The following is a 57,671-nucleotide window of genomic DNA, read 5'->3' on the forward strand; positions in this document are numbered from 1 at the left end:
GGAGAAATCATTTACCCAATATTTCATGCCTTATAAGAATATCGGTGTTGTCAAAAACGCGACCATTGATGCAGCTGTTAACTTGGAAGTAAATGAATTGACGCGTCAGGCCGTTGTTCAAGCTTACACAACCTCCTTATTTGAAGGAGCAATCGTGGAGTTTAAAAGTAAAAGACGCGTCTATTTTCAAGAAGTGCACGAGCTTTCACCAAACTCCACTTTCACCAAACAAATCACTCTGGATGAAGCCGATCAGTTGCATGACTTGATCGTCATTGTCAAAGATGCGAGCGGCAGGTTGCTTGTTTCCTATAATCCGAAAAGATCCGGCATTGAGCAAATACCCGACGCTGCTAAGCCGTTACCCGCACCGGAAGAATTGAAGACGAATGAGCAATTGTATTTGGCGGGTTTACATTTGGAGCAATACCGACATGCTACCTTTGAGCCGGAATCATATTATTTGGAGGGGCTAAAGCGAGATCCCAATGACATTCGCATGAATATCGCTTATGGCACGCTTCTTCTGCGACGCGGCAAATATGCGGAGAGTGAGGCCCTTTTCCGTAAAGCGGTGGCATCGCTCACTTGGCGCAACCCGAATCCTTACGACAGCGAAGCTTACTATCAATTAGGCGTAACGCTTAAGCTGCAAGGCCGGTTAGAGGAAGCATTCTCCGTTTTCTATAAGGCGGTATGGTCTGCTGCATGGCAGGATGCCGGCTATTTCTCACTAGCGCAAATTGCTTGCTGGAATAAGTCTTTTGCGGAGGCTCTGGAGTTAGTCGAGCGCTCGCTTATCCGTAATGCGCGCAATTATAAAGCGAGGCATTTGAAAACAGCACTTCTTCGAAAGCTGGAGCGTTTGGATGAAGCTAAGGCCTTTGCAGAGGAAACAATGAAACTGGATATTGCCGATTTTGGCGCTCAAAATGAATATGTTCAAATTCTGATCGCTCAAAATGAAAGCGGTCAAGCTCTGGAAGTTGCCAATGAACTTTGCCGCTTGATGAGAGATGATGTTCACAACTACATTAATCTATCCTCCGACTATGCCGAATGCGGATTATTTGAAGAGGCTATTGTTGTACTGGAGCGGATATTGTCAGGCAAGAATGAGGATGTATATCCGATGCTGCATTATACTCTCGGTTACTTATATGAGCAAACCGGTTCGCTCGAGCAAGCCGCAAGTCATCGTCAAGCGGGGCAGGCAGCTCCACCCGATTATTGCTTTCCGAATCATCTGTTTGATCTTCAAGTTTTGGAGAGTGCAATTACCGCTTTTCCAGAGGATGATAAAGCTCACTACTATCTTGGTAACTGTATGTACGACAAAAAACGCCATGCGGATGCGAAAGCCCATTGGGAAACATCGGCTTCCATAAAAAACAATTTCGCAACGGTTCATCGTAACTTATCATTGGCGTATTTCAATAAAAGCAATGACTCAGCTAAGGCGCTTGCTTCACTTGAACAGGCGTTTCAATGTAATCAGGCGGATGCACGTGTTTTCTTTGAGTTGGATCAATTGTATAAAAAACTAAGTTATTCTCCGGAGAAACGCATCGCAAAATTGGAAAAAAACTACGCGCTTGTGAAGAAACGCGACGATCTTTATTTGGAATACGTTACGCTGCTGAATTCTCTTGGTCATCAAACGCAGGCCATCGAGAAGCTGAATACCCGAAATTTTCATCCATGGGAAGGTGGAGAAGGAAAGGTTACCGGTCAATATGTTTTTGCTCATGTAGAACTGGCCAAGAAAGCTCTGTATGAAGAGGATTTTGCTCAAGCAATTGTCTTGCTTCAAAAAGCGCTTGTATATCCTGTAAACCTTGGAGAAGGAAAGTTAACTGGCGTTCAAGAAAATCATATTTACTATTATCTGGGGTGTGCTTACGAAGGTATGAATCAGAAGGATCAGGCGCGCGAGTGTTTTACCGTGGCTTCACAAGGCTTGGAAGAACCGGCCAGTGCGATGTTCTATAACGATCAGCCGCCAGATATGATATTTTATCAAGGCATGGCTTGGCTAAAGCTTTATAACGACAAAGAGGCGCAGCGCCGCTTCAACAAACTTATCGATTATGCAGAGAAACACATATTTGATGATGTGAAAATCGATTATTTTGCTGTTTCCCTGCCTGATTTCCTCATTTTTGAGGACGATATGAAGAGGCGTAATGAAATCCACTGTTTGTACATGCGCGGGCTCGGTTTAATCGGAAAAGGCCAATATAATCAAGCCAAAGATCAGCTGGATAGAGTGCTTCAGATAGATCTGAATCATCAAGGAGCGAAGGTACACAGGCAAATATGCGGTTAAAAAGGAATTCTGGGCACTTTTTCGGAACTTGGGTACATAAAGCATTGTCAAGCGATGGAAGAATGACATTAATCGAGCCGTTGGGCTGAAACACTCAGCGAAGCTTGTCGCTGCATGGTTGGAACTGAAGACGGTTTTAGAACAGTACGACATGTATGTACGTCAAGAAAGCTATGTTGCAAGCTCACACGAGTCTTATACACGCTAGGAACAAAGATAAACACTAAAACAAAATTTGGTAGTTCTAAGAAAATTAACAATACACGCCATAACACCGTAATTACGCTTGAAATTATTACAAATAGCCTTCCGAGTGGACTTGGAAGGTTTTTCTTTGCGTTTATGTGCAGTTTGGTTAGAAAGGCAATCAGGCTAGTTTGAAGCCTTTGTCCTCGGCGTATTGGTTCTTTTCCTATTCGCCCTTACAGTCTTCTTTTTGTTTTGGCTTGTATTTTAAGCAATTTTAGGTTCTCGTTTTGGCAGGTTTTTTTGTTTGATTGGGGGTATTATTCCAAACATCCGAAAGAAATAATAGCTATTTGGCACGGTGGTTTATCGATTCAAGGTGGGATTGTAGGTGCTGTTTTAGTTGGTATTTGGTTTGTACAAAAGCATAAAATCTCTTTTTGGGAACTCGCTGCAAGATCTACATTCGGAGATCATTCAATTTAATCGTTGTACGAATCCCTTCTGCAAATGGTTTGGTGAAATCCAAAAGAGATTCGAGGATTTAAAATAAAAGCCTAGCCGATATAAAATTGTCGGAAGTGAGAAGCATAATACTCAGGCTATACAATGCAATCCTGAACCTACTGGTTCAAAATTTAGGCACAACTTGGAATTGTACATGTGTCCCTTACTCTAATTGGTCGGTTGTTGCAGAAGAAATCGCTCGACTTGCAGCATTAGATAAAGTTGAAAATATTGAGGTTGAATATGAATTCCATAAAGAATATTGTGAAGTATCACATCTGAATCCATTTAAACATTCGGGAGAATTTTATAGGCGGGGCAAAAGTAGTGGAAATTCGCAGAAGTGGCAATGTAAAAAGTGTAAGAAAATAACTAATGTCATGCCTAGCCGAAGAGAATCCACAACTTATCATCAAAAACGAAATGATATCTTGCCTGATTTAGCTGCTCAACTTTTAAACAGAACTCCTGTTAAACGCTCGTGTGAAATGTTAGGGATTGGTTCCAAGACCTATTACTCTAAATTAGAATGGCTTTATAGAAGATGTTTGGAGTTTCTTGAACGACACGATGCAAAGGCTTTTGAATCGATAAATTTTGATAAGATGTGGGTTAATACGGATAAAATGATTTACAATCTGAACAATGTGCGAAAACGTGGACAAGGTGGGCAAAGATTTGATGATATCGAAGAACAACAATTCCCTACTCATATGTATCGAAAATGGGCTAAGAAGCCTATTGAACATCCCCTTCCCTCAATTGACCAAGGAAAGCGGTTTGTTGATTGTACTACCGATTTATCATCTTATGAAATTGAACATGTGGCTAACATGTTGGTTAAGGTAAATGACAAAGCAACAAGCGCATTCATGCAACAAATTCGGAGGAGATTATCTATTTTAGAGCGCCCGTTGGTTACTGCGAGAGGCGAAGGAAAAAGTTATATCTATGCAAATTTTAATCCGAAGTATGCTCAATACGCTTTAACTATCCTTCGTACTTTCTACAACTTCTGTTTGCCATACAATTCATGGGATAAAGTGAAGGTTACACCAGCTCAAAGATTGGGGATTGCCGATAAACAATTTACGATGAAGGATATTATTTATTTTAAGTAGGTTCTGTTATCTTTCGTTGTTGATTTACTTTATTAAACTATTTGGAAGTTTTGTTGAACAAGTTGTAAATTTAACTAAAAAACAATACAAATTTATTGTAAAACGATAAATCATATGATAAAATCATGTTGTCATTAAATAAGTGAGGTGTTTTAAATGCCATTGTGGACGCACTTCAAAAGCCATTAAAAAACATCCTTGAATTAAAACCAGAAAATGATTAACGTTTTGGTAAAATTTAATTAACGAGGTGCTTTTTATGAAACAAGTTACGACACTCTTTTTAAAGCTAGCTGTTATTTTTATAGGAATCCCAGTTCTTGCATTGTGCATATTTTTGGTGCCTAAGATCGGGAATTTTGCTGGAGAATTGTATCCAGATATTGCTTATATGAAATCTCTCGTTTTAATCGATATGTACGCGGCAGCGATACCTTTTTACTTTGCTCTGTATCAAGCTTTTAAACTTTTAAGCTATATTGATAAGAACCAAGCGTTCTCGGAATTATCGGTAAAGGCTTTAAAGAATATAAAATATTGTGCCATCACGATCAGTACCTTGTACCTGCTAGGTATGCCACTCTACTATCTCATGGCGGAAAGAGTTGACCCTCCAAGTATCATACCAATCGGATTGGTCATTATTTTCGCCTCTATGGTGATCGCCGTTTTTGCTGCTGTTCTCCAAAGACTTTTACAAGAAGCTATTAATATAAAATCAGAAAATGATTTAACGATCTGAGGTGAATATCATGGCGATTATCATCAATGTTGATGTGATGTTGGCAAAAAGGAAAATGAGCGTAACAGAACTTTCGGCGAGGGTTGGAATTACTATGGCGAATCTTTCCATTCTGAAAAATGGGAAAGCAAAAGCGGTTCGTTTTTCAACCTTAGAAGCGATATGTAAGACTTTGGATTGTCAGCCAGGTGATATTTTGGAGTACAAAAGCGACGAAGACACTCAATAAAAACAGACAACAAATTTATTTAACTAACGGGAGTGGATAGAGAATTTAAGGGATAGCCATTAAGCTATCCCTTTTTTGCGTTTATTGATGTTATTTACTCAGAGAATTCCATTGAGAATTGCATTGATATTAGTGACAAAAAATACGATGAGATTTGCAATGTTTGCACCCCAAAAGAGAACCCGTTAGTCATACACGGACTTCCTTTTGTTTTTAGCAGCATGCATTGATAACGCTTTTTAAACGATGCTAGATATGATCGTTTTACTGGTATTTCTTAAACCTAGAATGAATCTGAAAGTAGGACCGTGAATGAGAAGATAGATAGTGGGCCTGCGAAATAGAGTCTAGATACTTGATTCGAATGATTCATCTGTGGAAACAGAGTGTAATCTTCTTCTCGAACGATATTAATTAGCAATTCCTCGGGTAAGAAAGGAACACGTTCAAGGTTAATTCGGTATTGCCGGAAATGACATGATCAACTTTGCGAGCCGTTCCATCCGACAAGAGCAAGTTCACTTTGTCATCTGACGTAATAATGTTTCCTGTCTCAGGCACTTTTCCTTCCACCTAAGGTCTCAAGAATTGAGTTGCACATGGACAACGTCAACTTTATTTCGGCCAAAACCAAGTCTGTAAGGGTAACTTTGTTTTATACATGATGGTTCCGCGGTAACGGAAGTCTGATGAGCATCATTGTTGGCACTTAAAGGGGCAATGAAATCCATCTTTCCATTTCTGAGACGAAAGATGGGATACACAATCTTCCTCCTTTTAAATTCCATTTGAATCTTGATTTTGTCATCTTCCAATCACTCCAAACAGTATAATTTTCCAAAAAAAGAAAATATTAAAAAGAATAAGTGAATTCAAAGTGAGGATTGCAAATGAACATATTCCAACGATTATTTCACTCATGGAATAAAAGGAAAAAAGAGCAGTCCACCCTTGGATTCGAAGAAATCTACATAGAACAAAGTAATGAGCCTTCTCTTAAGCATACCTTAGACAATTTTTTAAACTGCATTGATTTAGTTCATCGGACAATGCCTGAAATTAATGTGGATTTGGTTTATTTTGGGCATCTTATGGGTAGTGATGAATTTTCACGTGATATCACTATTCCTTTTTCAAATGTCCAAATAAATGAAGTCGGACATTTGCTTAAACGAAGTCAGTATCATTTGGTAACGGACTCAAAAACCCTTATTAAAGGCATATTGGATGGAGAAGTAGCTATTTTCCACGGTGAGAAGGTTTATTTAATTAATGTTTATAAACCAGATTCACGCGCTATACAACAATCGGAAACGGAGTCAGTAATTACAGGACCTCATGATTCTTTTGTTGAAACTGCTATGTTGAATTTATCCCTCATCCGAAGGAGAGTGAAAAGTTCTCACCTTAAGGTATTGAAGTTAGAAGTCGGGGAAATTACTAAATCGGATGTATATGTTCTATATATTGACGGTATAGCCAATATGGATTACGTAGATGAGTTGGCCAGACGGATAAGAAACATCGAGATTGACTCCATTCATGATGGAAATATGTTAGTTCAATATATTGATGATTTTCCAAACTCAATTTTTCCGCTATTTTCTACAACAGAACGTACCGATGCGGCTGCTTCCAAACTTGTAGCTGGAAGAATCCTAGCGCTCTTAGATGGAAGTCCTTCTGTTGTCTCTGCACCTGCTTCATTTTTTGAATTTTTCTCATCACCCGATGATTACTACCAAAGGTGGGCATTAGGAACAGCAACAAGAGTATTAAGATTTATAGCATTTCTTGTCACGATTACTTTAACATCCTTATATGTTTCTGTAACAACCTTTCATTATGAAATGATACCCGAGGCGCTATTGCTGACAATAACCGAATCCCGAAGCCGTGTTCCCTTTCCTCCGATCTATGAAGCATTATTAATGGAGATCATGATTGAATTATTAAGGGAGGCAGGAGCCAGACTTCCAACAAAAATTGGTCAAACCATAGGTATCGTTGGAGGTATTGTGATCGGGCAAGCAGCTGTACAGGCTGGTTTTACAAGTAATATTCTTATCATTGCCGTTGCTTCTTCGGCAATCGCCTCATTTGTTATCCCAAGTTATATTATGAGTGCTTCCATTCGCTTAATTCGCTTCGGTTTAATTATTTTGGCTGGGACGCTGGGTAATTTGGGTTTAATGATGGGAATTGCTTTAATTGTTGTTCACTTATCTGGTCTGACAAGTCTAAATACATCATATTTAACCCCAGTTTCTCCTTTTAAGTTCAAGGATTGGCGTGATGTTTTTATTAGAGCACCGTTTTGGGCGCTTAAAGAGAGACCTTCACAATCTAAATCCCCAAATCTGAAAAAAAATAAAATGAAAGAATAAGAAAAGTGAGGAAACTGAGTGAAGGAAAAACTGTATCCTTTCCATGTAGTAATACTCATTTACATGATACAAACAGGTGTTGTTATATTTAGCCTTCCACGGCTTTTAGCGCAAAGTTTTGGCTATAACGGTTGGGCTTCATTACTCATCTTTACAGGTGTATCTACATTTAATATTTTTTTAATTTCATTCGTTTATCGTTTAGGTAAAGGGAGGTCTATATTCGATATTCTAGAGAACTCAATGCCAAAGGTACTTGTATATCCTCTCTACCTAGTGATGATATCTGTCTGGGGGATTCTTGGCTGTATTGTCGGTAAACTATATATAATTATTTTTCAAATGATTGCTTTCCCAACAACACCCCCAATGTTCCTTAATGCTTTGGTCGATATTATCGCCTACTTGTTAATAGTTAAAGGCATTTACAGCATCTCAAAGGCAGCAACTAGTTTCTTTTGGATCTCCATTTGGATGCTGCTTCTCCTTGTCTTCTTCCTTCATGATTTTGAATGGGCAAATTTAACCCCTTTTCTTTTTATGGGAAAAACAGAAATGATAAAAGGAGGGCTTGACATCTATACTGCTTTCCTTGGATATGAGTTATCTCTTCTTCTTTTTCCATATGTAGAAAAAAACAATAAATTTATTAAATCCGTTTATATTGGGAACCTATTTACCATTTCCACCTATTTATTGATATCTTTTATTTGTTTTGGCTTTTATAGCTTAGGTCAATTAACAAAGATGAACTATCCACTTCTCGATTTGTTATCATACATAAGATTTCCATTTATTGAACGAATCGAGAACTTGTTATTCGGATTTTTTTTATTTACCGAGCTTATTACAATTGTCATGTACATTTGGTCAGCAGTAGAAACCCTGCATAGAATTATTCCCAAAGCTAATACCAACTGGCTTACAATTTTTATTCTTGGTGGCTGCTTTGTTGTTACTTGGATTCCAGACTCAATAAGCGAAATAGAGCGATGGCTGAGATATCTTGGATATGCTGAAATTGGTATTGCATTTGGATTACCATTGCTTTTAGTTGGCATTTTGTTTATTAGTAAAGGGGCAGATAGAAATGCATAATGTGCGATATTTATGTGCTTCGGTAATCATTTCATTTTGTTTAGTTGGTTGTGGCGATCAACGTATATTAGAAAAGTTGGGATTTATACATACAATGAGCTATGATCTAATGCCCAAAGAAGAAGGACAAACTCAAGAAAATTTAATGATATCTGTCAGTTTACCTAAAGCAGATCCAGAGGGCAAAACCAAAAGAGAAACTTTAACTGCCATTGCTACAACTAGTAAAACAGCAAGAATTAAGCTATCCCGATTAACAGAATTATATTTGGTTAGTGGGCAAATACGAAATACGCTATATGGGATCAATCTGGCAAAAAAGGGATTGATGGAACAGATTGACACACTATTGAGAGACCCTTCCATATCTCAACGTGTAAAAGTAACCGTTGTTAATGGAAATGCCCACGACCTCTTAATAAAGGATTACTTACCTCACCCCAGAACAGGAAAATATATTGATCGTATGATAGAAAAAGAGTCGGATTCCCAAAATATTCCTAGTGTAGCTCTTTATGAATTTACAAGAGATTTATTTGATGACGGAATTGATCCAGTCGCACCCATTATTAAGGAACATGGACGGGACGTTATTATAGATGGTATTGCCTTGTTTAATGAAGACCGTTTCATCACAAAAATCGAACCAGACAAGGCATTAATTTTTGCCATTTTGCGTGGGAACATCAAACAAGGCGAATTAAGTATTGACTTAAAAAAAACAGGGAGGAATGAAGAACATGTTATGTTTAGTTCCTTGAAAAGTAAACGGAAAATCAAAGTATCCTCCAACGAAAGTCGAAATCAATTTACTATAGATATTAACTTAACCATTAAAGGGTCTGTTTTGGAATATATAGGTGTATTAAAGCTCAGTGAAGAAAAGAATAGACGAGAAATAGAGAAATTAATTTCTGATTATATTAAAAAAGAATCCAATGAAATGATAGCTAAAATGCAAAAAAATGAAGTTGATAGTTTAGGATTAGGGAAACGTGTGAGAAACAGTATGAGTTATTCGGAGTGGAATAATTTAAATTGGAAGCAAGTATATCCTCATGTTAATGTTAGGTGTAATGTTCAAATAAAAATTAAGAATTACGGAAAATTTGAGAAACTAAATTAGGATGATTAGCGTTTATACTTTCATTAACTTTCCGGTGATGCTTCTACAGAAAAGATTAAAGAGAGGATAAAGAGAATAATCCCAAGCAATCCCAGTATGCCGGCCATAATCATGATAGGAAGCGAAGCATACGAATGGTAATGCCTACCGTGAAAAGTGGAATCATAAACGAAGCGATTCCGGTAATCGCCACGACCATAACCATGGGCGAAGAAACAAGGCCTGCCGCGGTCGCGGCTTGTCCGATAACGAGGGCGCCCACGATGCTGACGGCTGCACCCACCTGCTTGGGAAGCCTAATCCCGGCTTCGCGTAGCGCCTCGAATGTGATTTCCATCAAAAGCGCCTCAACTAGCGCGGGAAACGGAATTTCCTCCCGGGACTTGGCTATATTGAGCATGAGAATCGTCGGGATCATTTCTTAATGAACGAAAGAATCGCGATATAAGCCGATGGGGGTGCCATCAACCATAATAGCAATTGGAGCTACGGTTCAAGTGGCTTAATAAAAATGGAAATTAGAAAAAATGATTTAAATAAATATTATATTGAAATAAACTACAATAGATTATGTATTATTAGAAGATAATCTTTTATTCATAAACTTTTTTACGGTGGGGTTCGGGGCTGATGCCGAATCCCACTTTTTTTATAAAATAAAAAAAAGGCTCAGTAATCCCTTCGTAACCGGCACCGGGCAAATAGTGACGGAAGTGAGGTCACAATCATATATGGCCTCCATGAATGCTGATGTTGGCTGGTAAGAGCTCAGACTATTAGACGCACTTGACGATGCTTAATTATTATCATTTTTTTAACGGGATTCTGAGCGAAAATCTAGTTTCACTTTAAAGACGAGTTCACCAGCACGGATATAACTTATTGCACAAGGGAACTAATGGCATTAATATAGTATTGACTTGAATTATATTAAACAATATAATAAAAAAGTAAAATTTAATAGTTAATATTTTATGCATTAAAACTATCTTTATCTAACTAACCTGCCCCGCTACATTATACTCTTATTGCTTGAAGGGAGGGAGGAATTCTCTCGTGTAAGATTAAAACCGATGTCTATTGGCTCAATTGGGCACATGGGGATTTAATCACTTTTATGGCCAAGATCTAGGGTGTTAGGTGTTGGAGATTGAAAGTTTTAATGTTCGCAACATGGCTTTACACAAAAAAATGTCTAATTCGATTTATTCGAATTAGGAAGGAGAAAGTGAAATAAATGAAAAAAAGTATTAAAGTAATCACATCTGCTACTATGATTTTCTCGATGTTCGCTTCAATAGCTATGGCGGATTCTACAACAGGAGGATCAGCTAGTACTCAAGCGACGTCCGCTAAGACATCCAAGGATTTCACTGATTTGAAAGATCTTGATGCAGCAACGAGAGTAAAGTTTGACGCAATGATCAGCGCTGGTATCTTTGACGGAACAACTGACACAACATTTGGTCTGAAAGAAGAAATGAACCGTGCGCAATTTGCGAAAGTTGCAGCTTTAGTCATGGGCCTTGAATTAAACAAAGATCTTAAAACTTCCAGTTTCTCTGATGTTAAAGCTGACGACGCAGCTAACGGTTACGCGCTTCCTTACATCGAGGCTCTGAAAGCAGCTAATGTTACTGATGGTTACGGCGAAGGAACTTACAACCCAGCTGGTAAAGTAACGAAAGAGCAACTCGCTACTTTCCTGGTTCGCGTACTGGGTAAAGACGCTGAAGCTAAAGGAAAAACAGGAACTGATACTACTGTTTCCGGTTGGGCTCAAGGTTATGTAGCTTTGGCTCTTGAATTGAAACTGTTCCCTAAAGCTGAAGGTGCTTTCGGCGGTCAATCCAACGCAACTCGTGACCTTCTTCTAACTGGTGCATACGAAGCGAAAGCTCAATATGTTGCTCCTGGTAAATTAACTGTAACTGGCGCTAAAGCAACTGGCGTTCAAAAAGCTGAAGTTTCTTTCAATAAGCCTGTCGATACTACAAAAGCGACTCTTACCCTTAAAAAAGGCAGCTCTGAAATTAAAACAACTGCAAAATGGTCCGATGACAAGAAAACAGCAACTTTGACATTGGCAGATGAAAAACTGCGTGCAGGCGAATACACTGTATCTGTTGACGGATTGGATATTAACTCCGTTGATAAAACATCTGCAACTTTTAAAGCCGAAGATGAAGTTCTGAAAAGTGTTGATTTCGTAACTGCGGGCGATACAATTGCTTACTCCAAAAGCACTGTCGTAAAAGCAAAAGCATTGAACCAATACGGCGAAAATGCTTCCTTCAGCGCTGGCAGCTACACTGTTTATCCAGCAGCTGCGAAGTTGATCAAAATTACTAAGCAAGATGACGGTCTATTGGCTATTACATTGGACACTGAATCCGGCGGCGGTACGCAAGGCGTTTCGATGGTTACTGTTTCCGTTATTAATAATGATCAACACGTGACAGCTTCCAAAAGCTTCAAATTGGGTACAAAACCAATTCTGACTAAACTTGAGTTGGGTGAAGCTAAGTATTCGAACAGCAGCAACGCGATTACAGGTAAAGGTGACTCGGCGACATTTGATTTGAACTTGTTCGACCAATACGGCGGCAACATCGCATATGATTCCACTGAATTCCATAAAGAAGACGTAAGTGTTGTTTGGAACGAATATGTTGGCAACAATCAATCCAACCAAAACGTTGTTACGACAGAGATCGAAGACAATGGAAACAACATTCCTCGTCTGAAAATTTCCTTGAATGAGAACGTGGATAAATCGGCAGACTATACTTTCACTGTTCTTGATCAGGCTGCAACAGCAACAGGTAAAGTGTCCATCCGTTCCGTAGCGGTTGCTACAAAAGTGGAGATTGGAGACTTTAACGATGTGATTGCAGCAGGTGATAAAGACGTATATATTCCGGTTATTGCCTACGATGCAAGCGGCAAACAACTGAACATTGAGGATTTGACTAGCGATACTAACCGCGAAAGAATTCAAGTGAATGTAACTGGTGCAAACAACGGTGGAAAAGCTGAAATCTCAGATTCCGGCGCGCACAGAGGTACAATTCATCTGAAAAACATTACGGATGTTTCCAAAGGCTCTGTTTCCGTTACTCTTGTAGTAGCTACACCTAACGCGACAAGCACAGCGACTAAAACGTTCATCGTATCTGACGCTCGTGTTCCAGACCGCATTAAAGAAGTGAGCAAACCAAGCAAAGAGTATATTGCTGGATCGTATGGCGCATTCCAATACCAAGTTCTTGACCAGTACGGTAAAGTAATGAACTATAACATTCCTACTTCAGGCGTTAATGGTAATGCAGCAACTGGCGGCAATCCAAGTACAAGTGTTACTTATGATGTTTATCTTGAGCTGAAAGATGCGGCTCCAGGCGCATTTACTGTTACTAGAAATGATGGTTCTGAAAAAGCCTTTGCGCTTGCAGATGGCGCAAAAATAAACAAATCTTTCTCCAACGAAGATGAATCAAACGGTGATTCTTTCAAACAATTCAATAAAGGTTTGAGAATCTACGCAGGCGATGCAACTCATGTAGATCAGGAAGCTACCGTGAAAGTATCCATCCGTAAGAAAGAAGTAGGCGCAGCAACGCCAACCGTTATTTCTTATGTTGAAGAGAAGATTAAAGTCGCGCCAACTGCCGATTCCAGCACAGGTGAAGACTGGACTTATACGATGAAGGATCTTGGTACGCTATATGACTTGATCGATAGCGATACACTGCTCAATTCACCTACTCCAATTTCGACAGATTCAGCTAACCTGTATAAACTTGCTGCGAAGAAACGCGTTAACTTCACAGTGAAGAATGCTTCTGGTGATTTGGTAGCTATTCCAAATAACTTTGTTCAAAATGTGACATCTTCCAATACGTCCGCGGTTAAAGTTGCATTTAATCCTAATAATAAAAGATGGTACGTTGTTGGTAACAAAGTAGGTACATCTACAATTACCGCAACGTATGTGGACAATAAAGGAAAAACAAAAACAGCAACCCAAGTTGTGAAAGTAACAGATGACGCTCCAACAATTGCAAGCATGACTGCTGACGAAAAAGCAACAGTGGCTGTTAATAAGGCAGGTGCTACAACGCTTGCTGCTGTGCACGATTACGTGTCTACAGATGCAGCAACTACTAATACTGATGGCTATGGTACGCAATATTCAATGGGTTTGACAAACTTGTCGTTTACAGACTCTAATGGCATTGCACTGGACAGTAAGGATGTCCTGGACATGAACTTCATGTACGGTCTGACATTCTCCATTCAACACGTAAATGGCAATGGCAATGGCGTACCTACCATTGATCAAGCAACAAGCAATGTTACAATCCCTCAAAATTTCGCAGGAACTTTTGATATTGTTGTAACAGCACCAAGCGGTAAAACAACAACAACAGAAGTAACCGTAAAATAATTGGATTTATCGGCAAATCTGCAACAACAGAAGTACAAGAGAGGACCCTTCGGGGTCTTCTTTTAGTTCTATTCTAAATGTTCCACCAGTGCAAATATTTTATACGAAGGGATGTTCATGAAGGGTCAAGGATTTAGAAGCTTTTCCTATTGGAATGACGTTGCTAACCCGCATTCAAATCTTTCTCAATAATTTGTGTAAGTTCGGCTGTTGCATAACGCATCTTCAATAAATAAGATGTAAAATATTCTCTTTCTTCTTGAGTAAAGGCTTCATTTACTTTGCAAACCCATTCATAATGAGGTGGCATAATTTTCTCAACGAGATTTTTTCCATTTTTGGTTAGTTTTAAAATAACCTTGCGTCGATCTTGAGGGTGGTTTACTCTTTCCAAAAGATGTTCTTTTTCCAAACTATCAACATGTCCGGTCATCGAAGCTCGAGTTACGTTGATTTTATTTGCTATTTCGGATGGACCCAGCGGCTCGGAACTCGTATAAAGGAAAAATAAAGTATGAAATTTTTCACGTGAAACCCCGTATGAGTAATAACGTTTATCATTTTCATTACTAATATCGTGTAGTAAGAATATAAATTTCAAGAATGTTTCGGTAAACTCAGAGGTACCCTTTATCATCTCTTCTGGAATCATTTAACCATCATCCTTTCTATGATAAATTTTTTATATTATATATTTTTAAATAATTTTTGTCAAAATAGTATGAAAATAAATTTATTTTAAAACTGTATACACACACACACACACACACACCTCACGAGATAATCTCCATTATATAGGGATAACTGGTTCTCGGTTTTCTGAAAGCGCTTTAAAAATATAGCTAAGGAAAACTTCGTCACCTTCAATGGGAAGAAACCAAGCCGGCTGGATTGTTCTAGATGCCAAGCAAAGTCTTCGCCATGCAGGGAGAAGTTATCTTCTGTTAGGAAAAGATAGCTTTTAGGGATTTGCAGGCTATATACTTTTTAAGATCTAATTTTTGCGCTAAAGGGGCTGCCGACTCAGGAGAAATAATGCTATAAAGAGCTTTAACCGTGTTGGCGAACCATCACGGCACAATGGGAATGGAAGCATAATTGTTCTCTCATTAGAAGAAACTGCCAGTTGTTCAAATCTTTGTTGGACGGGTTGCGGTAGTTAATCGGATAAGCTCTCGCCATCCAAAGGAACAAAACTTGGTCATCAAATTGAATAAAGCTGGTATCGTATTAAAAGAGATACGGTTAATTTGGAGTGGATAGATTTTTTGCTAATAGCATGGAGGGATGTTCATTTATATTGGACAAACGTTGCTAACCCTATTTCAAATCTTTCCCCTTAATTAAATGAAGTTCGGCTAATATATTACGCATCTTCAACAAATAATATATAAAAGATTTTCTTTCTTCTTCAGTATAGACTTGATTTACTTTGCTAACCAACTCAAAATGACGCGGTATAATTTTCTCAACTAGATCTCTTCCTTTTTCGGTTATCTTTAAAATAACCTTGCGTCGATCTTGAGGGTGGTTTACCCTTTCCAAAAATTGGGCTTTTTCCAAACCATCAATAAGTCCGGTCATCGAAGCTCGAGTTACGTTGATTTTATCTGCGATTTCGGATGGACTTAACTCGGAAACCGTATAAAGGAAAAACATAATGTGAAATCTTTCAGTTGAAAGCCCATATGAGGCAAAACGTTTATCGTTTTCATTATGAATATCGTGTACTAATAACGTAAATTCAATGAATTGTTCGATAAAATCACGGGTTTCCATTAACATTTCTTTTGAGAACATCTAATCATCAACCTTTCTGCGATAGCCCCTTTTGTTGATTATATTATTATGAATTGTATTTGTCAAAACAATATCGTTCATTAATCTTATCTGAATGTTCATAATATTCTGTCTTTATTAAATCCAAGCACGAAAAAATCCTTTACAATGGAATGGCAGGTAGTTCCTGTCCATAATCCACTGAAAAGGATCAGCGCATGGATGAGGATACCCTATTTTCTTCATTTGGTAAATGGCTTGAGCCAATTTGTTTAAAAACGTTCAAAGAACGCATTGCCGAAGTGCAGCAAGTTAAGTATGTGAAAAAGCTGACGACTCCAGCTTACCTCAAGCTGTTTCTTCATGCTCAGCTTCAGCAACGCGATGTTTTACGAGAAATAGCAGACGATGTTTTATCGGAAGAATTTCAAAAGGAACTTGGGCTTGAATCCATTTCGGCATCGCAATTAACTCGCAAACATAATCAGGTAGAGTCAACTTTACTCGAGCAGATTTTTGCAGATCTTTAAAAGAAGCAAGTGCCACAAAATACCGAAATGACTTCAAAATCATCGATTCAACCACAATTGGACTTTGCTTGCAGAAGTACAAGTGGGCTGTCTTTCGAAAGACAAAAGCAGGCATCAAAATACACTTGCGTCTGGTCTTTGTGAGCGAACATGATGTTATTCCCGAAAAAGCCATCTTGACACCAGCTAAAAAAATGATCGCACTCAGATGGATGCACTCATCGATGAAGCAGGAGCTACCTACGTCTTCGACCGTGGATATGTCGATTACGCGGCGTTTGACCGTTACTGCGATACAGGTATTTTCTTCGTTTCCAGGCTGAAGAAAAATGCGAGACCTTCTTCAAATGGATGAAGCAACATATCCGAATCAAGTCGTTTTATGGAACAAGTGAACAAGCTGTCATGAATCAAGTCTGGATCGAGCTCATCTCATTTTGCTTGCTTGTTTTAATCAAACAAGAAACAGGAACGACTCACACTCTGTTAACTTTGTACCGCTGGTTAAAAGCATTGCTTTGGAAGCCATCAAGTAGATGGCTAGATCACATTCAAAGACAGCCTAGTCGTACTTCTCAAGGTCGGAAGACGAGATGTTAATGATAATTCCCATATAATTACCAAATGGACAGAGCTACCTTTAATGGGAGATCGACTCTTTGGTTCTAGAGTCAAGTTTTAAATTCAGAATATTTCGGTAAAACGATATTGATTGTATATCTCTTGCTATCTAAGGTTTATGCAACGCTAGTGTTGTCAGAATAATATTAAAATATATAGTGTAAACTGTTTGCTCTTACGAGAGGATTTTCGTTATAAAAGGAGAAAAAAGTTTGTTATTTTAAGGAAACGAGAGCTAAAATGTGTGCTATTTTACAGATTCGCGGTGAATTCAGTTCGAAAATGGTAAGGAGGGGTTTCTCGATAAGTAAAGTAGGGGGACAGTATATTGTACTTTACCGAAAATTTATAAAAACGGCATAATATGATCGCAGCAGACCGGAGGCATTTTACATGTCAGTTTCCCCTATTGAGGTTGGTGACCTGCTTTTTTTCGCTAGTGAATTTGACGAAATATATTCAACTAAACGGGTACGATATCTTGATGAACAAACCATCTTCGTAATCCAGCCCCCAAAGCAGACCGAGGATCCGAAGGTTCCGAGTGTTTGCTTTGGGGAAACAAGCACCGCGCGTAGAAAGCATTCAACCTATCGTTCCCACCCCTGGTCCCGATCCTTCTGCTGGTTCTTCGCCTGATTCCTCATGCGCTGTTTAAATTCTTCCTGCTGCATCTGACCGCGTTCTCGGTTAATCTCCTGATAGGCTCGATAAACAGCTTTAAACGCCCCTTGCAAAATAGATAGTTCACTTTGTACTCTTGGAAAATGTTATGAACCGCTTTCTGAAGGTTTTTGTTGAAAAGGGGTTACATGTCGATAAAGATAATGGTGAAACCAGATTCAGGACTGATTGAAACTGTCGATTATGTTAAACTTGCAAATGGGTGGTTTCGCCCAATGTATGGATTATGGAATCCGAATATTACATTTTAACTTGGCTCTAGCAGATTAATTGGTATAGAGCTTGAAAAGTGTAGACGGATAGCGTAAGAGTGTTTAAACGGTTATGAGGACATCTGCCTCCCGTTCTTGCTTCAAGATTCGTCGATTAAAAATCTGATGTAACTATTTACACCGGCACCTATATTACGTCGGACGGGTCCATATTCAAACTCAGATATTTATAACTCTTTTCTTCTAAAGGTTATTCCGAATTATGGCATCGCCTTGCATGGAGTTTAGTGAGCTAAAGTAAATAATCCAATGCTTGCGGAGATGACGCGTAAGGCCAAGTCATAAATGCTATAGAAAAAAATCGCCATCCTCGTGACCCTTTACGGAAGAGGATGGCGATTTTTTAAAGTGTTAACGTTCTACAATAACATCAGCGCTGAAACTACGGGATGGATCATCCCAGTTGAGTTTCACGAGCAGCCGATCTGCACGGAACGAATAATACGAAGACAAGTATACGGAGACAGCATCAATCACTTCTTGCTGATTTAAATGGTGCTGCCGACCGTAAATCTGACCTTTGGCCGAGAATCCGTAACGCTCCTCAAAAGAAATCCGCACATCATGGACATTTTGCGGAGCACTTCCTTCTACTCGGCCATTATTGTCTTGGGAAGCAATATACACATGAACCGCATCTAAAACGTCTTGTTCATCAAGAAAAATGTTCATTGCTTAGTAGCTCCTTCTTCTAAAAGTTCGGACAACTGCCATGATTATAGCAATAACGGCGATGAAAAGAATGATATCCAGTATTATGGAGAAGAACGAGAACGACTGGTTTACATAACCTCCACCCGCAGTTGGATAAAAACCTCCCCAAGGATGCAGCATCGATCCTAAAAATGTTCCGGCAGCGAAAGCTCCTGCCATCGGCCAAATCGAGCTGCCAACGCGTGAACCAGCGGGGACCGATGAGGAATACGTGTTGTTGTTGTAATACGTACGACCCGTATTCGGATTCACGTTGCTACCATTTGTAACATTGGAAGAAGGCCGCTGATAGCCAGTGCTATTGGAAGAATTGCTTGAACTGCTTCCTGAGTTGGACATGCTTGGAACCGTCGATTTGCTAGAGGACCCACCGCTAAAACCGGAAGAATTCGTCGAGTTAGACGAGCTTCCACTATCCGATGTACTCGGAGACGTCCTACTACTCGAGCCTCCGCTGAAAGTTGAATTTGATTTAGAGCCTGTTGAGAAAGAGCCTGATCTAGAAGATGTGCTAGGCGAGCTGCCTTTCGCATCCGCTATGGATATATTAGCTGTACTCGCTAATAATAAAATAGCCGTCACTACGGCGATAAATTTGGTTTTCATTTTACAATCCACCTTTACTTTTATGTCTTGTTCAATCGTATACCTATATATACGAGTTTGTAAATCAATATGTTTCAAATTAAAAACTTCGACTGCTAAGAAAAAAATTCAGACAACTTTTCAGCTGTCTGACTTCTGGTCGGCTCTCATTCATCGTGAACACGGTTCAGGAACATATTGGTCAAAGCCGTTGGAAAGTACGTGAACTCATCATTGGTGAACGCTTAGGAAAACGTCCATCGCTACCGGATAATCTACAGCCAGAAGCAGCGGATTCATCGAGACTGCTTCGCGTAAAAGAACAAAAGCACGAAGAGAGAACAGAAAAACAGGCTCCTACTGTCTCCTTTCGAGCCGTTGGAAGAGGCACAGGATCATGGTTGAGTTGAAGCGCTGATTTTTGCGCTTGATGGATGGCAAACGGGTGCAAGAGTTGAAGATTTGGGTTGCGGCGGGCGATCCCTTATTTATTATACTAAAGTAAAAGCAGTTTAGTTGAAGAAGGAATGTTGGTTTAAGAAGCCCAAAGTAAAGGATGAGTTTTTTAATCCCTTCGTTTAGGTGCATCTCCAAATGAAAACAGGTGGTCCTTTCACCTATTTATCTTCTCTTAATAAATAATCATTTCCATCTTGATCTTTAAATGAGAACATTGTTCCAAATGGCATTCTTAACATTTCCTCTACTTTTACGCCATTTTGTTTCATTTTCTCATAAGCAGATTCTATATCAGTTGTGCTGAGAAGAATGGATGGATGTGCAATTTTAGATGGATCATGTTGTTCCATTGCTGACTTAGAATAAAGAACTAAAGTGGTAAATTCGGCCTCACTTGGTCCGACTTCTATCCATGAAAAGTCTGGTCCCATAGGTTGTTCCACTTTTAAAACAAAGCCGACTTTATTTAACCAAAAATCTTTTGCCTGTTCTTGATCTTGCACATATACAGTAATTTTTCCAATTTTATTAATCATCGTAAATCTCCTTTTAATAAACAAGTTATATAAAAATAAGTTTATCAACCCAATACAGCAAAAGCAATTTTTCGTTTATTGTTTATTAATTAAAAAATTATGTATATCCTTCATTGTCTTAGAATCAGAACAACAAAAGAGTTAAAAAAAACGAGCCTCCAGAATCCTTCTAAGGCCCGTTTCGCGTTCATGGAGACATATTTGTATCTCTTAAATTCTTTGTTTTTTCCAAAAACACTACTTTTGCAGCGGTCTCCTGTTGGTGCTTACTCTTTAATACATTTGATTTTTGAGCAATATTACATTAGTCCATCCCAATTTCCCCATATACACCCATGGCATTTCATAGGTTGTTTTTTCTTTCTCTCTGAATGATCAGGAGGGGTCAATATCTATAAATAATCGTTGAATGCCCTTGTAAAGGGATTACCGGTATTATTTCATTAATTTGATTACCATCCAAAGAAGGAAGGAGTTCAATTCTTTCCCAACTGTCTTTCATGGTCATTTCATCGAACACAGGCCAGTCGCAACACCACCTGCAGTTATTGTAAGGATTGAAAGAACAAAGGTTTCCGCTGAAAGGAGTAAACCGCCAATGCAAATAATAATCCCATCAATAACAAAAATAAATACTCCTACATTGATAATGACCAATTTTGAAAGAAATTGTGCGAGTAGATCCGTGCCCCCGGTGCTTGTTTCATACCGTAACATAATTCCAATTCCGGTTCCGACGATAAAACCGCCGATAACAGAACTACTAAATGGTGTTAACTCAATATAATGCAAAAAACGATCCTGGAAAGGCTCCAATATATCTATAAATAAAGAAGAAGTTATTAACCCATATACACTGTTGTAAAAGATGTCCCGGTAATAAAACCATGCTAACGTAAAAATAGGAATGCTGCTCAAGATCATAATAAGTCCGACTTTGACTCCAGATAAATAATTGATAATAAGAGCTATACCAATAACCCCTCCGTCCAAGACCTTAAAGGGCATAAGGAAAAAATTGATGCCGATTGCGATAAACAAGTTTCCCAATAAAATCGCAATTATTTTATTTATTGATGGCAAATAAAACCAGCTCCTATAAAAGGCATGTCTGATTTATATGCCGATAACAGTCAAAGAATCCCATAGGCCGGATTTATTGTCTTTTGGTTTGACTTACTTGGCAATGGCGAGAAATCAGTTAATTCAGTTTTCATGGATAAGATTGATTGGTAAACGTTAAAATAGGAAGATGTTCTAATCTTTAGTCCAATGGAGGTATATGTTGCTGTCATGAAAATGAAACGTTTGAATTTGCTTATGATCATCTTGTGCGCACTTTTTTATCCGTTCCACGTTTATGCTGCCGACACTGAAGTTGAAACACAGGATATACGATCTTTTTTAAATAAACTATTCGACGAAAGAACACACTTTTTAATTGATCAAAGACCAAAAGATATATATCGTTTTTATGATAAGACGGAGAAGAGTGGCCAGTATGCGTATGAGCAAGAGCTGTTGAGGAGTAAATATATCAATGCTTGGGCGGAAAAAAGAGGTATTGTATTTGCCACCGCGGAAAACAGCATCCGTATTAATCGAATCAAAAAAGAAGGGAATCTGGCAAGGATCTCGTTAAACCATAGCTTACAACTAAGCTATGTGTACAAGATCGATAACAACAATCTCCAGTTCTGCGGCATAGGAACAAGGCATGTATTGACCCTTAAGAAAATAAAAGGCGAATGGTTGGTGCTACGTGAATGGTATACCGATCCGCTTACGGAAAATCCGAAATTGATACCGGAATTTAATGGATTCCCCAATCCTGCTTTCTTGAAATCCGAAACCATTACTGTTCAAACCGGCGATAATGGAAAGAGGAGATACAATAGAGAACGGGCACTAGAATATGCTAATAAATATGCAGGTGCCGCATGGGGGGCTGGTAACGATCATCGATACAACAAAAAGTATTTGGATTATACGTATCATGGAGGAGATTGTACTAACTTCGCTTCTCAAGTGCTTGGGGATGAGAACGAAGGTGGCGGATTAAAAATGGTATCGGGATGGCATTACCGTTCAGAGGGGAGTCAAGCTTGGGTACGAACGGATTCATTCAAAAACTTCGTAATACATAGCGGGTATGGCAGACTTATCTCCAAAGGCTATTTTACAGATGTAGTTAAGCCGACTGAAAAATATCCGAGCGGAGCAGTTGCGGCATTAAAACCGGGAGATCTAATTGCTTATGAAATGGATGGGGATATCGATCACTTTGCGATCTTGGTTGGATTTGATTATTATGGATATCCGCTCGTCAATTCCCATACAGCGGACCGATATCGTGTGCCATTTGACCTCGGATGGGATAAAAACACGAAATATTTATTAATTCACATTAATGACTAACTTGTCTCTTGCTTGAATCATATCTGAGTTGCTTTCGTAATAAGATTATTAGGAAAAGCGCTGCAGGTATGAGGTGAAATCATGAGATTACCCGAACTGGTAAAACAAATGGCACTTCGTGCGGGTGCCATTTTCCTTGTAAAGGTAATTGGCTTTTTTGCGCGAATTATGTTATTTCGGTTGCTCGGATCCGAAGGTATTGGATTTTATCAAATGGCGTATTCTGTTTATGCACTTATCCTTACCGTCATTACTGGAGGATTTCCTACGGCAATTTCCCTTTCTACAGCTAGAAACCTTAAAGAAGGATGGAGTTTATTTAAAGGTGGGGCCATTTTCCTTGCCTTGTCTGGTACGGTGTTGGGGTATTATTGCTATAGTCTTGCATCCCCTATCTCTATCCTGCTAGGTAATGCTCATCTTGAATTCGCCTTACAATGTATGGCCCCAGCTATAGCTATCGTACCGTTCCTCAGTTTCTTACGAGGGTTTCTACACGGAATGGAATTTTACGGATATATTGCGATGTCAGAAATTATTGAGCAATTGTTTCGGATTGTAGTGATGATCATGATAACAATCTCGTGGTTACAGTTCGGTATCCCCTATGCTGTCGGAGGTTCCATGTTAGGAGCTCCTGCAGGAGCTTTTATATCTTTATGCTTTCTGCTTGTTGTTTTAGTAAGTTCTACCCTTCATAAATTTAATTTTAACTATAAGAAATCAACTTTGCGGAAAATAAAAAAACCTGCTGTATTTATGTTTATCTACTCAGCACTCTCCATTCTTGCTACTCGTTTAATTGTTCCTGTTTCAGATTTTCTCGATGCCATCATTATTCCCCATCGGCTTCAAGATGCAGGTATGAGTGTCTCCGATGCAATTTCTGTTTATGGAATTATGACAGGTATGGCTACAACAATAGTGTACATGCCTACGCTCGTTACATTTGCTTTGGCCTACACTTTGTCGACCAAATTAACAACAGATTGGCAAGCAGGAAGAAAGGATCGATTTGTTAGGGATTTAAGATCATCAATGGAAGCCGCTTGGCTCTGGGGATGCGCTTCTTCTTTGGTTTTGTTCTTTTACGCCAGGGATCTTTCAAATTTGTTGTTTTCGAACGGTATAGCGGAAACCAGTATTCGCTTCATGACATTGGCGCCCTTATTGTCTGGAATTAGGGAACTTTCTACAGTTGCTTTGTGGGTAATCGGAGATAAAAAAACGCCTCTTTTTGGGCTTATCATTGGTGTTATTTGCTCGTTGACGCTCATATATTATTTAATCACCATTCCCGGTTTCACGTATGCAGGACCCGCTATTGGGATACTTTCCTTAGAATTGATCCCAGTCTTATGGAATATGAAAACGCTAAGAACCTTTACGATAGGGTTCCCAAAGGGGTTAACTTCCAGTACAGTCGTCATAACCTTACTTTTTTTCGTGAGTTTATTTTTGGCAAAATTGATATTTCAAGCTGTTCATCTACCACTCCAACCTACTGTTGAAATGCTGCTCATATATGGTTGCTTGATCCTTTATATATTAATTCGTTACCTGAAAAATGAACGTCATCTTATTTTATGAACAAAGGAGCAGTTTGCCGCGGCAACTGCTCCTTCTTTTTGAGTCCGTAAACAAAGCGGATAGTTATCAAAAACTCCCAGTACAATTATCCAAAGTTTATACTAAAATGATACAAATTCAATAGACGAGGTGAGCAACAAAATAGTATACAAGGTTTATTCAGTATGTCGTTTATCCGGCTGTTTTGGTGTATAAAAATATTTATTTCGTGAAATTAAATATTAAATATAAAAAAAAAATTGAAATTAAATTTCACGCCTTGTATAATCATGTTTGTAACCGCTAACAACCATCTAAAAGAGGCAGAGTCTTGAATTTCTGCGGATTAACAAAACCGAATCTCTTGAACCGGGCTCGAAATGCGAATCGCAACAGGTAGGACAGGCTGGAAAGGAATGCATATATGAAGCATATAGATCAGCTGCAGATTAATGATTTTATTAAGTCTGAAATCGCTTACGGTCATATCCCCGGTGCGGTCCTATATATTGCGCATCAAGGGGACACAATTCTGAAAGAAGCCTACGGGAACCGACTCGTTAAGCCTTACGAAGATCCTATGCGGTTAGATACGATATTCGATCTCGCCTCTCTTACCAAAGTCATTGCCACGCTTCCTGCAGCCTTAAAACTGCTTGAGCAAGGTAAGCTGGCATTATCGGATCCGATTCAAATATTCTTGCCCGAAGTCGGTTCTTACGACGGAGAAAGCATTCGCATCCTGCATTTATTATCCCATACATCGGGGCTTGCAGCCGATCTTATGAGTAGAGAAGCTGTGATGCATATGTCGAGGGAAGAACTGTTGGAACATGTTTTGCGCGCAAAACCTCACTGCCGTCCAGGAACGAAAGTGGTATACAGTGATCTGGGCATGATTTTGCTGTATCGGATTATCGAAATCGTAACGGGTGAACCGTTCGACAGTTTCCTTAAGCGAGAAATATTTGACCCTCTGGAAATGTATCATACTTGTTTTCGTCCGACATTTGAAGAGTCGCGTTACGCTGCAACTGAATTCTCCAATGAACGAAACGCTTACAAAATAGGTGTCGTTCATGATGAGAAGGCGGAGCGAATGGGAGGCGTTAGTGGTCACGCAGGATTGTTCTCGACCATTGACGATCTGGCCAACTTCTCTTCTATGATCGCAGGCAGCGGCATTTTCAAAGGAAACAAGATTTTATCCAAAGCGGCTATCGATCTGTCGAGAAGAAATTTTACTCCTTACGACATTGGCGAATACCGCGGACTCGGGTGGGTGCTGAAAAACCCCATTAGTATTTCATCCGGAGGCGACTTTCTGTCATCTTCCTCCTTTGGACATACGGGATTTACTGGAACAAGCATATGGTTCGACCCCGAAATTGATCTTCAAATCATTTTATTAACAAATCGGGTTCACTTCGGGAGAACCGATCACATCCTTAGGTTTCGACCAAGGCTGCATAATCTGATTCGCTCATTATTCTGAATAGTAGCTTGTTATGGTTATATCTAGACCTCTCTATGGCGTCTAGCTAACATATAAATTTATAAACGGAGGGTTCTACATGAAAAAGAAGTTAATTACAACCATTGGTGTTGTGGGCATGTCCACTGCTCTGATCTTGTCCGGTTGTTCTACCGGCAAAAGTGGTAAAGCTGACGAAACCCAAGTGAAAAAAGCTGAGCCGGTCGACCTGTTTATCGGGTATGACTCGGATCCGCCGACAAAGAAAAAAATGGAAGAAATTCTGGCTAAATTCAAAACGATTCATCCTGAAATTAATATTAAGACAGAAACTGCTCCTTACGATCAATTCTATGAAAAGTTAACGACACAAATTGCAGCTAACAGCGCTCCAGACGTATTCCAAAGCGATGGCACTAAAGTATTCGGTTTCGCGCAAAGAGGCGTAATTCGTGACATTACCGATATGGTGAACTCCGACCTGAAAAAAGATGAAATTTACGGTCTGGACTTCGATAAAACGTCCGATGGCAAGTATTGGGGAGTTCCGCAAGGCATTCAGGTCGGCGCGCTTTTCTACAACAAGGACTTGTTTGACAAAGCCGGTGTGAAATACCCGACGAATGATTGGACTTGGGATGATTTGAAGGCTGCGGCTGAGAAGCTAACACTGGATGCGAGTGGAAAAACAGCAACGGATCCGTCGTTCGATAAGACGAAAGTGAAGCAATATGGTTTTACCTTCTTCTCCAGTTCCCGTGGCGCCTTCAACATCTTGAAAGCATTCGGCGGCGGTATCCTGGATCCATCCATGACGAAATCGATTGCCAACTCGCCTGAAAACAAAAAAGCGCTGGAGTGGATGGTTGACGGAATGAATCGTAAGCTGTTCCCTAATCCGGCTGACTTAAAAGCTTTCCAAGACAACTTTAAAGTATTCTTAAGCGGCTCATCCGCTATGCAAATTGATATTTATGCCGCAACAACTGCAATGAACGGCGCTGGTCTCAACTATGATGTTGCTCCGCTGCCAAAAGGACCTACAGGCAAACGCTTTGCTCCAGTCATTGCTAACTCTTGGGTTATCAATAAGAAAGCGGATGACAAGAAAGCAAAAGCAGCTTGGGAATGGATCAAGTACTGGGCTGATAACGATGATGCGCAAAAAGAGTGGACTCAGGTCGGAGAAGCCGTTCCTGTGAAAAAATCGGTTGCTAACTCCGATATGTTCCTAATAAAAACAACAAAGCCGGAAAACAAAAAAGTATTCCTTGACAGCCTTGCCTTCGCGGGAACGATCGATTCGAACGCAGTCTTCAGCGAATGGGTCAAAGTATATAACGATAATAACGCGGATCTGTTCATGAATAAAATCAAGGTTGACGAATGGCTCACTAAAACGGATCAAGGTGTTCAAAAGGTACTTGATGGTTTCTTTAAAAAATAAGTAATAATTCCGCTATGCTTAAGGATGTGTTCAAAAGAAAATGATTACAAAGCGCAAGCGGCTTGATAGCGAGGGGAGATGGGGACTTCTTATGGTCTCCCCTTATCTTCTTCAATTCGTTATTTTTGTCTTAGGAACTTCTTTTGCTTCGCTGTATTTCAGCTTTTCCGATTACGATATTTTGAATCCGCCCAAATGGATCGGATTAGGCAACTATGTGAAGCTTGTGCAGGAGCCTCTTTTTTGGAAGGCTCTTTGGAACACGGTTTATTTTACAATTTTATATGTGCCTATTAAAACTTTGTTGGCTCTATTGCTGGCGGTTGCGTTAAACCAGAAGTTGAAAGGCTTAAAATGGTTTCGCGTAGCGCATTTTTTACCTGTTATTTCTTCTTGGACTGTTATTGCTTACGTGGCGGATTCTATCCTGAACCCACGTATTGGGCTTGCAAATAACATTTTATCCAAACTTGGCTTGCCTACCCATAACTGGTTAATGGAAGAGCATTGGGTCATTCCCGTTCTGGCTGGGGTTGCTATTTGGAAAAGTGTGGGCTATATGATGGTTATTTTTCTTGCGGGACTTCAATCGATTCCTACCGACGTCTATGAAGCATCTAATATCGACGGAGCGAATCATTGGACGACTTTTTGGAAAATTACGTTTCCGCTTATTTCCGGTACCACCTTTCTTGTTATGATTTTGAACATTATTTCCGCATTCCAGAACTTTGAGCAAATCTTTGTCATGACGGGTACTTCCTTCGATGGATCAACGGCAGGCGGGCCGAATAATGCGAGTCTGGTTTTAATGTTGCAGTTGTATCAAGAAGGCTTCTCTTATAACCATATGGGTTATGCCTCAGCCATCGCTTGGGTCATGTTCCTCATCTTGTTTCTTGTCACGCTTGTCCAATTCAAGCTGCAGAAGAAATGGGTTTTCTATGATTAATAGCATCATGACCGGCAAGGAAGGAGTACAAACATGAAGACTCAAAGTCCCTTAAGAAAGGCAGTCAGTTATCTGATTGTCATAATCAGCTCGCTGATTATGATTGTGCCTTTTCTAACATCCATATTTAATTCTTTAAAAACCTATAAGCAGTATACGTTGTACCCGCCGGAATGGCTACCGAACCCGATTCAATGGAGCAACTATTCGCAAGTATGGGAGCAAGCCAATTTTAACTCCTATACGTTTAATAGTTTGATTGTTGCTGGTTTGTCTATCATTGGGGCACTCTTGTCGAGCTCCATGATCGCATATTCTTTCGCTCGCTTGCGGTTTCCGTTCAGAGATTCCCTGTATATGGTCGTATTAGGGACGATGATGATTCCGGGGATTGTAACGATTATTCCGCAGTTTATCATTTTTAAGCATCTGCATATGTTGGACACCTTGATGCCGCTGTGGATTCTGGAATGGTTTGGTCAGCCCTTTGGGATTTTCTTGTTGAAGCAAGCCTTCTTGAGCGTTCCGAAGGATTATGAGGAAGCTGCCAAGCTGGATGGCTGTAATCCATTCGAAATATATTGGAAAATTTTCTTGCCGATGGTTACGCCTACACTTGCCACCCTGGCTGTATTGACGTTTATGGGAAAATGGAACGAGATTCTGGGGCCGATCATTTTCTTGGTCGACGAAAAGAATTTTACACTGCCGATTGGCATCATGTCGTTGAAAGGCCAGTTCAAAACAAACGATCAATTGCTGGTAGCAGGCGCGATGCTCAGCCTTATTCCGATGCTGGCCGTGTTCTTGGCGGCAGAACGATATTTTGTTGAAGGATCCAGATCAGCAGGAATTAAGTGAGTCGAGAAATGAGGTGAAACGGATGAAATATATGCCATGGTCAAGCGACAGGTTAACGGAGATTTGCGCACTATGGAACTGTGAGCTTGGCGGCCAATTCCCCATGAGGGAACACCTATTGCTGCAAAACAGCTTTCATGATGACAATGTGCTTGACTCCGCTTCATGGCTCGCTGTCGATGAAGATAGTGATCGCGTTGTTGGACTTGTAGTCTCAAAAGTTTGGCAAGAACAAAGAACTATGGTGCTTGGTGCAGGCGCAGGTTGGATCCAAGTGCTGCTTGTGGACAGCAGCTTCCGTAAACGGGGAATAGGCAGCGAGTTGCTCCGGCTTGCCGAAGAAAACTTGATTCAACATGGCGTGAACAAAATTATATTGGGACGAGATCCGTGGCATTATTTTCCTGGTATACCGCTCGAATTCGAGGATACGAAGCGTTGGTTCGATTCCAAAGGCTATACGGATGATAACCGTCTCGAGCATGATCTTCTTGCCGTTTACGAGGAGGATGCCGAGGCGAAGCTTCCTGTTCATCATGGCGTTGAGCTTCGTTTGCTGCGGGAAGATGAGCAGGATGCGCTTCTGGCGTTCTTTCATCGCTGTTTCCCCGGACGTTGGGAATATGAGGCGATGCAATACTTTGAAAAGGGCGGTACTGGACGCGAGTTTGTCGTCTTGGAGAAAGACGGGCAAATTATCGGGTTCTGCCGGATTAACGATGCAAAGTCGCCGCTCATTGCTCAAAACATATATTGGGCGCCTCTGTTCTCCTCGGATGAATTGGGGGGCATCGGACCTTTAGGGGTAGATCAAGCGTTCCGAGGCAGCGGATATGGTCTTTCGGTTGTTCTGGCTGGCGTTCATTTTCTTCGACAACGAGGCTTACGGAGAATTGCGATTGACTGGACGACTCTCGTATCTTTTTACGAAAAGCTGAATTTTCATGTTTGGAAAGTTTACGCTTCGTATTCTAAAAAATTAGGTTGAGTGATGTCCTGCATTGTGCTCTCAAGAGCAATTGCAGGCTTTTTTATAATTAAGTAGAATAACATGGACACCCCTATCATGGCAGATGAAAGTGTCTTCTCGCCTGTGCAAGCTTTTGAAGTGCTTAAGAAACGCGCAGCGGATATGATCAATATTAAGCTGATGAAATCCGGAGGCATTTATAAGGCGCAGTTGATCAACCAAATGGCCGAAGAGTTTGGTATGTGGCAGACGTATTGATTACGGGTAGAAGCTGTTTAATGGCGTTATCTTTCACTAGTTCATTGGCTTATCACCCTTCCCGCATCACCCTGAGCCAGTTCCCCATGATTGAGAGTGCATTTTCTGTTTTTACAATCGAGTCGTGATTTTGATCAGCGATGATGCGGACCTCAGCCTTGCAAAATTTTTCATAAAGTGGTTTATATGCACCAGCGTCGAATACCTCATCATCAGCCCCAACCATGACGAAAGTCGGTTGGGTCAACTGTGATAAATATTTTTCGTAATTATTCCCCACCATGCGCGACAAGGCGAGCCTATAGCTAAGATTGCAGGATTCAGTCCCATGTAGCTTTTCAATCGGTGTGAGTCTGCGGTATACAATAGCGTGGTTATAACGGTGAACGCCAAGTGCATTGAGCAGCATTAATAACAGATATCGTGGGATGCTCACCTTGGATTCATTACCGGATCCATCTTTTCGATCAAGTGGCGCATTGGGGCTAAGTGCTGGTGAAATGAGTAAATAGGCAAAAATGTCCTTATGAATCGGTCGTATTGTTTGTCTGAGAGCGGTTGCACCTCCCGCAGAATGACCTCCTACAATGATCCTTGCACCGAGATGACGCTTCTGAACAAAACAGAACAGGTCTTCCATATCATCATCAAGTTGCCCGATGTAGTCAATGTCGCCGCGTCGAATGGGATGATTTCCATACCCACGTAGATCCGGAAGGTACACGGTGGCGAGCCCAAGTTGGGATACATATTGGCCGAATTCCCTCAAATACAGGCTAGGTTCCGTAATGCCGTGTAGAAAAATAAGCACAACATCGGATGGACCCTCAAAAAAACGGTATGGAAGTTGAGCACCATCACGAGCGGTGTACGTTTTGAAGTCTTCAGGGTAAGTATTCATAAATGACGATCCCTCCGCATTTCTTTTGACCTTCCTCTATATAAATCTTACAAGAGACAATCGTTATTGGAAAGAGTTTTTATCGGATGGCAATAACTTGGTCCAGGGGAGGAAGAGTGGCGACTACGCTAACGTTCTCAAAAGAGCAAATAATGAAGGAAAAATAAAGGCACTACCAACCAAGGAGGCCATTGAAAAAGCTAAAATCTCTAGACAGGATACCTTGCCTCATTATTGAGTTAAGGAAATCTCGTTGTTTTATAACAGGATACGGTATTCAATGTATGCCTTAGGCAAAAAATGCCTGAGGCATATTTTTTTTAGGGGGATACTTACAAGATACTGATTATTATCTATATCTAATATTATGGAAATCAATTATTTCGAAGCATGAGATGGTTATTTTATACAATTTGATGCGAATATTTAATTCTATCGAATTACCCTCGTCATTTATAATAAAAACATAACAAAGGATGGAGGAACGAGAGAGATGGAGGCACAAGCCTTAGAAGTGGAGCAAATCAAATTAAGTTCAACAACCATGAAAAAAGAACGCATCAACTGGATACCTTACTGGTTTATCGCACCGTCTGTACTATTGATTGTATCGTTCTTGTTCTATCCAATGATCAATGTTTTCTACTATAGTTTGCAAAACTATAATCCAAGTAAGCCTTTCTACAACAGTTTTGCAGGCTTCGATAATTTTGTGAACATTTTCAGCGACGATCCGTTATTTTGGCAAAGCTTACAGATTTCTCTGAAGTGGGTAACATCAGAGGTTATCCTCCAACTTGTGTTCGGATTGCTGTTAGCATTGGTGCTCAACCGCGCTTTTCGCTTCCGTTCCTTTTTCCGCACTGCGGCGATAATCCCTTGGGCCATATCCGGTGTTATCACCGCTACGATGTGGTCCTTTCTTTTCAGCGAGCATAACGGACTGTTCAATGACATGCTGGTACGGCTTCATCTGCTTCATTCCCCGATTGCTTGGCTTGGGGATACTAAATGGGTCTTTTTTTCCATCGTCATGGCGGAGCTCTGGAGGGGAATTCCTTTCTTCACGATTACCATGTTGGCTGCGCTGCAAACGATTCCGCAGGAGCTGTACGAATCGTGCACGGTCGACGGCGGAGGACGCTGGAAATCGTTCATTCACATTACCTTGCCATACTTGAAGAATTCCATTATTTTGTCAACGCTGCTTCGGGCCGTTTGGGAATTCAATAATGTCGATCTGATTTTTGCCTTGACCAACGGAGGGCCAGCCAATCATACGATGACCATGACCATGTACGTAGCCAATCAAGCCATCGTCGCGCAAAATTTCGGATATTATTGGATTTTGAATATAAAAAGGCCCCTTTGGTATGATGTAAATGTCCTGACGCTGGCCAGCAAAAAGGACATAAATTCAAATACCAGGAGGCCACAACATGAATTACTCAACTTTCGCAGCTTAGCTATCCAAACAAACCCTTGATATAGCAAGGCAAACCAGAGATCCATTCGCGAAGTTGACAAAATACAGACGACTTTTCACGTTTGGTCTTTGCATGATTCAGTTGAAAATAGGAAAAACAGACCACCTAATGACTTTACGTCATTTTCCTGGCGACGCTCATATTCCATCACCAAATTACGGCTGAACACAACCGTCGTATGGCTGAAAATCTCCATTAAGCCTTGCAACCATAAGGGTTATCTAGATTTTCGTAGGTGCGAAAGTTGAGTTAACTAACTCCTTTAAGGCAGTTTCATTTCAAATATATTAATTTTTTGTGTAGTATCCGAGATATTCACTAGAGAATATTCGATCGCGTTGCTCTGTAACAGTGACATTCTTCATGTGCCGGGAAGAGTCGTTTATTTTTTCAAAAGGGCTTGAACGAGATCGTCCATCGTTTTTGCTCCGGCGATAGCGCCGTTGTACAGCCAGCTGCTGGATGCGCTCATTTCATACACATGGCCGGATTTTACAGCAGGAAGAGCTTTCCACACCGGGCTTTCAAGCGTGTCGCCTTGGCCTTTGTCGCTGTTGACGATGAAAATGTAGTCGGCGTTAAGCGCAGCAAGCTTCTCAAGTGAGATCGGATTCCAGTTTGCCGCTTTAGCATCTGGAATAGCAGCCAGTACGTCCGGCATTTTGATGCCGAGATCGCCGTACAGGATAGCGCCGCTTGCTACTTTGCCGTTGACTACGTAAAATTGCTTTTGCGTCAGCCAAAGAATTGCCGCAGACTTGTCTTTGGTCACGTCTTGCAGCTTGCTTTTCGTGTCTGCCACTTTTTGATCATAGTCTTTCAGAACTTTATCCGCTTCGGCTTTTTTATTGAACAGGTCGCCCATCGCGGTAAGCGTTTTGCGCCAATCTTGCGTTGTCGCATCTCCAAGCACATAAGTGGGGGCGATTTTGCTGTACTGATCATAGAGGCCGTTTTGCGTGAGGCCTTCTGAACCGATCAGAATGATATCCGGGTTAAAGCTCAGCACTTTCTCAGGCGGCAAATTATACTCGATCGTAGGGACGCCTTGCAGCTTGTCCTTCAAATATTCTTGCGTGCCGTTGGCGACGGACCATTGCGCTGCGGGTTTCAAACCAAGGGCTATAAGCGGATCTTCCAAGTAAGAGGCAATAATGCGTACAGGATGAGCCGGCACCTTCACTTCGTGGCCGAATGGATCTTTTACGACTTTATCAGCAGCAGGAGCGGTCGTGTTAGCGGCAGCTCCTGCAGTTGCAGCAGGCGTAGCATCCGATGTGCTAGCTGTTTTGGTGCCGCAGGCGGCAAGTGCTATAGTAGATAAGAGAACGACGGATGAAAGCAAAAGCGATTTTGTAAAAGCTTTTTTAGTAGACATGATGTGAAAACCTCCTGGTAAATTTATGTAATCTCTGATAGGGATTGCTGTTAATCGCGAACCTATTGTATAATAACGATAATGATTATCAATGTCAAGACGTAATCCGTTGTGAAAAAATGCCTTAAGGAGTTATCTGCCAAATGCTTTCGTCCCATCAAGCGCATCGTGATGAACGGCAGGAAGCCTCATCCGCCGCTCGGCCCATCATGGCGATCGGAATTCTAATTTTCGGTTTGCTCGGCTTGCTTCTGTCATGTCTCTTATCCATTTCAGTAGGCGCCGTAAACATTCACGTACATAACGTATGGCAGGCAATATTCAGCTTTGATCCATCGTTGCCGCAGCATCAAATTGTTCGCGAGCTTAGAATGCCTCGAGCATTTGCTGGCGCTATTGTGGGCGCTTGCTTCGCGGTAGCGGGTGTCATTATGCAGGGCATCACGCGTAATCCGTTGGCGGATTCCGGGCTGCTCGGGCTAAACGCCGGCGCGGGATTTGCTTTGGCGGTCTGCTATGCATTCTTCCCGCACATTTCCATTCTATATACGATGTTTTTTTCTTTTTTGGGTGCCGGTTTGGGGGCTGCCGTGATTTACGGTTTGGGCTCTATATCTTCAGGGGGACTTAAGCCTGTCCGGCTTGTTTTGGCAGGAGCGGCAGTCTCGATCCTTTTTCAAGCGCTTAGCGAAGGCATCGCGCTCTATTTTCAAATCGGACAAGATCTGTCCTTCTGGTATGCGGGCGGGGTCGCCGGAACGACTTGGCTCCAGCTGAAGGTTATGGCGCCGGTAACGGCAGGTGGTTTGGCGGCCGCGATGCTGCTTGCCCGAAAGTTGAATTTGCTTGGCCTTGGCGATGACGTTGCCGCCGGCTTGGGAGTCCGCATCAACCTCGTGAAGCTGGCTGCATTGGTCGTGGTGATGGTGATTGCGGGGACGGCGGTATCCGCCGTTGGCGGCGTAGCTTTTGTCGGGCTGATGATTCCTCATCTTGCCCGCGCTATGGTTGGCAACGACAACCGCTGGGTCATTCCTTGCTCCGCCGTACTCGGCAGCTTGCTCGTTGTCTGGGCGGACATCGTCTCCCGCCTCGTGCATCGGCCATTTGAAACGCCGCTTGGAGCCATTATTGCCTTAATCGGCGTGCCTTTTTTTCTTTACATGGCCCGTAGAACCGAAAGGGGATTATGATGGAGCAAATGAGAAATAGGGGCTTTTCGTGGCTCGTTGTACTGAGCGTTTTGATTGTCATGGCGTTTGTGATCAGCATGAACAGCGGATCCATTCATTTAAGCCTTCTTGATGTAGGCAAGACGCTCTTTGGGGGCGGTACGGCCAAGCAGCATTTAATTTTATTTCATTTCCGCTTGCCGCGGATCATGCTGTCGATTCTAGTTGGCGCGGGGTTAGCCGTTTCCGGCTGTATGCTGCAGGGCTTGACGCGCAATGCCTTAGCCGACCCCGGAATTTTGGGGATCAACGCGGGCGCAGGCTTCATGGTCATGATTTTTATTTCATTCTTATCTGCAAGTGCCTTGACACCTCTGCTGCTGCTGCCGCTTATGGCCATCGCCGGCGCAGCTTTTGCTGCGGTACTTATTTATTTGCTCGCTTACAGACGCGAACAGGGTCTTCTGCCAACGAGGCTCATTCTGACCGGGGTCGCCATCGCTGCCGGTTTAAGTTCGGCGACACTTGTGATGAGCTTGCGTTTGAAGCCGGAAAAATATCAATTCGTAGCCACATGGTTTGTAGGCAATATCTGGGGTACCAATTGGACTTTTGTCGCTGTGCTGCTGCCTTGGATCGTCATACTGCTGCCTTATGCCCTATATAAAGCAAAAGTACTTGATGTATTTCAACTAGGCGAGCAAACGGCAAAGAGCCTCGGCCTCGACGTAAACCGGGAGCGCATTAAACTGCTTGCTGCTGCAGTGGCATTGTCTGGCGCCAGCGTCGCTATAGGCGGCGGTATCGTCTTTGTCGGCATGATCGGGCCTCATCTGGCCCGGCAGCTGGTAGGTCCAAGACATCGGTTACTCCTGCCGGGATCTGCTTTGATTGGCGCTTTGCTGCTCATTGCAGCCGACACAATTGGCCGCCTGGTCATACCGAATATGGAAATCCCGACTGGAATCGTCGTTGCCGTTATTGGGGCTCCTTACTTTTTGTACTTGCTCGCAAAAGCGAAAGCATAACGGCATGCTTGACCATCACCAACAAATGAGAAAGAGGCAAGTAGAACGATGACTATTTTATCTGCTGAGCAATTGACGATTGGCTACGAGGGACGGACGATCGTCGAGCAGCTCGATCTGCAGTTTCACCCTCGGCAAATTACCGCGATACTTGGGCCTAACGGCTGCGGGAAATCGACCATTTTAAAAACGATGGCGCGTCTCCATCCCGCCTCTTCGGGCGCTGTGTATTTGGATGGCAGTCTGATTGCCAAAATCCCAACCAAGGAAATTGCTAAGAAGATGGCCATTTTGCCGCAGTCGCCGGAAGCGCCGAGCGGTTTGACGGTGGAAGATTTGATCGCTTTCGGGCGGACCCCGCATCAATCAGGCTTTTCTAGACTCAGCGGACATGATCGCCGCATGGTCGACTGGTCGCTGGAGGTAACCGGCTTATCGGAACTGAAGCAACAGGCGGTGGATACCTTGTCGGGCGGACAACGCCAGAGAGCTTGGATTGCGATGGCGATCGCCCAGGAGACGCAGTTATTGCTGCTCGATGAACCGACGACCTATCTGGACCTGGCTCATCAGCTCGAAGTGCTGGAGCTTTTGAAAAAGCTTAATGAGAAGGAAGGCAGAACGATCGTCATGGTCATTCACGATTTAAATCACGCTGCGCGATTTGCGCACAGAATTGTAGCGCTACGCAATGGGAAAATCGTTAAGCAGGGAAGTGCCGAAGAGGTCATTACCTCGGATGTGCTGCGGCAGGTGTTTCATATTGAATCCACGATTGTGAATGATCCTCGGACCGGCAGGCCGACGATGCTATCCTATGATTTGATACAATGAGGCGGTTGAGCGATGTCGAATGCAAATGAAATTTGGGAAGAAATAAAGCGATTTAGCGTAGAACCGGCGCAAGATGCTTCGGTAGGATGCTTCGAATTGTCCGAGCTGCTGTCGCTGGTCAAAGAACGAATGAACGCGCAGGCGCCGCATATAGCTGCGTCATTATATATGCGGCACGCTGCGTTTATTTTTGTTGGCAGGTTATTTGCGCTTAGCAAGTATAGAGTAAAGTGGACCGGGGAGCTAAGGCGAATCGGCTTAGCGGACCGGACAATCGAAGGCAGATGGGCGCCTCTATGGACGTTTGCTGATGGAGATTGGGCAGCTACGCGCAGCGACAGGGAAGTTGCCGAAGCGTTGCAAGCCATAGTATGCGGGGACGCCCGCAAGCTGGTACAAACGCTGGCTGGTTACACGAACAGTTCGCAGGCCGTGCTCTGGGAAAACATATGGGGCTATGTGCTCTGGATGTACGTTCAGCTAATGCAAGAGCCGGGCGAATGCGCCGAGCGGGCGCGGAGCGATCTGCAGCTGCTGCTGGACAAGTCGGTCTGGGAGGGCGTCGAACGCAAATCGCCTTTTACGCGATTTCTCGGCGATCAGACGCCGGAAGCGGCTATGGCCGCTTATAAGCGGGTCACCTGCTGTTTTTATTATGAGGTTCCAGGCTTTCAGAAGTGTTCGTATTGCCCGACATTGAAAACGGACGAAGTCAGTCCTTAAGCAGCCGGATGGTTAGTATAGGGTTCTCTTTGCCGATGCGCGACAATTCTTCTTCTAACATGTCATCTATGGTGTTCCCCCAAATCATGTCCTTTCAAAAAAACAATTGAATTGATGATGTCGGATGACAAAAACATTGACCGAATCAAGTTCGCGTAAATCGCGGGCTTTTTTATTTATCGGATTACTATGCTTGCACGGCAGATTGAACAAAGATATTCGGCTCTTCGCCTCACTCCTGATGAATGGCATACAGCGGGTAATGAGAATATGGTGCGACATTACGCTCCCTCGAAATGATTCAGTTTCCTCACTCAGACTCATGAATTCGCAGGATTTCACCCTGAGGTAAATGTGAGATAAGAAGAATAGGAGGAGTTTGTGGCTGGGGGAATTAGAAAAATGCGTGCGCAAACAAAGGTGTGTGGAAACCATGGAATAAGAGCATTGGCTCTGATGGTCGAAACATAAGTCCAGTGAAAATTGTAATTATATTTTATAAGAAATATTGAAAGATAAAATAAAATTTCATATAATATAATTATTAGATTGCTAATGGAAAAAGTGTAGGTCGAATAATGACACCGCTTTCTCGACAGATTTTTCATGATTAAAGATGAAAGAGAGGTGCAAATGTGCAAGAGAATGGCAGCAGTTTCGGCATGTGGAGTGATTATGGAAGCAAGCGCGAACACATGAAGGTCGGTCTCATGTCGTGGTCGTCTTTGGATGGAGTTGATGCAGCGCTCGTTCGTATTAAATAGCTAAGTTGTTGGCATGCGGGGGCGGGTCGTCCAAGCAATCTGCCGGCAGTTACAGGGGCAGGAAGATCAGTCATCTTAGGCACAATGGTTTATAACATTACTATTATCAGGAGGGTCAACATGAAGAAAAGAGCAATTTTTACACTTATCCTTGCTGTTTCATTGGTATTTACGGCTTGCTCCAGCAAAACCCAAGAAAGTACAAAAGCAGATGGTAAAGCCGCAGGTCCAACACAACTTATCGTTGCTGCTGAGCAAGAGCCGGTTGGACTAGATCCCAATAAAGTTCCCGCCGCATCTAGTAAACGTATTTATTCGCTCATTTACGATTCTTTGACAACGATGGATAGCGACTTTGCCGTGAAACCGGGACTTGCAGACAAATGGGCATTCTCACCGGATGGTAAAATGCTGACGATGAATCTGCATCCCGGAGTAAAATTCCATAACGGTCGTGAAATGACCTCGGATGATGTGAAATACACCTATGAAAGAATTCTTAATCCAAGTACAGGAGCGCTTTCTAAGTCTTCCTTTAGCAGTATTGAATCCATCGAGACACCGGATAAAAACACGGTTGTCTTCAAATTCAAAACGCCGGATACAGCATTTCTAGCTAACGCTTCCAGCGTATTTGCATCTATTGTTCCTAAAGAAGTGACTGACTTAAATAAAGAAGCGGTAGGTACGGGTCCGTTCATGATGGATAAAATTGAAAATGGACAATATGTGCTACTTAAGAAAAATCCGAACTACTTTAACAGCGCTCAACCAAAAGTAGATTCCATCAAGTTCCAGCTCATGAAAGATGAGTCCGAGCGTCTTGCTGCTATTCGTTCAGGATCGGTTGATATTTCCATGGTTTCGAACGAATCCGCCAAGCTACTAGAGGCAGCTAAAAACGTTAAAGTAATTAACTACTTGTCAGGCGATTACACATACTTCGCTATGAACGTGAAGAAGAAGCCGTTCGACGATGTGCGCGTACGTCAAGCGATTGCCTTAGCCGTAGATCGCCAAGAGATGGCAAACACAGTATACAAAGGTCAAGGCGTACCAACGGGTCCAGTTGCCCCTGCATTGAAAGCATACGCACTTCCAGTAAACGAATTCCCGGCTTATACAAAAAACATTGAAAAAGCGAAACAGCTTATGAAAGAAGCAGGCTATGAGAACGGATTTGAAACTTCAATTGATACACAAGCTTCTTTACAAGATTTGGTTGACTTATCTCAAGTCGTTCAGCAACAGTTACAGCCACTCGGCATTAAAGTCACAATCAACAAAATGGAAGATGCTGCTTTTGTTGCGAAATGGAAGTCCAAAGATATGGTAACGATGGTCGGACGCAACTCTTCAGGCACCAATCCGGACCGTGCGCTTCGTTTCTTCTTTGCAACGGACGGCTCCGCGAATGTGTGGAATTATTCCAATAAAGAGTATGACGCTTTAGTTCAGAATGCGCTCGAAACAACAGATGATAGCAAACGAAAAGAGATTTACAATCAGGCTCAAAAAATGGTCGTTCAAGATGCACCAAATGTGTTCCTTGCTTCTCCGAAAGTTTTCTATGCGGTTAGCAATCGTGTTCAAGGGTTCAATCCGACTGCAGCGGGCGAGCAATATGCAATCATTCAAGCTGCTGTTTCTGGCAAATAGTATTGATAAATGGGCGGCTGTCACACGCCGTCTTTTTTTTCATAAGGGGGGGTACATTTTGGGACGTTATGTCTTACAGCGCATCATCAGTCTAGTTCCCATTTTGTTCGGTATTTCCGTACTTGTATTTCTGATTCTTCATCTAGTTCCCGGCAATCCTGTACTAGTCATTCTAGGAACGGAGGCAACGGAAGAATCGATTAAAGCACTCACACTTCAGCTGGGGCTTGATCAGCCGCTTATTATTCAGTATCTCAAATGGATCGGCGGCGTTCTGCATGGTGATTTCGGTGTATCGGTACGCAGTGGAGGCGATATTTTACCCGAACTGCTCAAACGATTTAACGTCACTTTACAGCTTACTCTGTTATCCATACTGATTTCATGGATTATAGCGATCCCTGTCGGTATGCTGTCCGCGGTTAAAGCGAATAAGCCCGTGGATATCATTGCTCGAAGCATCTCCATGCTGGGTATTTCTGTACCGAGTTTTGCGATTGGCACACTGCTCATGCTAGTCATGTCACTTGGATTTAATTGGTTTCCTCCCCTTGGATTCGTGAGCTTGTGGGATGATCCGGTAGCTTGGTTCAAAAAGCTGATTCTTCCTTCGATTACTGTCGGTGTCGTGCTGGCAGGGGGCTTAATGCGCATGACGCGCTCCTCTTTTATGGAAACGTTGGACCGGGATTTTATTCGTACCGCGCGAGCTAAAGGTAATACAAACAGACAAGTATTAATTCATCATGCATTCCGCAATTCATCGATTCCAATTCTGACACTGGCCGGTATGCAGTTCGGATATTTACTTGGAGGCTCGGTGATCATTGAGCAGCTGTTCTCGATTCCTGGGTTAGGACAATATATTTTGGATGGTATTTACCATCGCGATTACCCAGTAGTGCAAGGCGGCGTTTTGTTTGTCTCTGTCATCTTCGTATCCGTTAATTTAATCGTGGACATTATTTATTCGAAAATAGATCCTCGTATCAAGTATTAGAAAAGGGGATTCATACATGCATACATTCAGAAGCAGATTTTTTCAGAACAAGACGGCCGTTGTAACTTCTGCCTTTTTGCTGCTGATTTGTCTCGGTGCGCTATTTGCCCCGTTTCTAGTCAAGTTCGGACCTAATGTAATGGCAAATGAAAGTCAGCTTATTGGCAGCGGCAACGGGCATATCATGGGTACAGACCAGTTTGGACGAGACATGTTCAGTCGCGTGCTTTACGGCGCGCGCGTTTCGATCTGGGTAGGAATTTCTTCAGTAGCGTTAAGTGCCGTAGTGGGTACGCTATTGGGGCTTGTAGCAGGCTTCTTCGGCAAGCGGATCGATACGATAATTATGCGGGTTATGGACGTATTTTTTGCTTTTCCGGAAATTTTGCTTGCTCTGGCTATTGTGGCCACTTTCGGTCCGGGAACTTCCAAAACGATATTAGCTATTGCCATCGTCTATGTTCCAGTCTTTACACGGACGGTGCGAGGCGCGGTTCTTTCCGTCAAGCATTTGGAATATGTGGAAAGCTCTGTGGCCATCGGAGCGGGTACTTGGCGTATTTTGACCAAAGACATTTTGCCCAATATTAACGCACCGCTGATTGTACAAGCGACGATGGCGATTTCCGGCGCTATTCTTACGGAATCGGCGCTCAGCTTTCTGGGCCTCGGCATTCAGCCGCCAAACCCCTCATGGGGAGGCATGATATCAGAAGCGAGAAGATATATGGAACTTGCTCCTTGGATGATCGTTTGGCCTGTGGCTGTGATGACAGCTACGATTCTAGCTTTTAATTTATTCGGAGATGCGATTAGAGATTTGCTCGATCCAAGGCATCAGGGTAGATAATGATGGTGAAATGGGAGAAAGTTGCTACCACAGTTCGAGAACAAATGCTGGCATCCCTTATGGAATCAGGTGTTCAGCAGGGGATTTTTCCTGGGGGAGTCGCTTGCTTGATCCAAGAGGGTGCGGTGAACGTGCTTACCTGCGGAACATTAAGCCAAGAGTCACTTACGGGAAAGCTCAGCGAGGCTTTTCGCTCGGATACGTTGTTCGATTTAGCATCACTCACGAAAGTGACGGTCACTCTGCCCTGCATATTGCTTTCCGTTCAGGAAGGCAAACTGCGGCTTGATGATCGTGTTACAATGTATCTACCTGAATTCAGCGGATTTGATGCAATCCGAAAAGATATAACAATCCATCATCTGCTTACGCATACATCGGGCTTGCCCGCATGGCGACCGTATTTTACGATTCTGCGAAGCAAAGAGGCCTATTTGCAGGCGATTGCCGCCGAACCGCTTGAGCGAGAGCCGGGAGAGACGATCATCTACAGCGATCTAGGTTTTATGCTGTTAGGCTGGGTGCTTGAACGCATCTGGGGAGAACGTCTTGATCGTATTGCGCAGCGTCTTGTTTTCGATCCACTAGGTATGAGGACAGCTTCGTTCCGACCTCGCGATGCAGAGGAGATTCGTAATGCCAGTGTGGCGCCAACGGAGTTAGGCAATGAGTTTGAACGAGGAATGGCGCTTTCTTACATGGATAAATTCGAGAGCGGCATGCTGCCGGAAGGATCGTTCGGTCTTCGCCGTGAGCAGCTGAGCGGTCTTAACTGGCGCCGAGAGCCGATTTGCGGGGAAGTGCATGATGCGAATTGCTATTATGGACTACAAGGAATCAGTGGTCATGCCGGATTATTCAGTACGGTATGGGATTTGGAACGCTATATGAAGATGTGGGGGAAGCTATCCCTCATTATGGAACCCTTATGCCAAAGCGCGGTTCGCTGTCAGGCAGAAAGCGGGACATTAAAGCGAGGGCTTGGCTGGGAACTTTACGCGAACGAGCTTTACGGACATACAGGATTTACGGGAACATCGATCTACCGTCATGATCGTATGGATATGACAGTGATCATCTTAACTAACCGCATTCATCCCGTCGTGAAAGACGGAATGATTGAATGGCGGGCAGTTCTTCGTCAGGCATTATTTACATCTCAAACCGATTGATTAGAAACCATTGAAAAGGAGGAAAGGCTAATGACGCCAACCACCCCTTTACTAGAAATACAAGATTTGCATGTAGGCTTTAAGAAACGTAATCACACAATAGACATCGTTAATGGGATCAGTTTGACTTTAAATAAAGGTGAAATTCTCGGCGTAGTCGGTGAATCTGGGTGCGGTAAGAGCGTTACCAGCCTTTCTGTGCTTCGATTGCTTGCAAGCAACGCAGTCTTGAGAGGGACGATCCGTTTCGATGGAATCGATCTTGCCAAGCTTTCTGATAAAGAAATGACAAAAATTAGGGGCAATCAGCTTTCGATGATTTTTCAAGAGCCGATGACATCGCTCAATCCGCTCCACTCCATAGGCAAGCAAATTACAGAACCTCTTATCCGCCACGGTAAAATGCCGAAGCGGGAATTGAAGGCAAAAGCGATCGAACTACTGACGGTTGTAGGTATCTCAAGACCGGATGAAGTATATTACGCGTATCCTCACGAGCTGTCTGGAGGTATGCGGCAGCGGGTGATGATCGCTATTGCGATGGCATGCACGCCGAAATTGATTATAGCCGATGAGCCTACGACAGCACTTGACGTTACCATTCAGGCACAAATTATCGATTTGATGAAATCGATCAGCAGCAAGTATGGCACTTCATTCATGCTAATTACACATGATCTTGGCGTTGTAGCGGAAATATGCGATCGCGTCATTGTGATGTACGCGGGTGAGATTGTTGAAGAGACGGATGTTCGTACGCTGTTCAAAAATCCTCAGCATCCGTATACGATCGGCTTGATGAAATCCGTTCCGAGCGCCTCCGAGACGAAAGAACGTCTAGAACCGATTCCGGGTTCCGTGCCGGCGGCGGGTGAAATGCCCGAAGGCTGCCGGTTCGCTCCACGTTGCAGACATGCCTCGGAGAAATGCTCTGTGAAACCGCCACTTATTGAATCGGCTAGTAAACACCGTACGCGTTGCTGGCTTTTTGCCGAAAAGGAGGGACAGTATGAGCGAAACTTTGCTTGAAGTCAAAGGCCTAACGAAGCACTACGTGAGCAAAAAAGGGCTCTGGGGAGCGAAAAAAACAGTTCGAGCCGTGAATGGTATCGATTTGACTTTGTACAACGGCGAAGTGGTAAGTATTGTCGGTGAATCGGGCTGCGGCAAGTCTACACTGGGCCGTTGTGTACTTCGCCTTATCGAGCCTTCAGCAGGATCTGTTCACTTCGAAGGCAGCAATATTTTGGAGATGGATAATAAAAGTTTGCGTGCTGTTAAGAGAGACATGCAGTTCGTTTTCCAAGATCCCTATGCTTCTTTAAATCCGCGGAGTACTGTTGAAGACATTTTGATGGTTCCGCTAGAGGTGCATCGCATCGGTGATAAAATCGAGCGCAGACAAAAAGTGCAACGAATGATGGATATCGTTGGATTGTCCAAGCAGCATTTGAAGCGCTATCCGCATGAATTTTCCGGCGGGCAGCGCCAGCGTATCGGCATCGCGCGCGCATTGATTCTGCAGCCAAAGCTGATTATCGCCGATGAGCCGGTCTCCGCGTTGGACGTTTCCGTACAAGCACAAATTCTGAACTTGATGCAGGATTTAAAAGAAGAGTTCAAGCTGACCTATATGTTTATCTCCCATGATTTAAGCGTAGTCCGTCATATCTCGGATCGCGTCGCCGTCATGTATCTAGGCAAAATCGTTGAAATTGCCGATAAAAACTCGCTTTACTCGGACCCGCAGCATCCTTATACGAAAGCACTGCTGTCTTCTGTGCCTGTGCCGGACCCTGAGGCAAAGAAAGAACGAATTTTGTTGGAAGGCGATGTTCCGAGTCCGTCCAATCCTCCATCGGGCTGCACGTTTCATACGAGATGTCCTTTCGCGTTTGAAGCATGCAAAACGGTTGAACCGACGCTGAAGCCATTGAGTGATGAGCGCATGGTAGCTTGCCACTTATTGCATCCTTAAGCCGAAGGAAAGGACCCAGTAATCGAAGGCATCCGTTACATTAGTGTTAATATATTTTTACTGGAATCGCCTGGTCTAGGGATTACAGGCATAAACGAATAATTTTTTAATTTTTGCCCGGATAGGCGGGAGGTTCAGAAATGATCATTCGACAAATCACCGAAAGTGATGCAAGCGCACATCTTGAGTTATGCAAAACGATTGATGGCGAAAGTTCCTTTATGCTGTTTGAGGCAGGCGAAAGAAAAACGACAGAGGTAGAGCATCGGGAACGGCTCCATAAGCTTCTTGCTAGTGGAAATTCCGTTATTTTTGTTGCTGAGACTGAGGAAGGAAAGCTAGTTGGATATTTAACCGCAGTTGGTGGAGAAGCAAATAGGAACAAACACAGTATATACATTGTGATCGGCATCCTGAAGGCGTTTACCGGGCAACGAATCGGAACGAAGCTGTTTGAAGCATTGGAATTGTGGGCACGGACGAAAGGAATTACCCGCCTTAGCCTCGGATTGATGGAGCCTAATCAAAATGCTTTTGCTTTGTATTCGAAAATGGGCTTTGAATTGGAAGGCAGAAAGAAGGATGTTTTCAAGGTTGACGGACTTTTCGTTGACGAGCTGATCATGGGAAAAAGGTTGATTTGAGCGACAGGGTTTTGGTGCAACTATTAAAACTAATCAAAGATGGCAGCCTTCTGTTGTCGGAGTAACGTTTCTTGATTCATAACTTTCTCGTCCTTCAATTGCTGGACTGCGGCAGGATACGCTGGGGTTTTATCGACAGTGATCTCACGTGGCGATTGATTGTGTGGTGAAGTCAGCACATTCTTGAAAAATCGTTTGGCCGCAGGAGCATCATAGCGGTTTAATTTCCCCATTATGTAGGAATCGGTGAAGGTTCTTTTAAAAAAGCGCGGGCGCACATTGCTCCTTGCGCTTTTTTCTATGCACAGTCTAGGACTTTTTTACTCGTCCAAGGCTGCCGCTGTTACTGCATCTGGTAGGTTGTTCTGCAAACAATTGTCGGATGACAAGAACATAATCGGTTTTTTTAATTTATGAGACAAGGTCATTTTAAATACAAAAAGAAGTGCTTCTCAAGGCTGCCCCTTGCTCAGCTAAAGGACAGCATAATGAAGTAGCTTGTATCGATAATAAGCAGGAAATTCGGAGCCAAAGTGGAATAATTATACAATAGAATTAAAATCAGATTAAGATAAAAACGTAAAGAGGAGTGAAGCATATGGACAAAGATTCTAAACTTGGCCTTGGAGGACATTCTTTTATTGAACAGCTGGGAAACGATCCGCAAGCCTCGTTCGAAGAACAGTGTGCGATTGTATCCGCCTGTCTTGACGAAGGAATCCGAGTGATTGATACGACCTATTATCAGGAACGAATAGCATTGGGGAAAGTATTACGTTATCTGGGCCGTCGGAATGAGGCACGGATTATGGCCTGGAACTTCTTTAAGCAGCCCGGAAAAGAAAAGGAGCTGGTTGGCTATACCCCATATGAACCATGTCATATTGATATTATGTTGGAAGAATTGCAAACGGAGCATATTGACATTCTGGTAATTCATTCGCATGGAGATGCGGACAAGCTTTGCAAAGAATTGGAGCTGGCTGGTAGATGGATGCTAGATGGCAAGGTGAAAAAGGTCGGGCTCGGTATGGTTCAATCCGAACATCTGCGGCAGCTGCCGGTCGGTCACCCGATTACACATGTGCTGGCGCCTTATAATGCTTTTAATCCAGGCTCCAAGGTGTTTGTGGATGCTAAGAAAATGGGAATGAGTGCGATCGCACTGTCGCCATTTATTCGCGGATGGAAATTAGATGAGATTGGCGGGGACAAAGACTTAGTAGCTGAAGTTTTATTGAGGTGGGTCGCCGCCCAACCAATGATCGACCGAGTCATCGTGTCCATGAGAAAAAAGGAATGGGTTCATAGCAATCTGAATGCGGTAGAACGCGGTCCACTCACTGAATTGGAACAGTCGAGACTTCAAGAATGGATTAAGCGTCTAAGCTAATAATGATCCATGCGGATGGTGTCAAAGTTATGGTCGCTAGAAGTCACTTTCTTGCTAGCTAGTTACTTCAAGGTAACTTATTAAACATTCTTTCACTACTTACACTAAAGCTATGGCTTAGTTATAATAATTAAGTGGTATCGATTACGAGGAGGTAGGTGACATATGAAAATATTGATTACCGGTGCTGCTGGCAGCGTTGGTTCAGGTGTGGCGGAGGTGTTGGTTCCGCACAATCAAATTCATTTATCCGATGTCGTACAGGTAGAGACGTCACATCCATTTTATCAAGTGGATGTCAGGGAATCCGGTTCACTGGATGAGGCTGCAAATGGCGTTGATGTGATTATACATACGCCTGCGTATCATGGTATTCATATGGGGAAGCATTCGGAGCAGGAGTTCTACGACCTGAATATTACCGGAATGTTCAATATGTTCCAATCCGCTGTTCGCAACAAGGTGCGCCGAGTGGTATGGTTGTCAAGCATGTCTGTATACGGAACCGACTTTTACGCTTATACGAAAAAAATAGGCGAGCAGTTATGCCAATTTTACCATGAACGGCATGGAATCGAGGTTATTATGTTGCGTCCGGCTGATTTTACTCCTTATCGGGATGCCCTGCATTATGGGGAAAGATTACTGCATGGAGGGGTGGACCGTCGTGATGTGATTCAGGCTGTAGTTTTAGCGACGGAATGTCGGCAGAAATACGGTGCTTACCACATTGTACGCCAAGATCCTTTTTCCGAAGTGGATGTTAAGGCGTACTCTGAATCTCCTATAGATATTTGGGAAAAGACGTATACTGGTGCGAAACAGATTATTGAAAAACATCAATTCAAATTGCCTTCTCAAATTCATGTAACGGATTTATTCCGGGAACAAAACGAACTTGGGTACAAGCCAAAATATAACTTCGGCACTTTTATTGAAGAATTTACTAGAGTTGGTTAGAAATTGAAACATTTGAAGTAAATGAGTAAAGCGTTACTACTTCTTAAAAAAGAATCCCCCGATGTTTTGCTGTCGGGGGATTCTTTTGATGTAAGGCCACATCGTACATGGAAAAGTTGGATACCAAGTTGCAGCATGTAAAGAGATAACATGAGTTTATAACCTCGATGTATGTTCATACAAAGCTAGTATACTTATTAACCATTGAAGATCTTGGCGTTGTTTCTTGTAACGCTTTTATCCATACAGATGACACGCGACAGCATGTCCGACCTGAGTCATTTTGATTTGCGGGCGGTCCGTTTTGCAAATGTCCATACAAGAGGAACACCTCGTGTGGAACGTACATCCAGTAGGCGGGTTTGCCGGACTCGGCACGTCACCCGATAATAGGATACGTTCTTGCTTTTCGCGGGGGTTCGGCTGCGGAACCGCCGATAATAAGGCCTGTGTATAGGGATGCAAAGGGTTGCTGTACAGCCGGTGCTTATCCGCTAACTCAACAAGGCGCCCTAGATACATAACACCGACCCTGTCGCTGATATGGCGTACAACGGATAAATCGTGTGAGATGAATAGATAAGCAAGTTTAAAATGATCCTGTAAATCCTTCATGAGATTTAAAATTTGGGATTGTATGGAAACATCCAAAGCCGAAACCGGTTCATCCGCAATGATAAGCTTTGGTTTTGTAATCAATGCCCGAGCGATGCCGATTCGTTGACGCTGTCCGCCAGAAAACTCATGTGGAAAGCGATTATAGTGATGCGGCGTCAGCCCTACAATTTCCAAAATATCCAAAACACGTTGCTTGCGCTCCGATCCTGAGCCAAGACCGTGAATGTAAAGCGGCTCCTCTAAGATGGATCCGATCGTCATACGGGGATTCAAGGAAGCAAAGGGATCTTGGAAAATAATTTGCAGGTCCCTCCGTTTTCTTCTGAGGGCGTCCCCTTTGAGAGCGGTCATATCTTCTCCCTGAAAAAGAATGGTCCCCTCCGAGGGTTCGATCAAGCGGATGATCGATCGGCCTGTTGTAGATTTACCACAGCCGGATTCACCGACGATGCCTAGTGTTTCTCCTTCCTTAACATCAAAGGATACATCGTCTACCGCTTTTACGTAATTATGCGTCTTGCCAAAGAGACCTGAACGGATGGGGAAATATTTTTTTAGCCCCTTAACTTCTAGAAGTGTATTCAACCGACAGCTACCTCCTTTGCGGTGTTTTCATGTATCCAACAGCGGCTGAGCTGCTTGTTCTCCAATTGAAATAAAGGAGGAGATTCCTGCAGGCACCTGGATTCGACAAACGGACAACGTGATGCGAATTGGCATCCCTGCTTTACACTCCCAGGCATTGGAACGTTTCCAGGTATTGATTTTAGACGCTTGTTATCTTCACCCAGTTTAGGCATGGACTCGAGAAGTCCCCGGGTGTATGGATGTGAAGGGTTCTCGAAGAGCGAGAACACGTCTGCTTGTTCCACTACTTGTCCAGCGTACATGACCACAACACGTTGGCACATTTCTGCGACAACTCCTAGATCATGTGTAATCAGAAGAATGGAGGTTCCCTGCTGATTACGCAGCTCCCGCATTAGGTCCAAAATTTGTGCTTGAATGGTTACATCAAGCGCTGTTGTGGGCTCATCGGCGATCAACAGCTCCGGATCGCACGACATCGCCATAGCAATCATAACGCGCTGACGCATGCCTCCTGATAATTGGTGCGGGTATTCGTCAACAATGGTTTCAGCTCTTGGTATGTGTACTTTTTTAAGCATTTGAATTGCATGCTCGCGGGCTTGGGCCTTGGAGTAGCCGCGATGCAGCATCACCATTTCGCTCAGTTGCTTACCGATCGGATAAACCGGGTTTAGGGACGTCATAGGCTCCTGAAAAATCATCGCGATTTCGTTGCCTCGGATCTTCTGCATTTCTTCTTCCTTTACCTTTAGCAGATTGCGGCCCTTATATAGGATTTCGCCTTCAGTTTTACGGCTTCCGCTTTTTGGAAGCAATCCCATAATAGATAAAGACGTGACACTTTTCCCACAGCCGGACTCACCGACAATACCTAAGGTTTCCCCTTTTTCTAAGGACAGGCTAACACCGTTGACTGCGGGGATGACACGCCCTTCGCTAATAAAATGATTTTTAAGTTGAAGAATCTCGAGTAAATTAGACAACGATTCCCCTCTTTTCTCTTATTCAATGTAGTACGCAAGTTTCGAACCTTGATAGAAGTTTTTCTCAATTTGTTTATTATTAATTTCGCAGAAACCTATTGGTAAGTCAATGACTAATTTTTTTTGTTGAAATCGTTTTCTTTTCATCGTATAGTAAACAAAACGAAAGTGAAAAATTTAATTTACTTTCGGATTGTTAAATTTTAAAGGGGGAAGCAGTAAATGAAGAAATCGTTTCGCTGGGGATTAAGCGCCGCTCTTGCTCTTACTGTGGTTGTAACTGGCTGCAGCAGCAATAAGCCCGCGTCTAACCCAAAATCAACCAACTCAGCCGTCGATAGTAAAGCGGCAAATACGACTCCAAAGGCCGGGGGAACTCTAAGCGTTGAAATGAACGCAGATCCGCCGAAGCTCGATCCATCTCTGTCTTCTGCTCTAGTGGACCGCCAAGTTTTCCAGAGTATTTACGATAAATTGGTAGATATCGATGCGACTGGCAAAATTGTTCCGATGCTTGCTGAGCAATGGACGGTATCCGACGATCATAAGGTGTATACATTAAAATTACGCCAAGGCGTTAAGTTCCACGATGGAACCGACTTCAATGCAGAAGCGGTCAAATTTAACATTGAACGTGGCATGGATAAAAATTCAGTTCGACGCTCTGAGCTTGCGGAAGTCGAGAAGGTATCCGTAAGTGATCCTTATACGGTTGTGATTCAACTTAGTAAACCGTTCGCGCCGTTCCTTTCTGTTTTGACCGACCGTGCCGGTATGATTGTTTCTCCGGAAGCGGTGAAGAAATACGGGGAAGACTTCGTCAACCACCCAGTCGGAACAGGACCTTTTATTTTTAAAGACCGTGTGAAAGGCACTTCACTTACAGTTGAAAAGAACCCGAACTACTGGCAAAAGGGATTGCCTTACTTGGATAAAGTAGTCTATAAAATATTTACGGATTCCAATGTGGCTTTGACGAACCAAAAGAGCGGACAAGTCGACATTACGACGAATTTTCCTTATAAAGAGATTGAGAATATGAAAAACGACACCAATATCAAAGTGATCAACCTAGCGGGTCAAGGGTTCCAAGGTATTCATTTGAATACGAGCAAAGCGCCGTTCGATAATAAAGAACTGCGCCAGGCGGTAGACCTCATGATCGATCGCGAAGCGCTGATCAAAGTGGCACTGAGCGGTGCGGGAACACCGGCACACTCGCCGTTTGCGCCCTCTCACTTCTCATACGGTGATTCGGATAAATACGAAAAGCCAAACCTTGCCAAGGCCAAGGAGCTTTTGAAAAAAGCGGGTAAACCGGATGGCTTCTCCTTCAGCTTGAAGATCGGAACGACTCCGACTAACCAACAAGTGGGTGAGATGGTTCAAAACATGCTAAAACCTGCAGGCATTACGGTTACTTTGGATAAAGTAGAGTTCGGTACGATGCTTGACCAAGCGAAGAAAGGTAATCATGAATCTACGCAGTTAGGCTGGAGCGGAAGACCGGATCCGGACCAAAACATTTATGATTTTGCTTTCACAGGTGCTTCCAATAACTATTCCCAGTACAGCAATCCTGAGGTTGATAAGCTGCTGAAAGAGGGCCGCGGCGAAGGAACTGAAGCAAAGCGTAAAGCTATTTACGACGATTTGATGAAAAAATTAAACGACGATGACGAATACGTCTACTTGTGGCATTCCAATAACGTCTTCGGTATTTCCAAAGGTGTGCAAGGCTTCACCTATATTCCGGACGGTTTGATCCGTACGGCAACAATCAGTAAGTAAGGAGAATCCTTATGGCGTTTTTAATCAGGCGTCTGTTACTAGCAATACCGGTTATCATACTTGTTACAATCATGGTCTTTTCTTTATTGCACATGCTTCCCGGCGATCCGGCAACGGTTATTCTGGGCCAGGAGGCTACACCGGATGCAGTGGCGGCTTTACGTGAAGAACTAGGCTTGAATAAGCCTATCGTGGTCCAGTACTTCGATTGGTTGGGAGGAGTGCTTCAGGGAAACCTGGGGCGCTCGCTTGTCGACCGGTCTTCTGTGTCGGAACTGATCGCATCCCGATTTCCCGCTACCTTAGAACTGACAATCGGAACGTTTTTAGTGGCCCTGCTCATAGCAGTGCCAGCTGGTATCATTTCTGCTATTCGACAAGGGAAATGGGTCGATTATTTAAGCACGATTCTCGCGCTTGGCGGCATGTCGATTCCTCACTTTTGGCTGGGCATGATGATGATCGTCTTATTCTCGGTCAAATTGGGATGGCTTCCGGCTTCCGGTTACGTGCCTTTTAGTGAGGATCCACTTGGTAATATATCCGCAATGGTTATGCCTATTGTGGCAACGGGGCTGCGGGAGTCGGCGGTTTTAATGAGAATGCTGCGCAGCAGCTTGCTCGATGTCATGCATGCGGATTATGTACGTACGGCATATTCCAAAGGGCTTAAGGAACGTGTGGTCGTTCTTGGACATGCAATGAAAAATGCATTGGTTCCGGTCGTTACAACAAGCGGTTTGATTGTGGCAGGGCTTCTCGGGGGGCTTGTCATTACAGAATCCATATTTTCTATCCCGGGATTTGGACGTCTTATTGTGGAATCCATCTTTAGGCGCGATTATGTTACGGTGCAAGGAGCCATTCTCGTATCAGCCTTAATGGTTGTCATTGTTAATTTGATTGTGGACCTTTTATATGCGTTAATTGATCCCAGAATCAAAATGGGCAAGGGGGCTGAATAAATTATGCAAGCTAATGTCGACCTTTCCCAAAATGAACTAACCCAACCACAAACGAATGAAGAAGCGGGAAAAGCGGAAAGCCGCTCTCGTATCATGTTTCGAAGATTTGTTCGTAACCGATTGGCTGTATGCGGTGCGCTCATCATTGGCATCCTGATGATTGTAGCTATTTTTGCACCGGTAATTGCTACACACGATCCTATATTTAGTCAAGACTATGCCAATCTTTTGCAGAAGCCCGGCAACGGCCATATCCTGGGAACGGATGATTTGGGTCGGGACACCTTCTCGCGCATCGTTTTCGGGGCGAGGCTTTCAATTGAGGCTGCGGTGGTCTCCGTCGGGATCGCTGTGCTGATTGGCGTGCCGATCGGATTGATTACCGGATACTTCCGAGGATTCTGGGATGAATGGGTTGTCATGCGAATCGTAGATGCCGTACAAGCATTTCCATCATTGATTTTAGCACTGGCTATGGCTGCTGCCCTCGGTGGAGGTTTTTTCAATGCGATGATTGCGATCGGTGTCGGCTTTACGCCGGCGTTCGTTCGCATAACGAGAGCGCAGGTGCTGACCGTCCGTAATTTGGAGTATATTCATGCTGCCAAAGCAATTGGAGCTAAAAACTGGCGGATTATGTTTTTGCACGTGCTGCCAAATTCCATGGCGCCGCTTATGGTCCAAACCACACTTTCCATGGCCGCTGCCATCATTGCCGAAGCAGGCCTTTCCTATCTGGGCCTTGGGGCCAGGCCGGAAGAACCAAGCTGGGGCTCGATGCTGCATATTGCACAAGGGTATTTGAATATTGATCCGATGTTGGCGGTTTGGCCGGGAATTTCGATTTTTCTGGTTGTACTTGGTTTTAATTTTCTTGGGGACGGTATTCGTGAAGTACTTGACCCTAAGCTTAAACGATAGCTTAATGGAGGTTTGACGATGGTTTATGTATATTCCGAAGAAAATGTGATGCCTCCCCTTGAGTTGGACGAAGTGGATCAACATATTTTGGAGGCGCTGCATGAGAATAGCCGAATTTCTTATACGGATTTGGCCAAAATGATCGGGCTTTCCCGAATCGCTGTGCAGCAGCGAATTTCCAGCCTGATTGAGGCGGAGGTAATTGAAAGGTTTACTGTAGTCATTAATCCGGCAAAGGTTGGAATTCAGGTCTCGGCATTTTTCAACGTGGATATCGAACCGCAGTTTTTGGACGAGGTCGCTGAGAAATTGTCCAAAGAACCTCCCGTTACAAGTTTGTACCATATGTCGGGTCCAAGCACCCTTCATATGCATGGTGTATTTAAAAATATGCATGAGATGGAAAATTTTTTGCTCAAAACACTTTATGCAATGCCAGGTATAGTACGAGTAGATAGCCAATTGCTGCTACGACGTTACAAAAGCCGGATGGGGCTAAAGCTGTAATGAGCTTGGCTAGGGGGTTAGCGAGTTGACAACAAGATACTACAAAGAACTCTTGATTGCTATGATGCGTACGGGAATCTTGGGCTTTGGCGGCGGACCTTCCGTAATTCCTCTTATTCGCTATGAAGCGGTAACGAAGTATCAGTGGCTTGATGATAGCGAGTTTGGTGAAATTTTGGCGCTTGCTAACACATTGCCGGGTCCGATCGCCCCTAAAATGGCGGCCTATCTCGGATACCGGCTGAATAAAACAATGGGAGCCATCGTGGGGGTACTTGCCCACATACTCCCAACCAGCCTTGCCATGATTGCTCTGCTTGGGTTCCTGTTCAAATTGCAGCATTCCCCTGTTGTCGCAGGGATGATTTCAGCGGTCCGACCTGTAGTAGCCGTTATGCTAGGTCAAATGGCGTACGAATTTGCTTCGAAATCGGTAAAAGGACTTGGGAAACTAGGGGCCTTCATTTTTGGCGCAATTGCTTTTATTCTGCTTTCGGTTGTGTATATTCACCCGGGCATCGTCGTTGCCTTATTCTTATTATATGGCGCTTTCCATTTTAAAATGAAACCGGTGAGCAATAAGGATACAGATGCCAGGAAAGGGGCTTCCGTTTGAACTTATTGAAGCTATTCTGGGGTTTTTTCGTTGCAAATGTCCTTGGATACGGTGGTGGGCCTTCCACGATTCCATTGATTCAAGAGGAAGTGGTTAACCATTATAGATGGTTGACCAATGCCCAATTTGCTGATGTACTGGCAATAGGCAATGCGCTGCCGGGTCCCATTGCAACTAAAATAGCCGCTTTTGTCGGTTATCAGCAGGCAGGATGGGCAGGATTGATTATCACTACTTTGGCTACGGTAGCTCCGTCGGCCATTGCCTTGGTTGTATTGCTCAAGGTACTGGATCGTTTTCGTAAATCTCCTTCTGTGAAGGGAATGACATTGCTTGTACAGCCGGTGATCGCCGTCATGATGCTTGGTTTAACGTGGGAATTGGGGCATGTCTCCTACTCATCAATTGGCATGTGGCATTCGCTTGCTCTAGGGGCTGTATCTCTTTGGGCCTTCACCAAGGGGCGTATCCATCCGGCCATCGTGATTATCGGTGCTTTTGTTTACGGAGGGTTATTCTTATCCGGACTAACTGTTTGAAAGGAAGATAGATGATGAACTTTGATGCACAGTATCACCCGTATTCCTCCCGTCGATCGCCGGTTTATGCGAGAAATGGGATGGTTGCGACCTCGCAGCCTCTTGCGGCGCAAGCCGGGCTTATGATTTTGCGCAAGGGGGGCAACGCCATTGATGCTGCCATAGCAACTGCTGCAGCACTTACGGTAGTGGAGCCAAGCGCTAACGGGATTGGCGGCGACGCATTTGCGTTGGTCTGGACTCAGGGCAAGTTGCACGGACTTAATTCCAGCGGCGCTGCGCCACAGAGTTTATCCATTGATGCCTTAAACAAAGCCGGGGTCCATGAAATCCCGAAATACGGCTTTATTCCTGTTACAGTGCCAGGCGCTCCGGCTAGCTGGGCTGAACTGTCTCGACGCTTCGGTAAGTTGCCGCTGAAAGAGGTACTGCAGCCGGCTATTGAATATGCGAAGAACGGCTTTCCGATTACTTTAGGTATTTATTGGAAACGTGCGGCTGCTATATTCAAGTCGCAACTGAAGGGCGAACAGTTCGAGGAGTGGTTTCGCGTATTTGCTCCGGAGGGCGTGGCTCCTCAAATCGGCCAAGTGTGGCACCTGCCGGATCACGCCGCAACGCTGCAGGAAATCGCCGATACAAACGCCGAATCGTTCTACCGCGGGGAATTGGCAGAGAAAATCGACCGTTTCTCCAAACAATACGGCGGTTATATCCGCAAAGAAGATTTGGCAGCCTTTAACCCGGAATGGGTTGATCCGATCAGCGTGAATTACCGTGGGTATGACGTATGGGAAATCCCGCCGAACGGGCACGGTTTGGTCGCACTGATGGCTTTGAACATTTTGAAGGGCTTTGATTTCAGCGATCGGGACAGTATCGACACGTATCACAAACAGATCGAGGCTATTAAATTGGCGTTTGCGGATGGTAAAAAGTATATTGCCGATTCCGCCAAAATGTCGGTAAGTGTGGAGGATCTGCTCTCGGACGCTTATGCCGACGAACGCCGCAGGCTTATCGGCAAGGATGCTCTGCTGCCTGAGCCGGGTCAGCCTCCTCAAGGGGGAACTGTCTATCTGTGTACGGCTGATAGTGAAGGCAACATGGTTTCCTTCATTCAAAGCAACTACATGGGCTTTGGATCTGGCTTGGTTGTGCCTGGAACCGGTATTGCGCTGCATAACCGCGGGCATAATTTTACACTTGATCCTAAGCACGATAACTGTTTGGAGCCCGGGAAGAAGCCTTATCATACGATTATCCCCGGCTTCTTGACCAAGGATGGGAAGGCAGTTGGTCCATTTGGAGTCATGGGTGGATTTATGCAGCCGCAAGGTCACGTGCAGATGGTCATGAATACGGTAGATTTCCACCTCAATCCGCAAGCTGCCCTAGATGCGCCAAGATGGCAGTGGATGGAAGGCAATACCGTGGAATTTGAGCATTCTACAAAGTCTCATCTTGTTGAGGCGTTAGCCCGGAAAGGGCATGACGCCAAGTGGTCGCTAGGTTCTGTTTCATTTGGCCGAGGCCAAATCATATGGAGAGATGATGAAAACGGCGTGTTGATTGGAGGAACGGAGCCTCGAACCGACGGTCAAGTAGCCGCTTGGTAGAGGCAGCCCCGCCACATTAGCTTGTTTTGACAAAGCGCGGCAGATAGGAATATGCATAACAAGGGTTCGCCTCCAAAAGAACCTTCGATCCCACTATTGGAGTGGTTTTGGAGGTTCTTTCGTTTGAATAAGGGAACCCTGCAATTAGGGAATGAGGTTACATACATGAGTATTGAAATTAAAAGAAAATTTTTATTACCGGCATTCCCATCTTGAGGACTTTAGAATAAAGAAATAATTATGATCGCAAACAGGATGAACTAATCTGGGGTCG

General features: G+C 43.2%; 54 protein-coding genes and 4 pseudogenes (1 of these 58 only partly in view). 43 read left to right on the plus strand and 15 right to left on the minus strand.

The features are described 5' to 3' along the window. From BLT91_RS14005 to BLT91_RS14025, 5 genes are all read left to right on the plus strand, one after another. On the plus strand, positions 1-2,329 hold the 3' portion of the coding sequence (locus BLT91_RS14005; RefSeq protein ID WP_254776944.1) for a DUF5107 domain-containing protein. 1,010 nt of this gene lie to the left of the window's left edge; the window shows 2,329 of its 3,339 coding nt (coding positions 1,011-3,339); its start codon lies beyond the left edge, outside the window; the stop codon is at positions 2,327-2,329. Between the two features lie 489 nt (positions 2,330-2,818). Continuing rightward, positions 2,819-3,001: a prolipoprotein diacylglyceryl transferase family protein gene (locus BLT91_RS14010; RefSeq protein ID WP_254776945.1), complete on the plus strand. Its 183-nt coding sequence runs from the start codon at positions 2,819-2,821 to the stop codon at positions 2,999-3,001. Positions 3,002-3,096: 95 nt separating this feature from the next. After that, a complete protein-coding gene (locus BLT91_RS14015) occupies positions 3,097-4,143 on the plus strand; it encodes a hypothetical protein (protein ID WP_254776946.1) in 1,047 nt (348 codons plus the stop codon). A gap of 259 nt (positions 4,144-4,402) precedes the next feature. Then, the gene (locus tag BLT91_RS14020) at positions 4,403-4,885 is read left to right on the plus strand and encodes a DUF2975 domain-containing protein (protein ID WP_090821870.1); all 483 of its coding nucleotides are present in this window, start codon (positions 4,403-4,405) and stop codon (positions 4,883-4,885) included. A 10-nt stretch (positions 4,886-4,895) separates the two neighbouring features. Continuing rightward, positions 4,896-5,114, plus strand: coding sequence for a helix-turn-helix domain-containing protein (locus tag BLT91_RS14025; protein WP_090821872.1), 219 nt, complete (start codon positions 4,896-4,898; stop codon positions 5,112-5,114). A 414-nt stretch (positions 5,115-5,528) separates the two neighbouring features. On the opposite strand, the gene BLT91_RS31605 is transcribed toward BLT91_RS14025, so the two are convergent. Both BLT91_RS31605 and BLT91_RS32850 read right to left on the minus strand, forming a co-directional pair. Further along, positions 5,529-5,675, minus strand: a complete 147-nt coding sequence (locus BLT91_RS31605; protein WP_175532299.1) for a hypothetical protein — start codon at positions 5,673-5,675, stop codon at positions 5,529-5,531. Positions 5,676-5,738: 63 nt separating this feature from the next. Then, positions 5,739-5,902, minus strand: a pseudogene (locus BLT91_RS32850) (IS1595 family transposase); the annotation flags it as partial. A gap of 102 nt (positions 5,903-6,004) precedes the next feature. Here BLT91_RS32850 and BLT91_RS14035 point away from each other — a divergent pair. From BLT91_RS14035 to BLT91_RS14045, 3 genes are read left to right on the plus strand one after another with little or no spacing between them, the layout of a single operon-like run. Next, positions 6,005-7,501, plus strand: a complete 1,497-nt coding sequence (locus tag BLT91_RS14035; protein WP_090821876.1) for a spore germination protein — start codon at positions 6,005-6,007, stop codon at positions 7,499-7,501. 18 nt (positions 7,502-7,519) lie between these two features. Then, on the plus strand, positions 7,520-8,599 hold the full coding sequence (locus BLT91_RS14040) for a GerAB/ArcD/ProY family transporter (RefSeq protein ID WP_254776947.1): 1,080 nt from the start codon (positions 7,520-7,522) through the stop codon (positions 8,597-8,599). Continuing rightward, complete coding sequence (locus BLT91_RS14045) at positions 8,592-9,725, plus strand: Ger(x)C family spore germination protein (RefSeq protein ID WP_090821878.1); 1,134 nt, start codon at positions 8,592-8,594, stop codon at positions 9,723-9,725. Before BLT91_RS14040 ends, BLT91_RS14045 begins: the two co-directional genes overlap by 8 nt. A gap of 53 nt (positions 9,726-9,778) precedes the next feature. On the opposite strand, the pseudogene BLT91_RS14050 reads toward BLT91_RS14045, so the two are convergent. Then, positions 9,779-10,181 (minus strand): annotated as a pseudogene (locus BLT91_RS14050) (spore germination protein); the annotation flags it as partial. 781 nt (positions 10,182-10,962) lie between these two features. On the opposite strand from BLT91_RS14050, the gene BLT91_RS14055 reads away from it, so the two are divergent. Beyond that, positions 10,963-14,175, plus strand: coding sequence for an S-layer homology domain-containing protein (locus BLT91_RS14055; RefSeq protein WP_090821880.1), 3,213 nt, complete (start codon positions 10,963-10,965; stop codon positions 14,173-14,175). 163 nt (positions 14,176-14,338) lie between these two features. On the opposite strand, the gene BLT91_RS14060 is transcribed toward BLT91_RS14055, so the two are convergent. Beyond that, positions 14,339-14,827, minus strand: a complete 489-nt coding sequence (locus BLT91_RS14060) for a MarR family winged helix-turn-helix transcriptional regulator (RefSeq protein ID WP_090821882.1) — start codon at positions 14,825-14,827, stop codon at positions 14,339-14,341. 668 nt (positions 14,828-15,495) lie between these two features. Further along, a complete protein-coding gene (locus BLT91_RS14065) occupies positions 15,496-15,975 on the minus strand; it encodes a MarR family winged helix-turn-helix transcriptional regulator (protein WP_090821884.1) in 480 nt (159 codons plus the stop codon). Positions 15,976-16,172: 197 nt separating this feature from the next. On the opposite strand from BLT91_RS14065, the gene BLT91_RS32855 reads away from it, so the two are divergent. The 3 genes from BLT91_RS32855 (at position 16,173) to BLT91_RS32865 (ending at position 17,084) form a co-directional block, all read left to right on the plus strand. Continuing rightward, positions 16,173-16,484 carry a DUF4372 domain-containing protein gene (locus tag BLT91_RS32855; RefSeq protein WP_254776948.1) on the plus strand — a complete coding sequence of 104 codons (312 nt, stop codon included), beginning with the start codon at positions 16,173-16,175 and terminating at the stop codon, positions 16,482-16,484. Positions 16,485-16,692: 208 nt separating this feature from the next. Beyond that, on the plus strand, positions 16,693-16,839 hold the full coding sequence (locus BLT91_RS32860) for a hypothetical protein (RefSeq protein ID WP_254776949.1): 147 nt from the start codon (positions 16,693-16,695) through the stop codon (positions 16,837-16,839). Continuing rightward, positions 16,836-17,084: a hypothetical protein gene (locus tag BLT91_RS32865; protein ID WP_254776950.1), complete on the plus strand. Its 249-nt coding sequence runs from the start codon at positions 16,836-16,838 to the stop codon at positions 17,082-17,084. The genes BLT91_RS32860 and BLT91_RS32865 overlap by 4 nt, the downstream gene beginning before the upstream one ends. 611 nt (positions 17,085-17,695) lie before the next feature. Here the strand turns inward: BLT91_RS32865 and BLT91_RS32315 are convergent. From BLT91_RS32315 to BLT91_RS32320, 3 genes are all read right to left on the minus strand, one after another. Further along, a complete protein-coding gene (locus BLT91_RS32315) occupies positions 17,696-17,842 on the minus strand; it encodes a protein-tyrosine phosphatase family protein (RefSeq protein ID WP_217635221.1) in 147 nt (48 codons plus the stop codon). 570 nt (positions 17,843-18,412) lie between these two features. Continuing rightward, complete coding sequence (locus BLT91_RS14075) at positions 18,413-18,733, minus strand: DUF2653 family protein (protein ID WP_090821886.1); 321 nt, start codon at positions 18,731-18,733, stop codon at positions 18,413-18,415. Positions 18,734-18,736: 3 nt separating this feature from the next. Continuing rightward, positions 18,737-19,027 carry a hypothetical protein gene (locus tag BLT91_RS32320; RefSeq protein ID WP_217635222.1) on the minus strand — a complete coding sequence of 97 codons (291 nt, stop codon included), beginning with the start codon at positions 19,025-19,027 and terminating at the stop codon, positions 18,737-18,739. Positions 19,028-19,076: 49 nt separating this feature from the next. On the opposite strand from BLT91_RS32320, the gene BLT91_RS32325 reads away from it, so the two are divergent. Beyond that, positions 19,077-19,586 (plus strand): hypothetical protein, encoded by a 510-nt coding sequence (locus tag BLT91_RS32325; RefSeq protein ID WP_217635223.1) that lies wholly within the window; start codon positions 19,077-19,079, stop codon positions 19,584-19,586. A 391-nt stretch (positions 19,587-19,977) separates the two neighbouring features. Here BLT91_RS32325 and BLT91_RS14085 read toward each other — a convergent pair whose 3' ends face one another. Continuing rightward, the gene (locus tag BLT91_RS14085) at positions 19,978-20,355 is read right to left on the minus strand and encodes a VOC family protein (protein ID WP_090821890.1); all 378 of its coding nucleotides are present in this window, start codon (positions 20,353-20,355) and stop codon (positions 19,978-19,980) included. 504 nt (positions 20,356-20,859) lie between these two features. Further along, positions 20,860-21,438, minus strand: coding sequence for a YitT family protein (locus BLT91_RS14090; RefSeq protein WP_090821892.1), 579 nt, complete (start codon positions 21,436-21,438; stop codon positions 20,860-20,862). Positions 21,439-21,648: 210 nt separating this feature from the next. Between BLT91_RS14090 and BLT91_RS14095 the strand changes: the two genes are divergently transcribed. The 8 genes and pseudogenes from BLT91_RS14095 to BLT91_RS14130 form a co-directional block, all read left to right on the plus strand. Continuing rightward, positions 21,649-22,773 (plus strand): amidase domain-containing protein, encoded by a 1,125-nt coding sequence (locus BLT91_RS14095; protein ID WP_254776951.1) that lies wholly within the window; start codon positions 21,649-21,651, stop codon positions 22,771-22,773. An 81-nt stretch (positions 22,774-22,854) separates the two neighbouring features. Further along, the gene (locus BLT91_RS14100; protein WP_090821896.1) at positions 22,855-24,363 is read left to right on the plus strand and encodes an oligosaccharide flippase family protein; all 1,509 of its coding nucleotides are present in this window, start codon (positions 22,855-22,857) and stop codon (positions 24,361-24,363) included. 403 nt (positions 24,364-24,766) lie between these two features. Then, a complete protein-coding gene (locus BLT91_RS14105) occupies positions 24,767-25,837 on the plus strand; it encodes a serine hydrolase domain-containing protein (protein WP_090821899.1) in 1,071 nt (356 codons plus the stop codon). Positions 25,838-25,916: 79 nt separating this feature from the next. Further along, complete coding sequence (locus BLT91_RS14110; protein WP_090821901.1) at positions 25,917-27,263, plus strand: ABC transporter substrate-binding protein; 1,347 nt, start codon at positions 25,917-25,919, stop codon at positions 27,261-27,263. Positions 27,264-27,303: 40 nt separating this feature from the next. Continuing rightward, entirely contained in the window at positions 27,304-28,215 is a 912-nt protein-coding gene (locus BLT91_RS14115) for a carbohydrate ABC transporter permease (RefSeq protein ID WP_217635224.1), read from the plus strand. Between the two features lie 33 nt (positions 28,216-28,248). Next, a complete protein-coding gene (locus BLT91_RS14120; RefSeq protein ID WP_090821903.1) occupies positions 28,249-29,076 on the plus strand; it encodes a carbohydrate ABC transporter permease in 828 nt (275 codons plus the stop codon). Positions 29,077-29,098: 22 nt separating this feature from the next. Continuing rightward, the gene (locus BLT91_RS14125) at positions 29,099-30,064 is read left to right on the plus strand and encodes a GNAT family N-acetyltransferase (RefSeq protein WP_090821905.1); all 966 of its coding nucleotides are present in this window, start codon (positions 29,099-29,101) and stop codon (positions 30,062-30,064) included. Between the two features lie 57 nt (positions 30,065-30,121). Further along, positions 30,122-30,280: pseudogene (locus BLT91_RS14130) on the plus strand (enolase C-terminal domain-like protein); the annotation flags it as partial. A gap of 76 nt (positions 30,281-30,356) precedes the next feature. Here the strand turns inward: BLT91_RS14130 and BLT91_RS14135 are convergent. Beyond that, positions 30,357-31,205: an alpha/beta hydrolase gene (locus BLT91_RS14135; RefSeq protein ID WP_090821907.1), complete on the minus strand. Its 849-nt coding sequence runs from the start codon at positions 31,203-31,205 to the stop codon at positions 30,357-30,359. A gap of 493 nt (positions 31,206-31,698) precedes the next feature. Here BLT91_RS14135 and BLT91_RS14140 point away from each other — a divergent pair, with 493 nt between their 5' ends. After that, positions 31,699-32,691: a carbohydrate ABC transporter permease gene (locus BLT91_RS14140; RefSeq protein ID WP_090821909.1), complete on the plus strand. Its 993-nt coding sequence runs from the start codon at positions 31,699-31,701 to the stop codon at positions 32,689-32,691. A gap of 383 nt (positions 32,692-33,074) precedes the next feature. Here the strand turns inward: BLT91_RS14140 and BLT91_RS14150 are convergent, their stop codons facing one another. Then, positions 33,075-34,070 carry an iron-hydroxamate ABC transporter substrate-binding protein gene (locus tag BLT91_RS14150; RefSeq protein WP_090821911.1) on the minus strand — a complete coding sequence of 332 codons (996 nt, stop codon included), beginning with the start codon at positions 34,068-34,070 and terminating at the stop codon, positions 33,075-33,077. A 143-nt stretch (positions 34,071-34,213) separates the two neighbouring features. Between BLT91_RS14150 and BLT91_RS14155 the strand changes: the two genes are divergently transcribed. The 12 genes from BLT91_RS14155 (at position 34,214) to BLT91_RS14205 (ending at position 45,894) form a co-directional block, all read left to right on the plus strand. Further along, entirely contained in the window at positions 34,214-35,263 is a 1,050-nt protein-coding gene (locus BLT91_RS14155) for a FecCD family ABC transporter permease (RefSeq protein WP_090821913.1), read from the plus strand. An 8-nt stretch (positions 35,264-35,271) separates the two neighbouring features. Beyond that, positions 35,272-36,270 (plus strand): FecCD family ABC transporter permease, encoded by a 999-nt coding sequence (locus BLT91_RS14160; RefSeq protein WP_254776952.1) that lies wholly within the window; start codon positions 35,272-35,274, stop codon positions 36,268-36,270. A 48-nt stretch (positions 36,271-36,318) separates the two neighbouring features. Next, a complete protein-coding gene (locus tag BLT91_RS14165; protein WP_090821917.1) occupies positions 36,319-37,104 on the plus strand; it encodes an ABC transporter ATP-binding protein in 786 nt (261 codons plus the stop codon). A 12-nt stretch (positions 37,105-37,116) separates the two neighbouring features. Beyond that, positions 37,117-37,827: a (2Fe-2S)-binding protein gene (locus BLT91_RS14170; RefSeq protein ID WP_090821919.1), complete on the plus strand. Its 711-nt coding sequence runs from the start codon at positions 37,117-37,119 to the stop codon at positions 37,825-37,827. A gap of 635 nt (positions 37,828-38,462) precedes the next feature. Further along, positions 38,463-38,591, plus strand: a complete 129-nt coding sequence (locus tag BLT91_RS33530; protein WP_302847494.1) for a hypothetical protein — start codon at positions 38,463-38,465, stop codon at positions 38,589-38,591. A gap of 120 nt (positions 38,592-38,711) precedes the next feature. Continuing rightward, entirely contained in the window at positions 38,712-40,250 is a 1,539-nt protein-coding gene (locus tag BLT91_RS14175; RefSeq protein WP_090821921.1) for an ABC transporter substrate-binding protein, read from the plus strand. Between the two features lie 58 nt (positions 40,251-40,308). Continuing rightward, the gene (locus tag BLT91_RS14180) at positions 40,309-41,250 is read left to right on the plus strand and encodes an ABC transporter permease (RefSeq protein WP_090822124.1); all 942 of its coding nucleotides are present in this window, start codon (positions 40,309-40,311) and stop codon (positions 41,248-41,250) included. Positions 41,251-41,266: 16 nt separating this feature from the next. After that, entirely contained in the window at positions 41,267-42,100 is an 834-nt protein-coding gene (locus BLT91_RS14185) for an ABC transporter permease (protein ID WP_090821923.1), read from the plus strand. Next, positions 42,100-43,272: a serine hydrolase domain-containing protein gene (locus BLT91_RS14190; protein ID WP_090821925.1), complete on the plus strand. Its 1,173-nt coding sequence runs from the start codon at positions 42,100-42,102 to the stop codon at positions 43,270-43,272. The genes BLT91_RS14185 and BLT91_RS14190 overlap by 1 nt, the downstream gene beginning before the upstream one ends. A gap of 30 nt (positions 43,273-43,302) precedes the next feature. Then, complete coding sequence (locus BLT91_RS14195; protein ID WP_090821927.1) at positions 43,303-44,301, plus strand: ABC transporter ATP-binding protein; 999 nt, start codon at positions 43,303-43,305, stop codon at positions 44,299-44,301. Further along, the gene (locus BLT91_RS14200; protein ID WP_090821929.1) at positions 44,282-45,250 is read left to right on the plus strand and encodes an ABC transporter ATP-binding protein; all 969 of its coding nucleotides are present in this window, start codon (positions 44,282-44,284) and stop codon (positions 45,248-45,250) included. Before BLT91_RS14195 ends, BLT91_RS14200 begins: the two co-directional genes overlap by 20 nt. A 140-nt stretch (positions 45,251-45,390) precedes the next feature. Then, entirely contained in the window at positions 45,391-45,894 is a 504-nt protein-coding gene (locus BLT91_RS14205; RefSeq protein ID WP_090821931.1) for a GNAT family N-acetyltransferase, read from the plus strand. A 47-nt stretch (positions 45,895-45,941) separates the two neighbouring features. Here BLT91_RS14205 and BLT91_RS32870 read toward each other — a convergent pair. Continuing rightward, positions 45,942-46,106: pseudogene (locus BLT91_RS32870) on the minus strand (DDE-type integrase/transposase/recombinase); the annotation flags it as partial. A gap of 386 nt (positions 46,107-46,492) precedes the next feature. On the opposite strand from BLT91_RS32870, the gene BLT91_RS14215 reads away from it, so the two are divergent. Together BLT91_RS14215 and BLT91_RS14220 are read left to right on the plus strand one after the other, a co-directional pair. Then, complete coding sequence (locus BLT91_RS14215) at positions 46,493-47,287, plus strand: aldo/keto reductase (protein WP_090821935.1); 795 nt, start codon at positions 46,493-46,495, stop codon at positions 47,285-47,287. Between the two features lie 165 nt (positions 47,288-47,452). Then, positions 47,453-48,247 (plus strand): NAD-dependent epimerase/dehydratase family protein, encoded by a 795-nt coding sequence (locus BLT91_RS14220; RefSeq protein WP_090821937.1) that lies wholly within the window; start codon positions 47,453-47,455, stop codon positions 48,245-48,247. Positions 48,248-48,484: 237 nt separating this feature from the next. Here BLT91_RS14220 and BLT91_RS14225 read toward each other — a convergent pair whose 3' ends face one another. Next, a complete protein-coding gene (locus BLT91_RS14225; protein WP_090821939.1) occupies positions 48,485-49,450 on the minus strand; it encodes an ABC transporter ATP-binding protein in 966 nt (321 codons plus the stop codon). Beyond that, entirely contained in the window at positions 49,447-50,439 is a 993-nt protein-coding gene (locus BLT91_RS14230) for an ABC transporter ATP-binding protein (RefSeq protein ID WP_090821941.1), read from the minus strand. The genes BLT91_RS14225 and BLT91_RS14230 overlap by 4 nt, the downstream gene beginning before the upstream one ends. Before the next feature lie 222 nt (positions 50,440-50,661). Between BLT91_RS14230 and BLT91_RS14235 the strand changes: the two genes are divergently transcribed. Genes BLT91_RS14235 through BLT91_RS14265 form a run of 7 tightly spaced genes read left to right on the plus strand, consistent with a single transcriptional unit; the run spans position 50,662 to position 57,397 of the window. Next, positions 50,662-52,230, plus strand: coding sequence for an ABC transporter substrate-binding protein (locus tag BLT91_RS14235; protein WP_090821943.1), 1,569 nt, complete (start codon positions 50,662-50,664; stop codon positions 52,228-52,230). Between the two features lie 11 nt (positions 52,231-52,241). After that, positions 52,242-53,195, plus strand: a complete 954-nt coding sequence (locus BLT91_RS14240) for an ABC transporter permease (protein WP_090821945.1) — start codon at positions 52,242-52,244, stop codon at positions 53,193-53,195. A 3-nt stretch (positions 53,196-53,198) separates the two neighbouring features. After that, positions 53,199-54,116, plus strand: coding sequence for an ABC transporter permease (locus tag BLT91_RS14245; RefSeq protein ID WP_090821947.1), 918 nt, complete (start codon positions 53,199-53,201; stop codon positions 54,114-54,116). 18 nt (positions 54,117-54,134) lie between these two features. Further along, a complete protein-coding gene (locus BLT91_RS14250; RefSeq protein ID WP_090821949.1) occupies positions 54,135-54,623 on the plus strand; it encodes a chromate efflux transcriptional regulator ChrS in 489 nt (162 codons plus the stop codon). A gap of 25 nt (positions 54,624-54,648) precedes the next feature. Then, a complete protein-coding gene (locus BLT91_RS14255) occupies positions 54,649-55,239 on the plus strand; it encodes a chromate efflux transporter ChrB (RefSeq protein WP_302847495.1) in 591 nt (196 codons plus the stop codon). Continuing rightward, on the plus strand, positions 55,236-55,778 hold the full coding sequence (locus BLT91_RS14260) for a chromate efflux transporter ChrA (RefSeq protein ID WP_090821952.1): 543 nt from the start codon (positions 55,236-55,238) through the stop codon (positions 55,776-55,778). The genes BLT91_RS14255 and BLT91_RS14260 overlap by 4 nt, the downstream gene beginning before the upstream one ends. An 11-nt stretch (positions 55,779-55,789) precedes the next feature. Beyond that, complete coding sequence (locus BLT91_RS14265; protein ID WP_090821954.1) at positions 55,790-57,397, plus strand: gamma-glutamyltransferase family protein; 1,608 nt, start codon at positions 55,790-55,792, stop codon at positions 57,395-57,397. The last annotated feature ends 274 nt before the right edge of the window (positions 57,398-57,671 follow it).

Origin of the sequence: Paenibacillus sp. yr247, assembly GCF_900103825.1 — a bacterium.
GTDB lineage: Bacteria > Bacillota > Bacilli > Paenibacillales > NBRC-103111 > Paenibacillus_E.

What these genes read in the sequence shown, in the direction of transcription:
- BLT91_RS14215 (WP_090821935.1), top strand. Translation starts at nt 46,493, where the DNA reads ATGGACAAAGATTCTAAACTTGGCCTTGGAGGACATTCTTTTATTGAA.
- BLT91_RS14135 (WP_090821907.1), bottom strand. Translation starts at nt 31,205, where the DNA reads ATGAATACTTACCCTGAAGACTTCAAAACGTACACCGCTCGTGATGGT.
- BLT91_RS14140 (WP_090821909.1), top strand. Translation starts at nt 31,699, where the DNA reads ATGGAGGCACAAGCCTTAGAAGTGGAGCAAATCAAATTAAGTTCAACA.
- BLT91_RS14185 (WP_090821923.1), top strand. Translation starts at nt 41,267, where the DNA reads ATGCATACATTCAGAAGCAGATTTTTTCAGAACAAGACGGCCGTTGTA.
- BLT91_RS14045 (WP_090821878.1), top strand. Translation starts at nt 8,592, where the DNA reads ATGCATAATGTGCGATATTTATGTGCTTCGGTAATCATTTCATTTTGT.
- BLT91_RS14095 (WP_254776951.1), top strand. Translation starts at nt 21,649, where the DNA reads ATGAAAATGAAACGTTTGAATTTGCTTATGATCATCTTGTGCGCACTT.
- BLT91_RS32860 (WP_254776949.1), top strand. Translation starts at nt 16,693, where the DNA reads ATGGATGCACTCATCGATGAAGCAGGAGCTACCTACGTCTTCGACCGT.
- BLT91_RS14235 (WP_090821943.1), top strand. Translation starts at nt 50,662, where the DNA reads ATGAAGAAATCGTTTCGCTGGGGATTAAGCGCCGCTCTTGCTCTTACT.
- BLT91_RS14020 (WP_090821870.1), top strand. Translation starts at nt 4,403, where the DNA reads ATGAAACAAGTTACGACACTCTTTTTAAAGCTAGCTGTTATTTTTATA.
- BLT91_RS14190 (WP_090821925.1), top strand. Translation starts at nt 42,100, where the DNA reads ATGATGGTGAAATGGGAGAAAGTTGCTACCACAGTTCGAGAACAAATG.
- BLT91_RS14025 (WP_090821872.1), top strand. Translation starts at nt 4,896, where the DNA reads ATGGCGATTATCATCAATGTTGATGTGATGTTGGCAAAAAGGAAAATG.
- BLT91_RS14125 (WP_090821905.1), top strand. Translation starts at nt 29,099, where the DNA reads ATGAAATATATGCCATGGTCAAGCGACAGGTTAACGGAGATTTGCGCA.
- BLT91_RS32855 (WP_254776948.1), top strand. Translation starts at nt 16,173, where the DNA reads ATGGATGAGGATACCCTATTTTCTTCATTTGGTAAATGGCTTGAGCCA.
- BLT91_RS14035 (WP_090821876.1), top strand. Translation starts at nt 6,005, where the DNA reads ATGAACATATTCCAACGATTATTTCACTCATGGAATAAAAGGAAAAAA.
- BLT91_RS14055 (WP_090821880.1), top strand. Translation starts at nt 10,963, where the DNA reads ATGAAAAAAAGTATTAAAGTAATCACATCTGCTACTATGATTTTCTCG.
- BLT91_RS14220 (WP_090821937.1), top strand. Translation starts at nt 47,453, where the DNA reads ATGAAAATATTGATTACCGGTGCTGCTGGCAGCGTTGGTTCAGGTGTG.
- BLT91_RS14120 (WP_090821903.1), top strand. Translation starts at nt 28,249, where the DNA reads ATGAAGACTCAAAGTCCCTTAAGAAAGGCAGTCAGTTATCTGATTGTC.
- BLT91_RS14200 (WP_090821929.1), top strand. Translation starts at nt 44,282, where the DNA reads ATGAGCGAAACTTTGCTTGAAGTCAAAGGCCTAACGAAGCACTACGTG.
- BLT91_RS14115 (WP_217635224.1), top strand. Translation starts at nt 27,304, where the DNA reads ATGATTACAAAGCGCAAGCGGCTTGATAGCGAGGGGAGATGGGGACTT.
- BLT91_RS32865 (WP_254776950.1), top strand. Translation starts at nt 16,836, where the DNA reads ATGAAGCAACATATCCGAATCAAGTCGTTTTATGGAACAAGTGAACAA.
- BLT91_RS14160 (WP_254776952.1), top strand. Translation starts at nt 35,272, where the DNA reads ATGAGAAATAGGGGCTTTTCGTGGCTCGTTGTACTGAGCGTTTTGATT.
- BLT91_RS14165 (WP_090821917.1), top strand. Translation starts at nt 36,319, where the DNA reads ATGACTATTTTATCTGCTGAGCAATTGACGATTGGCTACGAGGGACGG.
- BLT91_RS14065 (WP_090821884.1), bottom strand. Translation starts at nt 15,975, where the DNA reads ATGTTCTCAAAAGAAATGTTAATGGAAACCCGTGATTTTATCGAACAA.
- BLT91_RS14085 (WP_090821890.1), bottom strand. Translation starts at nt 20,355, where the DNA reads ATGATTAATAAAATTGGAAAAATTACTGTATATGTGCAAGATCAAGAA.
- BLT91_RS14240 (WP_090821945.1), top strand. Translation starts at nt 52,242, where the DNA reads ATGGCGTTTTTAATCAGGCGTCTGTTACTAGCAATACCGGTTATCATA.
- BLT91_RS14195 (WP_090821927.1), top strand. Translation starts at nt 43,303, where the DNA reads ATGACGCCAACCACCCCTTTACTAGAAATACAAGATTTGCATGTAGGC.
- BLT91_RS14265 (WP_090821954.1), top strand. Translation starts at nt 55,790, where the DNA reads ATGATGAACTTTGATGCACAGTATCACCCGTATTCCTCCCGTCGATCG.
- BLT91_RS14155 (WP_090821913.1), top strand. Translation starts at nt 34,214, where the DNA reads ATGCTTTCGTCCCATCAAGCGCATCGTGATGAACGGCAGGAAGCCTCA.
- BLT91_RS14110 (WP_090821901.1), top strand. Translation starts at nt 25,917, where the DNA reads ATGAAAAAGAAGTTAATTACAACCATTGGTGTTGTGGGCATGTCCACT.
- BLT91_RS14170 (WP_090821919.1), top strand. Translation starts at nt 37,117, where the DNA reads ATGTCGAATGCAAATGAAATTTGGGAAGAAATAAAGCGATTTAGCGTA.
- BLT91_RS14245 (WP_090821947.1), top strand. Translation starts at nt 53,199, where the DNA reads ATGCAAGCTAATGTCGACCTTTCCCAAAATGAACTAACCCAACCACAA.
- BLT91_RS14100 (WP_090821896.1), top strand. Translation starts at nt 22,855, where the DNA reads ATGAGATTACCCGAACTGGTAAAACAAATGGCACTTCGTGCGGGTGCC.
- BLT91_RS14105 (WP_090821899.1), top strand. Translation starts at nt 24,767, where the DNA reads ATGAAGCATATAGATCAGCTGCAGATTAATGATTTTATTAAGTCTGAA.
- BLT91_RS14250 (WP_090821949.1), top strand. Translation starts at nt 54,135, where the DNA reads ATGGTTTATGTATATTCCGAAGAAAATGTGATGCCTCCCCTTGAGTTG.
- BLT91_RS14075 (WP_090821886.1), bottom strand. Translation starts at nt 18,733, where the DNA reads ATGAACATTTTTCTTGATGAACAAGACGTTTTAGATGCGGTTCATGTG.
- BLT91_RS14060 (WP_090821882.1), bottom strand. Translation starts at nt 14,827, where the DNA reads ATGATTCCAGAAGAGATGATAAAGGGTACCTCTGAGTTTACCGAAACA.
- BLT91_RS14175 (WP_090821921.1), top strand. Translation starts at nt 38,712, where the DNA reads ATGAAGAAAAGAGCAATTTTTACACTTATCCTTGCTGTTTCATTGGTA.
- BLT91_RS14205 (WP_090821931.1), top strand. Translation starts at nt 45,391, where the DNA reads ATGATCATTCGACAAATCACCGAAAGTGATGCAAGCGCACATCTTGAG.
- BLT91_RS14150 (WP_090821911.1), bottom strand. Translation starts at nt 34,070, where the DNA reads ATGTCTACTAAAAAAGCTTTTACAAAATCGCTTTTGCTTTCATCCGTC.